At 73.2% G+C, this 55,225-nt stretch carries 54 protein-coding genes and 1 riboswitch (2 of these 55 only partly in view); of the genes, 18 read left to right on the forward strand and 36 right to left on the reverse strand.

The features are described from left to right. Positions 1-173, reverse strand: partial view of a DUF6986 family protein gene (locus tag ACZ4Z1_RS00980; RefSeq protein ID WP_468484451.1) — the start only. 1,111 nt of this gene lie to the left of the window's left edge; the window shows 173 of its 1,284 coding nt (coding positions 1-173); it begins with the start codon at positions 171-173; its stop codon lies beyond the left edge, outside the window. 304 nt (positions 174-477) lie between these two features. Between ACZ4Z1_RS00980 and ACZ4Z1_RS00985 the strand changes: the two genes are divergently transcribed. Then, on the forward strand, positions 478-4,329 hold the full coding sequence (locus ACZ4Z1_RS00985) for an nSTAND1 domain-containing NTPase (RefSeq protein ID WP_468484452.1): 3,852 nt from the start codon (positions 478-480) through the stop codon (positions 4,327-4,329). A 72-nt stretch (positions 4,330-4,401) separates the two neighbouring features. Further along, a complete protein-coding gene (locus ACZ4Z1_RS00990) occupies positions 4,402-4,920 on the forward strand; it encodes a DinB family protein (protein WP_468484453.1) in 519 nt (172 codons plus the stop codon). 26 nt (positions 4,921-4,946) lie between these two features. Here ACZ4Z1_RS00990 and ACZ4Z1_RS00995 read toward each other — a convergent pair whose 3' ends face one another. Beyond that, on the reverse strand, positions 4,947-5,948 hold the full coding sequence (locus tag ACZ4Z1_RS00995; protein ID WP_468484454.1) for a PP2C family protein-serine/threonine phosphatase: 1,002 nt from the start codon (positions 5,946-5,948) through the stop codon (positions 4,947-4,949). Then, entirely contained in the window at positions 5,941-7,185 is a 1,245-nt protein-coding gene (locus ACZ4Z1_RS01000) for an FUSC family protein (protein WP_468484455.1), read from the reverse strand. The genes ACZ4Z1_RS00995 and ACZ4Z1_RS01000 overlap by 8 nt, the downstream gene beginning before the upstream one ends. Positions 7,186-7,487: 302 nt before the next feature. On the opposite strand from ACZ4Z1_RS01000, the gene ACZ4Z1_RS01005 reads away from it, so the two are divergent. Then, entirely contained in the window at positions 7,488-7,712 is a 225-nt protein-coding gene (locus tag ACZ4Z1_RS01005) for a DUF5133 domain-containing protein (RefSeq protein WP_468484456.1), read from the forward strand. Between the two features lie 103 nt (positions 7,713-7,815). Here ACZ4Z1_RS01005 and ACZ4Z1_RS01010 read toward each other — a convergent pair whose 3' ends face one another. The 6 genes from ACZ4Z1_RS01010 to ACZ4Z1_RS01035 all read right to left on the reverse strand — a co-directional run bounded on the left by ACZ4Z1_RS01010 (position 7,816) and on the right by ACZ4Z1_RS01035 (position 12,509). Continuing rightward, positions 7,816-8,694: an RNA polymerase sigma factor SigF gene (locus ACZ4Z1_RS01010; RefSeq protein ID WP_468484457.1), complete on the reverse strand. Its 879-nt coding sequence runs from the start codon at positions 8,692-8,694 to the stop codon at positions 7,816-7,818. Then, the gene (locus ACZ4Z1_RS01015) at positions 8,694-9,158 is read right to left on the reverse strand and encodes an ATP-binding protein (protein WP_468484458.1); all 465 of its coding nucleotides are present in this window, start codon (positions 9,156-9,158) and stop codon (positions 8,694-8,696) included. Before ACZ4Z1_RS01015 ends, ACZ4Z1_RS01010 begins: the two co-directional genes overlap by 1 nt. A 201-nt stretch (positions 9,159-9,359) precedes the next feature. Beyond that, positions 9,360-10,322, reverse strand: coding sequence for an electron transfer flavoprotein subunit alpha/FixB family protein (locus tag ACZ4Z1_RS01020; RefSeq protein ID WP_468484459.1), 963 nt, complete (start codon positions 10,320-10,322; stop codon positions 9,360-9,362). 56 nt (positions 10,323-10,378) lie between these two features. Continuing rightward, entirely contained in the window at positions 10,379-11,167 is a 789-nt protein-coding gene (locus ACZ4Z1_RS01025) for an electron transfer flavoprotein subunit beta/FixA family protein (RefSeq protein ID WP_468484460.1), read from the reverse strand. A 274-nt stretch (positions 11,168-11,441) separates the two neighbouring features. Beyond that, the gene (locus ACZ4Z1_RS01030) at positions 11,442-11,966 is read right to left on the reverse strand and encodes a flavin reductase family protein (protein WP_468484845.1); all 525 of its coding nucleotides are present in this window, start codon (positions 11,964-11,966) and stop codon (positions 11,442-11,444) included. 210 nt (positions 11,967-12,176) lie between these two features. Continuing rightward, entirely contained in the window at positions 12,177-12,509 is a 333-nt protein-coding gene (locus tag ACZ4Z1_RS01035) for a thioredoxin family protein (protein ID WP_468484461.1), read from the reverse strand. A gap of 330 nt (positions 12,510-12,839) precedes the next feature. Between ACZ4Z1_RS01035 and ACZ4Z1_RS01040 the strand changes: the two genes are divergently transcribed. Next, entirely contained in the window at positions 12,840-13,553 is a 714-nt protein-coding gene (locus ACZ4Z1_RS01040; protein WP_468484462.1) for a lysophospholipid acyltransferase family protein, read from the forward strand. A gap of 197 nt (positions 13,554-13,750) precedes the next feature. On the opposite strand, the gene ACZ4Z1_RS01045 is transcribed toward ACZ4Z1_RS01040, so the two are convergent. The 4 genes from ACZ4Z1_RS01045 to ACZ4Z1_RS01060 all read right to left on the reverse strand — a co-directional run bounded on the left by ACZ4Z1_RS01045 (position 13,751) and on the right by ACZ4Z1_RS01060 (position 17,697). Then, on the reverse strand, positions 13,751-14,338 hold the full coding sequence (locus tag ACZ4Z1_RS01045) for a transglutaminase-like domain-containing protein (protein ID WP_468484463.1): 588 nt from the start codon (positions 14,336-14,338) through the stop codon (positions 13,751-13,753). An 85-nt stretch (positions 14,339-14,423) separates the two neighbouring features. Beyond that, positions 14,424-15,494, reverse strand: coding sequence for a threonine aldolase family protein (locus ACZ4Z1_RS01050; RefSeq protein WP_468484464.1), 1,071 nt, complete (start codon positions 15,492-15,494; stop codon positions 14,424-14,426). Next, positions 15,491-16,252 carry an SDR family NAD(P)-dependent oxidoreductase gene (locus tag ACZ4Z1_RS01055; protein ID WP_468484465.1) on the reverse strand — a complete coding sequence of 254 codons (762 nt, stop codon included), beginning with the start codon at positions 16,250-16,252 and terminating at the stop codon, positions 15,491-15,493. The genes ACZ4Z1_RS01050 and ACZ4Z1_RS01055 overlap by 4 nt, the downstream gene beginning before the upstream one ends. Positions 16,253-16,299: 47 nt before the next feature. Then, positions 16,300-17,697 (reverse strand): DUF6421 family protein, encoded by a 1,398-nt coding sequence (locus ACZ4Z1_RS01060; protein WP_468484466.1) that lies wholly within the window; start codon positions 17,695-17,697, stop codon positions 16,300-16,302. Positions 17,698-18,550: 853 nt separating this feature from the next. Here ACZ4Z1_RS01060 and ACZ4Z1_RS01065 point away from each other — a divergent pair. Beyond that, on the forward strand, positions 18,551-19,234 hold the full coding sequence (locus tag ACZ4Z1_RS01065; RefSeq protein WP_468484467.1) for a glycerophosphodiester phosphodiesterase: 684 nt from the start codon (positions 18,551-18,553) through the stop codon (positions 19,232-19,234). Positions 19,235-19,317: 83 nt separating this feature from the next. Here the strand turns inward: ACZ4Z1_RS01065 and ACZ4Z1_RS01070 are convergent, their stop codons facing one another. Beyond that, a complete protein-coding gene (locus ACZ4Z1_RS01070; RefSeq protein ID WP_468484468.1) occupies positions 19,318-19,851 on the reverse strand; it encodes a GNAT family N-acetyltransferase in 534 nt (177 codons plus the stop codon). Between the two features lie 175 nt (positions 19,852-20,026). Here ACZ4Z1_RS01070 and ACZ4Z1_RS01075 point away from each other — a divergent pair, with 175 nt between their 5' ends. From ACZ4Z1_RS01075 to ACZ4Z1_RS01095, 5 genes are all read left to right on the forward strand, one after another. Next, on the forward strand, positions 20,027-20,419 hold the full coding sequence (locus ACZ4Z1_RS01075; RefSeq protein WP_468484469.1) for a VOC family protein: 393 nt from the start codon (positions 20,027-20,029) through the stop codon (positions 20,417-20,419). 203 nt (positions 20,420-20,622) lie between these two features. Further along, entirely contained in the window at positions 20,623-21,249 is a 627-nt protein-coding gene (locus ACZ4Z1_RS01080; RefSeq protein WP_468484470.1) for a DUF5134 domain-containing protein, read from the forward strand. 120 nt (positions 21,250-21,369) lie between these two features. After that, the gene (locus ACZ4Z1_RS01085) at positions 21,370-22,308 is read left to right on the forward strand and encodes a M56 family metallopeptidase (protein WP_468484471.1); all 939 of its coding nucleotides are present in this window, start codon (positions 21,370-21,372) and stop codon (positions 22,306-22,308) included. A gap of 158 nt (positions 22,309-22,466) precedes the next feature. After that, the gene (locus ACZ4Z1_RS01090) at positions 22,467-23,144 is read left to right on the forward strand and encodes a phosphatase PAP2 family protein (RefSeq protein ID WP_468484472.1); all 678 of its coding nucleotides are present in this window, start codon (positions 22,467-22,469) and stop codon (positions 23,142-23,144) included. Between the two features lie 32 nt (positions 23,145-23,176). Continuing rightward, on the forward strand, positions 23,177-23,872 hold the full coding sequence (locus ACZ4Z1_RS01095) for an HAD family hydrolase (protein WP_468484473.1): 696 nt from the start codon (positions 23,177-23,179) through the stop codon (positions 23,870-23,872). A 20-nt stretch (positions 23,873-23,892) separates the two neighbouring features. Here ACZ4Z1_RS01095 and ACZ4Z1_RS01100 read toward each other — a convergent pair whose 3' ends face one another. Then, complete coding sequence (locus ACZ4Z1_RS01100) at positions 23,893-24,411, reverse strand: hypothetical protein (RefSeq protein ID WP_468484474.1); 519 nt, start codon at positions 24,409-24,411, stop codon at positions 23,893-23,895. Positions 24,412-24,552: 141 nt separating this feature from the next. After that, entirely contained in the window at positions 24,553-25,911 is a 1,359-nt protein-coding gene (locus ACZ4Z1_RS01105; protein WP_468484475.1) for a peptidase C39 family protein, read from the reverse strand. 269 nt (positions 25,912-26,180) lie between these two features. Here ACZ4Z1_RS01105 and ACZ4Z1_RS01110 point away from each other — a divergent pair, with 269 nt between their 5' ends. Then, positions 26,181-26,789 (forward strand): uridine kinase family protein, encoded by a 609-nt coding sequence (locus ACZ4Z1_RS01110; RefSeq protein WP_468484476.1) that lies wholly within the window; start codon positions 26,181-26,183, stop codon positions 26,787-26,789. 461 nt (positions 26,790-27,250) lie between these two features. Further along, complete coding sequence (locus tag ACZ4Z1_RS01115) at positions 27,251-29,152, forward strand: AAA family ATPase (protein WP_468484477.1); 1,902 nt, start codon at positions 27,251-27,253, stop codon at positions 29,150-29,152. 33 nt (positions 29,153-29,185) lie between these two features. Here the strand turns inward: ACZ4Z1_RS01115 and ACZ4Z1_RS01120 are convergent, their stop codons facing one another. After that, positions 29,186-29,842 carry a TetR/AcrR family transcriptional regulator C-terminal domain-containing protein gene (locus ACZ4Z1_RS01120; RefSeq protein WP_468484478.1) on the reverse strand — a complete coding sequence of 219 codons (657 nt, stop codon included), beginning with the start codon at positions 29,840-29,842 and terminating at the stop codon, positions 29,186-29,188. An 84-nt stretch (positions 29,843-29,926) separates the two neighbouring features. On the opposite strand from ACZ4Z1_RS01120, the gene ACZ4Z1_RS01125 reads away from it, so the two are divergent. Beyond that, the gene (locus ACZ4Z1_RS01125; RefSeq protein WP_468484479.1) at positions 29,927-30,388 is read left to right on the forward strand and encodes an ester cyclase; all 462 of its coding nucleotides are present in this window, start codon (positions 29,927-29,929) and stop codon (positions 30,386-30,388) included. A 78-nt stretch (positions 30,389-30,466) separates the two neighbouring features. Here ACZ4Z1_RS01125 and ACZ4Z1_RS01130 read toward each other — a convergent pair whose 3' ends face one another. The 10 genes from ACZ4Z1_RS01130 to ribD all read right to left on the reverse strand — a co-directional run bounded on the left by ACZ4Z1_RS01130 (position 30,467) and on the right by ribD (position 39,211). Further along, a complete protein-coding gene (locus tag ACZ4Z1_RS01130; protein WP_468484480.1) occupies positions 30,467-31,624 on the reverse strand; it encodes a hemolysin family protein in 1,158 nt (385 codons plus the stop codon). Beyond that, positions 31,621-32,967, reverse strand: a complete 1,347-nt coding sequence (locus ACZ4Z1_RS01135) for a hemolysin family protein (RefSeq protein ID WP_468484481.1) — start codon at positions 32,965-32,967, stop codon at positions 31,621-31,623. The genes ACZ4Z1_RS01130 and ACZ4Z1_RS01135 overlap by 4 nt, the downstream gene beginning before the upstream one ends. A gap of 192 nt (positions 32,968-33,159) precedes the next feature. Further along, positions 33,160-33,624 (reverse strand): PH domain-containing protein, encoded by a 465-nt coding sequence (locus ACZ4Z1_RS01140; protein ID WP_468484482.1) that lies wholly within the window; start codon positions 33,622-33,624, stop codon positions 33,160-33,162. A 91-nt stretch (positions 33,625-33,715) separates the two neighbouring features. Next, positions 33,716-34,564, reverse strand: a complete 849-nt coding sequence (hisG, locus tag ACZ4Z1_RS01145; protein ID WP_468484483.1) for an ATP phosphoribosyltransferase — start codon at positions 34,562-34,564, stop codon at positions 33,716-33,718. A gap of 74 nt (positions 34,565-34,638) precedes the next feature. Further along, positions 34,639-34,911, reverse strand: coding sequence for a phosphoribosyl-ATP diphosphatase (locus ACZ4Z1_RS01150; RefSeq protein ID WP_398347178.1), 273 nt, complete (start codon positions 34,909-34,911; stop codon positions 34,639-34,641). A gap of 35 nt (positions 34,912-34,946) precedes the next feature. Then, entirely contained in the window at positions 34,947-35,432 is a 486-nt protein-coding gene (ribH, locus tag ACZ4Z1_RS01155) for a 6,7-dimethyl-8-ribityllumazine synthase (RefSeq protein ID WP_003986918.1), read from the reverse strand. 66 nt (positions 35,433-35,498) lie between these two features. Continuing rightward, complete coding sequence (locus tag ACZ4Z1_RS01160; RefSeq protein WP_468484484.1) at positions 35,499-36,800, reverse strand: bifunctional 3,4-dihydroxy-2-butanone-4-phosphate synthase/GTP cyclohydrolase II; 1,302 nt, start codon at positions 36,798-36,800, stop codon at positions 35,499-35,501. After that, positions 36,797-37,450 (reverse strand): nicotinamide mononucleotide transporter family protein, encoded by a 654-nt coding sequence (locus tag ACZ4Z1_RS01165; protein WP_468484485.1) that lies wholly within the window; start codon positions 37,448-37,450, stop codon positions 36,797-36,799. Before ACZ4Z1_RS01165 ends, ACZ4Z1_RS01160 begins: the two co-directional genes overlap by 4 nt. Then, positions 37,447-38,082 (reverse strand): riboflavin synthase, encoded by a 636-nt coding sequence (locus ACZ4Z1_RS01170; RefSeq protein WP_468484486.1) that lies wholly within the window; start codon positions 38,080-38,082, stop codon positions 37,447-37,449. The genes ACZ4Z1_RS01165 and ACZ4Z1_RS01170 overlap by 4 nt, the downstream gene beginning before the upstream one ends. Before the next feature lies 1 nt (position 38,083). Further along, positions 38,084-39,211: a bifunctional diaminohydroxyphosphoribosylaminopyrimidine deaminase/5-amino-6-(5-phosphoribosylamino)uracil reductase RibD gene (ribD, locus tag ACZ4Z1_RS01175; protein ID WP_468484487.1), complete on the reverse strand. Its 1,128-nt coding sequence runs from the start codon at positions 39,209-39,211 to the stop codon at positions 38,084-38,086. A 152-nt stretch (positions 39,212-39,363) separates the two neighbouring features. Then, positions 39,364-39,494, reverse strand: a riboswitch (FMN riboswitch). 182 nt (positions 39,495-39,676) lie between these two features. Between ribD and ACZ4Z1_RS01180 the strand changes: the two genes are divergently transcribed. Beyond that, positions 39,677-40,462: an SDR family oxidoreductase gene (locus ACZ4Z1_RS01180; RefSeq protein WP_468484488.1), complete on the forward strand. Its 786-nt coding sequence runs from the start codon at positions 39,677-39,679 to the stop codon at positions 40,460-40,462. A 31-nt stretch (positions 40,463-40,493) separates the two neighbouring features. Here ACZ4Z1_RS01180 and ACZ4Z1_RS01185 read toward each other — a convergent pair whose 3' ends face one another. Continuing rightward, positions 40,494-41,768, reverse strand: a complete 1,275-nt coding sequence (locus tag ACZ4Z1_RS01185) for an ROK family transcriptional regulator (protein WP_468484489.1) — start codon at positions 41,766-41,768, stop codon at positions 40,494-40,496. A 95-nt stretch (positions 41,769-41,863) separates the two neighbouring features. On the opposite strand from ACZ4Z1_RS01185, the gene ACZ4Z1_RS01190 reads away from it, so the two are divergent. Next, positions 41,864-43,129 (forward strand): MFS transporter, encoded by a 1,266-nt coding sequence (locus ACZ4Z1_RS01190; RefSeq protein WP_468484490.1) that lies wholly within the window; start codon positions 41,864-41,866, stop codon positions 43,127-43,129. Between the two features lie 92 nt (positions 43,130-43,221). Here the strand turns inward: ACZ4Z1_RS01190 and ACZ4Z1_RS01195 are convergent, their stop codons facing one another. After that, entirely contained in the window at positions 43,222-43,692 is a 471-nt protein-coding gene (locus ACZ4Z1_RS01195; protein ID WP_468484491.1) for an acyl-CoA thioesterase, read from the reverse strand. Positions 43,693-43,979: 287 nt separating this feature from the next. On the opposite strand from ACZ4Z1_RS01195, the gene ACZ4Z1_RS01200 reads away from it, so the two are divergent. Then, a complete protein-coding gene (locus tag ACZ4Z1_RS01200) occupies positions 43,980-45,401 on the forward strand; it encodes a uracil-xanthine permease family protein (RefSeq protein WP_468484492.1) in 1,422 nt (473 codons plus the stop codon). A gap of 13 nt (positions 45,402-45,414) precedes the next feature. Here ACZ4Z1_RS01200 and ACZ4Z1_RS01205 read toward each other — a convergent pair whose 3' ends face one another. Beyond that, positions 45,415-45,867 (reverse strand): phospholipase, encoded by a 453-nt coding sequence (locus ACZ4Z1_RS01205; protein ID WP_468484493.1) that lies wholly within the window; start codon positions 45,865-45,867, stop codon positions 45,415-45,417. Between the two features lie 217 nt (positions 45,868-46,084). Here ACZ4Z1_RS01205 and ACZ4Z1_RS01210 point away from each other — a divergent pair, with 217 nt between their 5' ends. Beyond that, complete coding sequence (locus ACZ4Z1_RS01210; protein WP_468484494.1) at positions 46,085-46,852, forward strand: DUF5995 family protein; 768 nt, start codon at positions 46,085-46,087, stop codon at positions 46,850-46,852. Between the two features lie 83 nt (positions 46,853-46,935). Here ACZ4Z1_RS01210 and ACZ4Z1_RS01215 read toward each other — a convergent pair whose 3' ends face one another. Continuing rightward, a complete protein-coding gene (locus tag ACZ4Z1_RS01215; protein WP_468484495.1) occupies positions 46,936-48,621 on the reverse strand; it encodes a flavin monoamine oxidase family protein in 1,686 nt (561 codons plus the stop codon). A 124-nt stretch (positions 48,622-48,745) separates the two neighbouring features. Continuing rightward, positions 48,746-49,543: a carbon-nitrogen hydrolase family protein gene (locus ACZ4Z1_RS01220; protein WP_468484496.1), complete on the reverse strand. Its 798-nt coding sequence runs from the start codon at positions 49,541-49,543 to the stop codon at positions 48,746-48,748. A 437-nt stretch (positions 49,544-49,980) separates the two neighbouring features. Between ACZ4Z1_RS01220 and ACZ4Z1_RS01225 the strand changes: the two genes are divergently transcribed. Continuing rightward, positions 49,981-50,985: a YdcF family protein gene (locus ACZ4Z1_RS01225; RefSeq protein ID WP_468484846.1), complete on the forward strand. Its 1,005-nt coding sequence runs from the start codon at positions 49,981-49,983 to the stop codon at positions 50,983-50,985. Positions 50,986-51,023: 38 nt separating this feature from the next. Here the strand turns inward: ACZ4Z1_RS01225 and ACZ4Z1_RS01230 are convergent, their stop codons facing one another. The 4 genes from ACZ4Z1_RS01230 to ACZ4Z1_RS01245 all read right to left on the reverse strand — a co-directional run. Then, positions 51,024-51,479 carry a VOC family protein gene (locus tag ACZ4Z1_RS01230; RefSeq protein ID WP_468484497.1) on the reverse strand — a complete coding sequence of 152 codons (456 nt, stop codon included), beginning with the start codon at positions 51,477-51,479 and terminating at the stop codon, positions 51,024-51,026. A 66-nt stretch (positions 51,480-51,545) separates the two neighbouring features. Continuing rightward, positions 51,546-51,995, reverse strand: a complete 450-nt coding sequence (locus tag ACZ4Z1_RS01235) for an Lrp/AsnC family transcriptional regulator (protein WP_030017398.1) — start codon at positions 51,993-51,995, stop codon at positions 51,546-51,548. A gap of 19 nt (positions 51,996-52,014) precedes the next feature. Next, the gene (locus ACZ4Z1_RS01240; RefSeq protein ID WP_468484498.1) at positions 52,015-53,490 is read right to left on the reverse strand and encodes an amino acid permease; all 1,476 of its coding nucleotides are present in this window, start codon (positions 53,488-53,490) and stop codon (positions 52,015-52,017) included. 357 nt (positions 53,491-53,847) lie between these two features. Beyond that, positions 53,848-55,225 carry the 3' portion of a GuaB1 family IMP dehydrogenase-related protein gene (locus ACZ4Z1_RS01245; protein WP_468484499.1) on the reverse strand. Its footprint extends 62 nt past the window's final position, so 1,378 of the gene's 1,440 nt are visible here — the last part of the coding sequence; its start codon lies off the right edge, out of view; the stop codon is at positions 53,848-53,850.

A 55,225-nucleotide genomic window follows, 5' to 3' on the forward strand; every position in this document is an offset into this window, starting at 1 on the left:
GTGCCGGCGGTGAAGACGTCGCCGGGGACGTAGACCGTGTGGACCGGCTGCCGGGTGCCGGGGTCGCCCGGGTAGCGCCGCGCGAGGTCCGCGTCGACCTCCGCGAGAGCGGCTCCGATCTCCTCGCGTACGGTGTCCGCGAGACTCGTCGCCACCGTCTCGTGCTGACCCATCCGGCACCCTCCCAGCTGTTCGGACCCACCCGCAGAACTTCCGCGTTACGGAATCAATAATCCGTGCAGCGAAGTTATCCGGGCCGAGTTCGCAGGTCAACACCCTCCGGGAAGGGGAACGGCGGGGCGGCCACGGGGAGCGTTCCCCGCGGCGTGCGCCGGGCGCTCGCGCGGGGCGTATCCCGTTTCATCCCTTTCGGTGCTTCCCCCGCCTTCACCGGCCGGACCGGAACGTCCGTGCGTAGCATCACCGGCGCGGTGCGGGCGGTCCGGGCGACCCGGCCGCCCGCACGAGGCGTGGGGGATGCGTATGCCGGAGGAGTTCGGGGACGCGCTGCGGCGGCTGCGCCGGGACAGGGAGGTCTCCCTGCGGACCCTGGCGCAGCTGGTGCACTACAGCAAGGGCTACCTCAGCAAGATCGAGAACGGCGAGAAGCCGCCGACCGGGGACGTCGCCCGCCGCTGCGACGCCGCGCTGGCCGCGGACGGCGCGCTCACCCGGCTGCTGTCCGCCCGCACACCCGGCGACCGCTGCCCGTACCCGGGACTGGCCGCGTACACCGCCGACGACGCCCCCTGGTTCTTCGGCCGGGAACGCGCCACCGCCGCGCTCGTCGGCCGCCTCGCCGAACGCCTGGACGCCGGGGGCCCGCTGATCGTGGCGGCCCCGTCCGGCGCCGGCAAGTCCTCCCTGCTCCGGGCCGGTCTGCTGCCCGCCCTGCGCGCCGGTGCCCTGCCCGGCTCCCGGCACTGGGCGGTACGCGTCCTGACGCCCGGCGCGCATCCGCTCACCGAACTGGCCACGGCGCTCGTCGGCCCCGGGACGCCGCCCTCCGGACCCGCGGGGGCGCCCGCCGGCCCGGCGGAGCCCCACGACCCGGCCGCCACGGCGACCGCCGTCGCTGCCACCGCCGAGGACCTGGCCGACGCGCCCGGAAGGTGCCCCGCCGCCGTCCGCGCCGCCCTCGGCCCCTGCCCGCGCCTGGTCCTCGTGGTCGACCAGTTCGAGGAGGTCTTCACGGCCTGCGAGGACCCCCGCGAGCGGCGGGCGTTCGTCGCGGCACTCTGCGCGGCCGCCCGGGACACCCCGTGCGCGGTGGTCCTCTGCGTACGCGCCGACTTCTACGGCCAGTGCCTGGACCACCCCCCGCTCGCCCCCGCCCTGTCCGCCGGGATCTTCGCGCTGCGGCCGATGTCCGTACCGGAGGTGCGGGCGGCGATCACCCGGCCCGCGCGGGAGGCCGCGCTGGAGCTGGAACCGGGCCTCGAAGAGCTGCTCCTGTCCGACCTGGGCATCCATGAGGACGACGGTCCGGTGGCCGGCGGGACGCTGCCCCTCCTGGCGCACGCCCTGCTCGCCACCTGGCAGCAGCGCAGCGGCCGCACCCTCACCGTCGCCGGGTACCGCCTGACCGGCGGCCTGCACGGCGCCGTCGCCACCACCGCCGAGCGGGTGCACGCCACGCTGGATCCGGCCGAGCGGCGGGCGGCGCGACAGGTGCTGCTGCGGCTGGTGCAGGTCGGCGAGATCGCGGGCGAGACGCGCCGCCGCGTCCCGCGCGAGCGCCTGCTGGAGCATCTGCCGGACCCGGAGAAGACCGCCGCCGTGATCGACGTCTTCGTACGGGCCCGCCTGCTGACCTTGGACGCGGACACCGTGGAGATCACCCACGAGGCGCTGCTGCGGGCCTGGCCGCGGCTGCGCGGCTGGATCCGGGCCGACCGGGCGGGACTCGTCGTCCACCAGCGGCTCTCGGAGGCGGCCGGGGCCTGGAAGCGGGAGGGGCGGGAGGCCGCGGGGCTGTACCGCGGCACGCGGCTGGCGGTGGCCCGTGAATGGGCCGGGCAGCAGGGGGAGGACGCCGGGCTCAGCCCGCTGGAGGAGGAGTTCCTGCGGGCGTCGCTGACGCGCGAGGCGGCCGCGGCGCGGGCCGGACGCCGCCGGGTGCGCCGCCGCCGCAGGCTCGCGGGCTTCTTGGCCGTGCTGCTCGTCCTCGCCGTGTGCGCGGGGGTGCTGGCGGTCCAGCAGTGGCGTACGGCGGAGTCCGGCCGCCTCGACGCATACGCCGGTGAACTGGCCGCCCGCTCGGGCCAGGTGGCGGCCGGGCAGCCCGAGGCGGCCATACTGCTCGCCGCCGAGGCGTACCGGCTGCGTCCCTCCCCCGCGTCCCGCAGCGCGCTGCTCAGCACTCAGGCGCGGCCGTTCGCGGGCCGCCTGGCGGGGCACCAGGGGCCGGTGAACGCCGCCGCGTTCAGCCCGGGCGGGCGGCTGCTGGCCGGCGGGGGCTCGGACGGCACGGTCCGCCTCTGGGACCCGCGCACCCGCCGCCCCCTGGGCACCGCGATCCGGGCGGCAGGGGCGCGGATCCGCGGTGCGGCCTTCAGCCCGGACGGCCGGCTGCTCGCGGCGGGCGCCTCGGACGGCTCGGTACGGGTACGGGACACCGGCCGCGGGGCCCCGGTCGCCACCGTGCCCGGCGCGGGTCCGGGCGGGGAGGTGGCCTTCGCGCCGGCCGGTGCGGGCGTACGGGCGGGCCCGGCCGGTGCTGACCGTGGGCAGCTCCTCGCCGCCACCGGCCCCGGCGGCAGCGTGGCCCTGTGGGAGGCGCCCCGGATGCGGCTCGCGGCCCGGCTGCCCGGCCGGGGAGGCGGCGCGAGCGGCAAGGTGGCGTTCAGCCCGGACGGGCGCCTGCTGGCCCGCGGTGACGGCAACGGCCGGGTCCGGGTGTGGCGGCTGCCGCCCTCCCTGACCGCGTCCGCGCCCGGCAGCGCCCTGCCGGACGCCGACCGCCCCGTCTCCCCCGCCGTCCTGGCCGACCGCTCCGGGCACGGCAGCGGGGTCGTGGCCGTGGCCTTCAGCCCGGACAGCGCGACGCTGGCCGTCGGCGGCACGGACCGCACGGTGACGCTGTACGACACCCGCGACATGACCGTCACGGGACGGCTCACCGGTCACAACGACGACATCAACGCGCTGGCGTTCAGCCCCGACGGCGACACCCTCGCCTCCGCTTCCGGCGACGGCTCCGCGCGCCTGTGGGAGGTCGCCACCCGCCGTACCGTCGCCGCCTTCACCGGGCACAGCGACTACGTACTCGCCGTCGCCTTCTCCCCGGACGGCCGCACGCTCGCCACCGGCAGCTTCGACCGGACCCTCGCCCTGTGGGACCCGTCCGGCGCGGCGCTGACCGCCCGGCCGGTGTCCGGCCGGTCCGCCGTGGCCTTCGCACCCGGCGGGCGGCAGCTGGCCGCCGCGGGCACCGACGGCTCGGTCCAGCGGTGGGACGTCCGGTCCCGTACGCAGCTCGGGCCGCCGCTGCGCGGCCATCAGGGCGCGGTGCGGGGGCTGGCCTACAGCCGGGACGGCCGCACGTTCGCGACCGCGGGTGCCGACGGGACCGTACGGCTGTGGGACGCGGCGAGCGGCACCCGCGAGGCGGTGCTGACGGGGGCGCGCGGGGCGGTGTTCGCGGTCGCGTTCGCCCCCGGCGGACGGTGGCTGGCGGGGGCGAGCGAGGACGGCACGGTCCGGCTGTGGGACCTCGCGCGCGGCGGCTCGGCCGTCCTGACCGAGCACGACGACTTCGTCAACGGCGTGGCGTTCAGCCCGGACGGGCGACTGCTGGCCAGCGCGAGCGACGACCGTACGGTACGGCTGTGGGACACCGCCACACGCCGCCCGGTCGCCGTCCTGCGCGGGCACACGGGCGCGGTGTGGGCGGTGGCCTTCAGCGCGGACGGCCGCGCGCTCGCCTCTGCGGGCAACGACCGCACGGTGCGCCTGTGGGACCTGCGGCGGCACCGCGCCGCCGGTGTGCTGCGCGGCCACACCGGGTCGGTGCGCGACATCGCCTTCGCGCCGCGCGGGGCGCAGCTGGCCACGGTCGGCTTCGACGGCACCGTACGCGTCTGGGACACGGCCGCCCGTACGCAGACCGCCACGCTGACCGGGCACACCGACGTGGTGTGGTCGGTGGCCTACGCGCCGGACGGCGGGACGCTGGCGAGCACCGGCGCGGACGGTTCCGTACGCCTGTGGGATCTGGACGCGCGGCGGGTGGCCGGGCGCATCTGCCCGCTGGTCGGCAGGACCGGTCCCGCGCGCTGGCGGGAGCTGCTGCCGGATGTCCCTTACGGCCCGCTCTGCGACCACTGACGGCGGCGTCCTCGGAGTCCCGGGGGAATTAACCCGTGGCGTTCCGGATCACGCCGGGTGACACTCTCCCGCATGACATGGATCGCACCACGAGTCGACCGCCGTACCGAGCCGTACGTGGGGGACGAACGCGCCCTGCTGCAGGGCCTGCTGGACCGTAACCGCGACACCCTGCTGGCCAAGTGCGCCGGCCTCGCCCCGGAGCAGCTCGTCCGGGCGAGCACCGAGCCGTCGAACCTGACGTTGCTCGGCCTCGTCCGGCACATGACAGAGGTGGAGCGCTGGTGGTTCCGGCAGCGCGTCGCGGGCCAGAAGATCGGGGATCTCTATTTCACCGAGGAGCGGCCGGACGCGGACTTCGAAGATGTCGACCCCGCCGGGGCCGAGGAGGCGCTGGCGGTGCTGCGTGCCGAATTCGGGACGGCCGACCGGGCCGTGGCGCACCGCGGCCTGGACGACACCTTCGAGATGGCGGACGGCCGGATCCTCAGCCTCCGGTGGGTGTACCTGCACATGATCGAGGAGTACGCGCGGCACAACGGGCACGCGGACCTCCTGCGCGAGCGGATCGACGGGGAGACGGGCGAGTAGACCGGCCGGGCGGGAGAGAGCACGGGTCAGCCGGGGACGCGGTCGACGACGAGCAGCGCCGCGTCGTCCCCGAGTTCCCCGCCCGTGTGCCGGACCAGGTCCGCGCGGAGCCCGTCCACCAGATCGTCCAGCGGCGCGGCGGCCCGTTCACCGACCCGGTCGGCGAACGGCTGGAAGCGCCCCGCCGCGTCCCGTGCCTCGGTGAACCCGTCGGTGAGCAGCACCAGCCGCTCCCCCGCCCGGAACGGCAGCGTCTGGACCGTGTGCCCGGCCCCCACCAGATCGGCCATGCCGATGGGCGCGCCGGGCCGCTCCGGCAGGCAGGCGCGTACCTCTCCGCCGGAGACCAGCAGGGGTTCGGGGTGCCCGCAGTGGACCACCCGGGCCACCGGCTCGGCGGGGATCTCCACCAGCAGAGCGGTGGCGAACCGTTCGGGAGTCTCGGCGCCCGGCAGCCGCGCGATGTGCCGCCGCGCGTCGCCCTCCAGCCGCCGGGCCACCTCCGTCAACTGCTCTTCCTGATAGGCCGCTTCGCGGAAGGAGCGCAGCAGCAGCGCCGACGCCTCCACCGCGAGCATTCCCTTGGCCCGTACGTCGCCGATGAGCAGACGGGTGCCGTACGGGCTGCGCACCGCGTCGTAGAGGTCACCGCCGCTGCGGGGAGCGGTCCGTGCCGGGAGGTAGGTGCCGCGCAGGCGCAGGTCCCCGATCCGTCCGGGGAGCGGCCGCAGCAGGACCCGCTGTGCGGTCGCGGCCGATGTGTCGGCCCGGTTCAGCGCGCGTTGCCGACGCCGCCGTACCGCGCCGCCGAGGAGAGCGGCCGGTGCCGCGGATAGCACCGTGCACACCGCCGCTGCGGACACCGGCCCGGCCGCGACCCCGCGCGTCCCTGGCGCACCGGTCGCCACGGCCACGACCGCGAGCACGAACAGAGCGAAGGCGAGGGCGAACAGCGCGCGCGGCGGCAGGGCCTTGAACCGGCGCCGCGCGCTGTTCCGGCCGGGGAACGGACACAGGCTCTTACGCATGTACTTCTTCCCTGGCGGTGGTGGTGAGTTCGGTGGTGGTGGCGGAGGCTTCGGCGGTACGGCCGCGCGCGGGGCGCGCCGTACGGCTGCGGCCACCCGCCACGTCGCGCAGGGCCCGGTCGAGGAGCATCAGGAGGCGGCACTCCGCCATCCGGGCGTCCAGGCTGTCGTGCCGGTCGCCGCACCGCTCGGCCAGTTCCCGCCACACCCGGCGGGTCGCGGGCAGGACGGGGTGCGGGCTGCCGCCCCGGCATCCGCGGACGCACAGCGCCAGGCAGGTCAGCAGCCGGGCACAGCCGGCCCGGAACTCCCGGTCCCACGCGTCCGTCCCCGCAACTGCGCCCGTGGCGTCCGCCGCTCCGCCCGGACCGCCCACCGCCTCGGCCGGGCGCTCCGCCGCGAGGTCGTCGAGCGCGCCGACGACCGCCTCCGCGTCGTGCGCCACGCGCTCCAGGCTCTCCAGGACCTTGCGGTCCAGGTGCCAGACGGCGTTCCGGTTCCGGGCGCGCACGTTCCAGCGCAGGCTCTCGTGCGCCTGGCCGAGGGCGTTGCGGGCCCTGGCGGCGGTGTCCGCCATACGGGCGCGCCACTGCGGGTCGAGGACGTCGTCAGGGTGCCGTGCTTCGCGTACCGCGGCGGCCATGCAGTCCAGCACGCCGGACAGTTCGTCCCGCAGACGGTCCAGGGCGGACTCCGCGGCCCGCAGCCGCAGCGGCGGGGGCAGCAGAGCGTTGAAGAGGACCGCGACCGCGATGCCCACCCCGATCTCCAGCATGTGCGGCACGATCTCCCCGGCGTGGCTCGGCCCCAGCAGGAGGACGAACACGGCGGTGATCGGTACGTGCAGTCCGTGCGCGCCGAGCCGTTCCTGTCCGGCGGCCAGCAGGGACAGCAGCAGGACGGCGCTCATGCTCAGCCACGTCGGCCCGACGAGGACCGCCGCGGGCAGCGCGATCAGGGCGCCGATCGTGCACCCGGCGGCGTACTGGAGCCCCGCCGTGCACGACCGGAACACCGTCGGATGGACGACCAGCAGCGCGGCGACGACCGCCGGGCCGGGCTGCGGCGTCTCCCACACACTGCGGCACAGCTGCCAGGCGAGGGCCGCCGCCACGCTGGCCCGGACGGCGACCAGCCACCGGACCGCCCAGGGCCCGTCGCGGATCCGCGCCAGCCCGACCACCACGTGTGCGGCGCCCGCCCGGCGCCCGGGCGGCGCTGTGTTCTCCTCCCGCACGTGCACCCCTTCCGTCCGCGCTCCGCATCGCTGTCCGCGGCCTTCGGTGACGGCCGCCGAAACCTTGTCTTGTCCGGTGCGGGTGCCGGTTATGCGGGCCTTGACGGCGAAATGGGGTTTCAGCGGGAAATGGGGGCGTTCGGCTGCGCTCGACGGAAAGAGGTCCCGTTCATCCGGGGACGAAGGTCCCGCCGCTCGCCTCGTCCACAGGGCACCGGGAAAGCAGCAGGCCGACGGGGAGGAATTCCACGGCGGCGGCATCCCCCGCCCCCATCTCCCCACCGCGCAGAAAAGGACAGATCATGCGACTGATCAATTACGGTGTACTGCGGGACCTCGTCCACGAACACCAGCACCTCACCCAGGACGGCGCTCCGGCCCAGGACGGCGGTCCCGTGTCCGTACGCCTGGAAGACGTGTCCTACACCCTCGGCGTCTACACCGGCCACCGGGACCCCGCGGCCGCCCTCCGCGAAGCCCGCCGCCTGCTGCGCGCACACGACGCCGGATACCGGCGAGCGGCCTGAGAACGCGCATCGGCCCGCCACCTGCCCTGGAGCAGGAGGCGGGCCGAAATACATGGCTGGTGGCCGGTCAGTCCTCGCGCGGGCCGGCCACCGGCCGCATCCCTCAGCCCGCCTCCAGCATCTTCTCCCGCAGGCCCGCGAGAATACGGGTCAGGAGCCGGGAGACCTGCATCTGCGAGATTCCGAGGGCTTTGCCGATCTCCGTCTGGCTCAGCTCGGCTCCGAATCTCAACTGGAGGAGCCGCCGGTCCCGCTCCTCCAGATCCTTCAGCAGCGGTTTGAGCGCCTGCACGTTCTCCGCCTTCTCCAAGTCCGGGTCCTCGCTCCCCAGGTACGCGGCGAGCGTCCCGCCCGCGGAATGCGTGTCACCGTCGTCCGGCGGGGCGTCGAGGGAATCGGCGGAGTAGCCGTTTCCGGCGTACAGCCCCTCGATGACGTCGTCCTGGTCCATTTCCAGGTGCTGGGCCAGTTCCGCGGTGGTGGGCGCGCGGTTCAGTCCGTGCGCGAGTCTCTCCCGCGCCCTGGCCAGGTCGATACGGAGTTCCTGGAGCCGGCGCGGCACGTGGACCGCCCAGCTGGTGTCCCGGAAATACCGCTTGATCTCCCCGACGATGTACGGCACGGCGAAGGCGCTGAACGGCGCCCCGCGCCCGAGGTCGAACCGGTCGATTGCCTTGATCAGCCCGATGGTGCCCACCTGGACCATGTCCTCGGTCTCCTCGGCGCGGCTGCGGAACCTGCGGACCGCGTAGTGCACCAGGGCCAGGTTCATCTCGACCAGGCAGTCGCGCGCGTACCGGTGGGCGGGGTCGCCCTCCGGGAGTTCCGCCAGCCGCTCGAAGAAGAGCTGGGAGACCTCGCGGGCGTCCTGCGGGGTGACGGCGCCGGGGTCCGCCAGCTCAGGCAGCCCTGCCGGTCCGGTCGCGGGTCTGTCCCGTACGGGTGCGAGCCCGGTCGTCACTTCGGGTGCGAGGTCGGTCATCACGCGGCCACCTGCCCGTCGGCGGCCGAGCGCGGATGGCGCACGCGGAACCACACCCACTTCCCGGAGCGCGTCCGGTCGAAGCCCCAGCCGTCGGCGAGCGCGCCGAGCAGTTCCAGGCCGCGGCCGTCCTCGGACAGCGTGCCGCCCTCGGCCCCGGTGGTCATCGGCACCGTACGGGCGGTGTCCCGGACCGCCGCGAAGAGGCTGCCGTCCCCCTCCCCGATCAGCATCAGCGGGATGTCGGGGGCGGTGGAGTGGCGTACGGCGTTGGCGACCACCTCGGACAGACAGCTCCGGCCGTCGCCGAGCGCGTAGCGGTCGGGGTCCAGGACGGCGCAGACCGACTCCCGGGCCAGGCGCGGTGCCTGGGGGCCGGTCGGCAGGCGCATCCGCAGGGCACGGACGCCGGCGTCGGCGGGGGATTCGGCGGCGGCTTCGGCAGGGGCTTGGGGCAGGGACATCGTGCGGGTCTTCCCTTCGGTTCCGCAGTCGGGTTCCGGCACCCTCGGTGTGCCCGCCGGGCGGCGCGGAACCCGGGGCCAACGTCCCCGCGTGCGGGACGTAAGCCCCGCGGTCCCCGGACAGGCCCAGGGCCCGTACGCGGCTGCGTACGGGCCCTGGGCCTGTCACTGGCGCGGCACGGTCCTGCCGCGCCCGGCGGGTCAGCCCTTGCGGGCCTTGACCTCGTCGGTGAGGGCCGGGACGACCTCGAACAGGTCGCCGACCACGCCGTAGTCGACCAGGTCGAAGATCGGCGCCTCGGCGTCCTTGTTGACGGCGACGATGGTCTTCGAGGTCTGCATGCCGGCGCGGTGCTGGATCGCGCCGGAGATGCCCGCCGCGATGTACAGCTGCGGCGAGACGGACTTGCCGGTCTGGCCGACCTGGTTGGTGTGCGGGTACCAGCCGGCGTCCACCGCGGCGCGGGAGGCGCCGACGGCCGCGCCGAGGGAGTCGGCGAGCGCCTCGATGACCGGGAAGTTCTCGGCGCCGTTGACGCCACGGCCACCGGAGACCACGATCGCGGCCTCGGTCAGGTCCGGGCGGCCGGTGGACTCGCGCGGGGTGCGCGAGACGACCTTGGTGCCCTTGGAGGCGTCGGCGACGGTCACCGTGAGCTGCTCGACCGTGCCGGCGGCCGGCGCGGCCTCCGGGGCGGCGGAGTTGGGCTTGACGGTGATGACCGGGGTGCCCTTGGTGATGCGGGACTTGGTGGTGTACGAGGCCGCGAAGACGGACTGGGTGGCCACCGGGCCCTCGTCGCCGGCCTCCAGGTCGACGGCGTCGGTGATGATGCCGGAGCCGATGCGGACCGCGAGGCGGGCGCCGATCTCCTTGCCCTCGGTGGAGGACGGCAGCAGCACGGCGGCCGGGGAGACGGCCTCGTACGCGGCCTGGAGCGCGTCGACCTTCGGCGCGACCAGGTATTCGGCGAACTCCGGCGCGTCGGCGGTCAGGACCTTGACCGCGCCGTGCTCGGCGAGCGTGGTGGCGGCGGTGTCGGCGCCGGGGCCCAGGTGCACGGCGACCGGCTCGCCGATGCGGCGGGCGAGGGTGAGCAGTTCGAGGGTGGGCTTGCGGACGGCGCCGTCCACGTGGTCGACGTAGACAAGGACTTCAGCCATGGGATTGCTCTCCTGCGGGAAAAGTGAGGGCGGTGGTGAGGACGGGTTGCCGGGGCTCAGATGAACTTCTGGCCCGCGAGGAACTCGGCGAGCTGCTTGCCGCCCTCGCCCTCGTCCTTGACGATCGTGCCCGCGGTACGGGCGGGACGCTCGGCCGCTTCCTCGACCTTGGTCCAGGCACCCTCCAGGCCGACCTCGTCCGCCTCGATGTCCAGGTCGTCCAGGTCCAGGGACTCCACCGGCTTCTTCTTGGCGGCCATGATGCCCTTGAAGGAGGGGTAACGGGCCTCGCCGGACTGGTCGGTGACCGACACGACGGCCGGCAGCGACGCCTCCAGCTGCTCGGTGGCGGTGTCTCCGTCGCGGCGGCCCCGGACGACACCACCCTCGACGGAGACCTCGGAGAGCTGGGTCACCTGCGGCACGCCCAGGCGCTCGGCGAGCAGCGCGGGCAGTACGCCCATGGTGCCGTCGGTGGAGGCCATGCCGCAGACGACCAGGTCGTAGCCGGTCTTCTCGACGGCCTTGGCGAGTACGAGCGAGGTGCCGAGCGCGTCGGTGCCGTGCAGGTCGTCGTCCTCGACGTGCACGCCCTTGTCGGCGCCCATCGACAGGGCCTTGCGCAGCGCGTCGTTGGCGTCCTCGGGGCCGACGGTCAGGACCGTGATCTCCGCGTCGCCGTCGGCGGCTTCCTTGATCTGCAGGGCCTGCTCGACCGCGTACTCGTCGAGCTCCGAGAGCAGGCCGTCCACGTCGTCGCGGTCGACGGTCAGGTCCTCGGCGAAGTGCCGGTCGCCGGTGGCGTCGGGCACGTACTTCACACAGACAACGATCCTCAGGCTCACGCCGGCTCTCCTACCTGCTTCGACTCTTCCGAACTGCCTTGTGGTGGCAGCATAGGCGCCTGTTGGGGCGGCTTCCGGTCGGACGGGTTCCCCGCGCCCACCGAAATATTACTCGCCAGTACATCCACCCCATTCCCCGGAAGCAAGGCCGTTGAACTGTGACGTTGCCAACGGAGCCGGAAGAGGTGCAGGAGGCCCGGAAACGGAACCGGCGGGGCGCGTGAAGCGTTGAGACGACGGCGCGGCGGGCGCCCGCGCGGACACCCGCGCCGGCTCAGTCGCGCAGCGCGTTGAAGCGGCCCTCGTGGTAGAGCAGCGGGCGGCTGCGGCCCGCCGTACCGGCGTACCCCTCCGGGTCGCCCTCGACGACCTGGCCGAGCACGATCCGGTGGTCACCGGCGGGCACCCGCGCCACCACCTCGCAGACCAGCCAGGCCAGCACCCCGTCCAGCAGCGGCACACCGTGCGGACCGGGGCGCCAGGAGGTCGGCGCGGCGAACCGGTCGGCGCCGCTGCGCGCGAAGGTGGCGGCCAGCTCCTGCTGGTGCTCACCCAGTATGTGGACGCCGATGTACCCCGCCTCGGAGACCACCGGCCAGCTGGAGGAACCGGTGCTGATACCGAAGGACACCAGCGGCGGGTCGGCGGCCACCGAGGTCACGGAAGTGGCGGTGAAGCCGACCGGGCGGGCGCCGGCCGCGGTGATCACGGCGACGCCGGCGGCGTGCTGCCGGAAGACGGAGCGCAGCAGGTCGGGGGTGGCGGAACGGGGCGTGGCGAGGTCGGCCGGTGCCGTCATGGAGATGTCCTTCTGCCGTGGTGTACGGGCCGGAGCGGCGCCGTCGCCGGCGCAGCCGAAGTCGTCGCTGCTCACGCGCCGGGACAGCGCACGCCGCCGGTGCGCCGGAGGTCCACGTACGCGCGTCCGGGAAGGAGGGGGCCTGACCGCATGACGTCACCTTGACGATGCGTGTGCCGGGCAGTCAAGTGCCGCCGGGCTTCTGGGAGATCAATCACGGACGGCATCCCCCAGGGCGGCGATGACATCGGCCTTGCGCGGCTGCCCGGCGGCCCGCCGCATCACCGCGCCGTCCCCGTCGAGCACCAGCACCGTGGGCGTACGGTCGATCCGCAGGGCCCGCACCAGGTCCAGATGCGCCTCCGCGTCGATCTCGACGTGCGCCACACCGTCCACCATGCCCGCCACCTCGGCCAGGGTGCGCCGGGTGGCCCGGCAGGGCTGGCAGAAGGCGCTGGAGAACTGCACGAGCGTGGCCCGCTCCCCCAGCCCGGCGCCCACCTCGGCGGCACCCAGCCGCGTCCCCACGTCCTGCCCCGGCACCCGTCACCCTCCCTCGCGGCGGTGCGCGACACCGGGAAAGCCCGCTGTCATGAGCCCGGCGCCGCGCACCATCGGTCCTGTCGTCGACGGGTGCAGCGTCCGCGGGGCCGGATTCATTCCCGCCACGTAACGGAGCCAGGTGTACCTTCTGCCGCGGAGGGCAGCTGGACGGTATGACCGACACGTGACGAGAATCTCCCGGCAGCGGCGTCCCGTACGGTGGCCCCTGGGCCGCCGATCGGGCACGATCTCCCGAAAGCCGCATACTTACGGCTGCGTAACTTGATTGCCGGGAGAACCCTCCCCAGGCACAGAAAAGGGGTCCCCGACATGGCAGAGCTCGTCTACCCGCCCGTCATCGGCGCCGCCCGCGCGGCGTTCAAGGCGCTCGACCTGAAATTCGACATCGCCGGGGCCGACCACATTCCCCGGCGCGGCGGCGCGGTACTGGTGAGCAACCACATCGGATACCTGGACTTCATCTTCTGCGGGCTGGCCGCCCGGCCCGCCAAGCGCCTGGTGCGCTTCATGGCCAAGGAGTCGGTCTTCAAACACAAGGTGTCGGGGCCGCTGATGCGGGCGATGAAGCACATCCCGGTGGACCGCACGCAGGGCGTGCACGCCTACAAACACGCGCTGAGCGCGCTGCGCGGCGGCGAGATCATCGGTGTCTTCCCGGAGGCGACGATCTCGGAGTCCTTCACACTGAAGACCTTCAAGTCGGGTGCGGCCCGGTTGGCGCAGGAGGCGGGGGTGCCGCTGCTGCCGATGGCGCTGTGGGGCACCCAGCGGCTGTGGACCAAGGGGCACAAGCGGGACCTGGGCCGCAACCACTTCCCCATCACCATCCGGGTCGGCGAGCCGGTCGAGGCCGCGCCGGACGAGCATACGGAGAAGATCACCGACCGGCTGCGGTCCCGCGTACAGGACCTGCTGGAGGCGGCGCAGCGCGCGTACCCGGTCCGCCCCAAGGGCCCGGACGACACCTGGTGGATCCCGGCACACCTCGGCGGCACGGCCCCGGCACCCGGGGCGACGGCCTGAGGCGTTTCTGATGGATCTCCGTGGAGGGCACCGAGCGGCGTTCGGTGCCTGCGCTCGGGGGTCCCCCTGCTCGAAGAGCTTGGGGGAGTGCGGCGTGAAGGGTCATGTGGCGGAGCCACCTGTCCCTTCACGCCGTGCGGCGAGAGTGCGTGCCGGGCGTCGCGAGGCCACGGAGATCCATCAGAAGCGCCTTGGCGCTACGACAGGCCCGCCAGGGCGGTGGGGAGCAGCCGCCACAGATGAGGCCGGTCGGCGGCTTCCCGGAGGCATTGCAGTACGGCGGGGTGCGGTTCGGCGAGCAGTACCGGATAGTCCACTTCGTCGCACTCCGGACGGACGGGCCAGGCCAGCTGCTCCCGGCCGAGACGGAACTGCGCGTCGACACCGGGCTTGTTCCCCCGCGGGTCCTGCCGCGCCCAGCGCTCCCCCGGCAGCTTGAGCGCGATCAGGCCGTGCGCGGTGTCCAGCTTCTGGTAGCAGAGCGCGGCCGGGATGCCCTCGGCGCGCAGCAGGGCGGCGAGGGCGTGCGACTTGGCGAAGCAGATGCCGGTGCGCTGCTCCAGGACGTCGGAGGCGCGCCAGGTGACCCGCGGGTCCCCGGCGTCCGCACTGTGCGGGATCGTGTCGCGGACGTACTCGAACGCTGCCTTGGCGTATGAGTATGCGTCCGGCGCGGAGGCACGCAGGCGACGTGCGGTGTCCCGCACGCGGGCGTGCTCGTGGTCGATCACCGCGTCGGCGACCAGGTAGGCGGAGATGTCGTGCTCGTTCTGGATCAGCTCCATGGCGTACGAACATAGCTGTGCGCCCGGCCGGAAGCCAATGATTTTCCGTCCGGGTGCATAGCCATTCAGCCTAGGACGTGCCCGGTCAGCGGCCCATCTCCTCGCGCAGGGCGGTCACCAGACCGTCCACGTCCTCCTCCGTCGTGTCGAAGGAGCACATCCAGCGGACGTCGCCCGCCGCCTCGTCCCAGAAGTAGAAGCGGTAGCGCTTCTGGAGCCGCTCGGTGACGTCGTGCGGCAGCCGCGCGAAGACCGCGTTGGCCTGGACGGGGTAGAGGATCTCCACGCCGTCGACCTCGCGGACGCCGGCGGCGAGCCGCTGGGCCATGCTGTTGGCGTGCCGGGCGTTGCGCAGCCAGAGGTCGCGGGCGAGCAGCGCCTCCAACTGCACGGATATGAAGCGCATCTTGGAGGCGAGCTGCATGGACATCTTGCGTACGTGCTTCATCGCCCGCACCGCGTCCGGGTTGATCACCACCACGGCCTCGCCGAACAGCGCCCCGTTCTTCGTGCCGCCCAGGGAGAGCACGTCCACCCCGACCGCGTTGGTGAACGCCCGCATCGGGACGTCCAGCGACGCCGCCGCGTTGGCGATCCGCGACCCGTCCAGGTGCACCAGCATGTTGCGCTCGTGCGCGTGCTCGCAGATGGCCCGCACCTCGTCGGGGGTGTAGACCGTGCCCAGCTCGGTGTTCTGGGTGATCGAGACGACCTGCGGCATGGCGCGGTGCTCGTCGTCCCAGCCGTACGCCTCGCGGTCGATCAGCTCCGGGGTGAGCTTGCCGTCCTCGGTCGGTACGGTCAGCAGCTTCAGGCCGCCGACCCGCTCGGGGGCGCCGCACTCGTCCACGTGGATGTGCGCGCTGTCGGCGCAGATCACCGCGCCCCAGCGGTCGGTCATCGCCTGGAGGGTGACGACGTTGGCGCCGGTGCCGTTGAAGACCGGGAACGCCTCGGCGGTCTGCCCGAAGTGGCTGCGGATGGTCCGCTGGAGGTGCTCGGTGTACTCGTCCTCGCCGTAGGCGACCTGGTGGCCGCCGTTGGCGAGGGAGAGGGCCGCCAGCACCTCCGGGTGGGCACCCGCGTAGTTGTCGCTGGCGAAGCCGCGCACCGTCAGGTCGTGGCGCCGCTTGGCGTCGGTCTGCCGTTCGGTCACGCTTCGGGGGTCAGCCACAGACGCTGTCCATTCACTTCCTGGGCGGGCCGCTCCCAGACGCCGCTGACGGCCTGGGCCAGGTCCTTGACGTCCGTGAAGCCCGCGAACTTGGCATTCGGGCGCTCGGCGCGCATCTGGTCGTTGACGAGCGCCTTGACCACCAGGATCGCAGCCGCCGCCTTCGGGCCGCCCTCGCCCCCGGCCTTGCGGAAGGCGTCGCCGAGGGCGAGCGTCCACGCCTCCGCGGCCGCCTTGGACGCGGCGTACGCGGCATTCCCGGCCGTCGGCTTGCTCGCGCCGGCCGCGCTGACCAGCAGGAACCGGCCGTTGCCGGACCGCTCCAGCGGGCCCTGGAAGGCGAGCGAGGTGTGCTGGACCGTACGGATGAGCAGCTTCTCCAGCAGGTCCCAGTCGGCGAGGTCGGTCTCCGCGAAGGAGGCGGAGCCGCGCCAGCCGCCGACCAGGTGCACCAGGCCGTCGATCCGGCCGAACTCCTTCTCCGTGCGGTCCGCCCAGGCGCGGGTCGCGTCCAGGTCCAGCAGGTCCACGGTGTCGCCGGTGACGGTGGCGCCGCCGTGCGCGTACCGCGCGGCGTCCACGGCCTCCGCCAGCCGCGCGGCGTCCGCGTCGGAGGCGACCACGGTCGCGCCCGCCTCGGCGAGCCGCAGCAGCGTCGCCCGTCCCGCGGGGCCCGCCGCCCCGGCCACCGCGATGACCGCGCCTTCCAGCGGTCCCTGGCCGTTCGTCGCAGTACTCATGTTCCTCGTCTCCTCGTGCTCCGGCCCGCCCGGTGCGCCGCCGGCGCTCACACTGCCGCCAGGACGTCGCTGCCGGCCGTGATGCCCTTGGTGGAGGCAATCACGCCGCGCAGTTTCTTGGCGAGGGCCTCGTAGAACATGCTCAGCGGAAACTCGTCCGGCAGGACGTCGTCGACCAGCTTGCGCGGCGGCTTGCCGAGGTCGAGCGCGTCGGGGCCCTTGGCCCATACGGAGCCGGGGTGCGGGGCGAGGTAGGTCGAGACGAGGTCGTACGCGGCGAACCAGTGGACCAGCTTGGGGCGGTCGATGCCGTCCCGGTAGAGCTTCTCGATCTCGGCGCACAGCTGGTTGGTGACCTGCGGGGCGCGCTCCCAGTCGATGTGGAGGGTGTTGTCCGTCCAGCGTACGACGTCGTGCTGGTGCAGGTAGGCGAAGAGCAGCTGGCCGCCGAGGCCGTCGTAGTTGCGCACCCGGTCGCCGGTGACGGGGAAGCGGAACATCCGGTCGAAGATCACCGCGTACTGCACGTCGCGGGCCTGCCGGTAGCCCTCCTTCTCCAGCTCGACGGCCTCCTTGAAGGCGGTCAGGTCGCAGCGCAGCTCCTCCAGGCCGTACATCCAGAACGGCTGCCGCTGCTTGATCATGAAGGGGTCGAACGGCAGGTCGCCGTGGCTGTGGGTGCGGTCGTGGACCATGTCCCACAGCACGAACGCCTGCTGGCAGCGGTCCTGGTCGGCGAGCATCTCGCGAATGTCGGCGGGCAGTTCGACGCCCAGCGTCTCGACGGCGGCCTCGCTGACCCGGCGGAAGCGGGCGGCCTCGCGGTCGCAGAAGATGCCGCCCCAGGTGAAGCGCTCGGGCGCCTCGCGCACGGCGATGGTCTCCGGGAACAGGACGGCCGAGTTGGTGTCGTACCCGGCGGTGAAGTCCTCGAAGGTGATGCCGCAGAACAGCGGGTTGTCGTAGCGGGTGCGCTCCAGCTCCGCCAGCCACTCGGGCCAGACCATGCGCAGCACGACCGCCTCGAAGTTGCGGTCCGGGTTGCCGTTCTGCGTGTACATGGGGAAGACGACCAGGTGCTGGAGGCCGTCGACGCGCTGCCGCGCGGGCTGGAAGGCCAGCAGCGAGTCGAGGAAGTCGGGCACGGCGAAGCCGCCGTCGGCCCAGCGGCGCAGGTCCCCCACGAGCGCCCGGTGGTAGGCGGCGTCGTGCGGGAGCAGCGGGGCCAGCTCCTCGATGGCCGATATGGCGCGCTCGACCTCGCGCCGGACGGTGTCGGCGGCGGGCGCGCCCTCGGCGTCAAGGTCGATCGAGCCGTCCTTGGACTGCCAGGGGCGGATGGTCTCGATGGCGTCCTTGAGCACCGGCCAGGCCGGGTGCTCGACCACACGCTCTGCGGTCCCGATGCCCCCCGGGGCACCCACAGGCGAAAGAATTTCCGTCATGACTACCCTCCGGCAGGAGATCCTGTTGTGCGGACACGGTATCCAGGGGACCTTCGCCACCTCAAGAGCCCCAAGGAAAAATCTTCTGCCAAACCCCCATGGTCACGAATCTTTTTCCTGTCGGTCGAACAGGAAGCGGAAGTTTCTGTCAGGCGGGGTGACGCCCGCCGCGCTTCCTCCAGCACGTACCCCGGAACGGTCGCCTCATCCGGCGCAGAGCGGCCGCCGGGCGCCCAGGGGTGGCGTCCGGCCTCCGGCAGGCGGGGGGTTCCGGCCGATTCCCGTCCGCCCGTCGCGCCGCTCCCGTACGGCACCGTCACGTACGGCCCGCTGCGCGCACCCGGCGGCCGGGCCCGCCAACTGGGCCTCAGGGGCACTCGACCCCCGCGCGGCGCCTCCGCCACCCTCCGGCGCCCACACGTCACTCTTGACCGGTTCCTGTCAGTACGGCCCGTCGCGCGGGCCGCCACGGCCACCGCGTGCCGCCCCGTCGGCCCGCCGCGTCAGCGTACGGAGGACTCGCCCACGCACGGGTGAGCCGCATTCCGGGCCGAAGCCCCGGACGGAGGGGGCGCGGCGCCCCGGCAGGCGCCCGGCGCCGGGGAGCCGGCCGTCACGAGCCCCGGGAACGCCCCGGAATTCCCGGTCCCGGCGGGTGCGGCCGCGGACCTGACAAGCCCCCGTTCCGGCCACGTCGGAGCGCTGTCCGACATCGGTTCCGCCCCTTCGGGCGCCCGTTAGGCTGTGCGCCGTTTCGAGAGCAGCCGGCGGGCCCGCGCCCGGTACAGGTCCGGCAGCCGTGGCCCGCGGCCGGTACCGGTCTGCCGGCACCCCCGACAGAAACGAGGCAGCCTTGTCCTTTCTCACCATCGGACACCGCGGGATGATGGGCGTCGAGCCGGAGAACACCCTGCGCTCGTTCGTCCGCGCCGAACGCGAGGGTCTCGACGTCATCGAGCTGGACCTGCACCTGAGCAAGGACGGCGCGCTCGTGGTCATGCACGACGCGGACGTGGACCGCACGACCGACGGGACGGGGCCGATCGCCGACCGCACCCTGGCCGAGCTGCGCGAGCTGGACGCCGGCGACGGCGAGCGGGTGCCGGTGTTCGAGGAGATCGTGGACGCGGTGCGGGCGCCGCTCCAGGCGGAGATCAAGGACGCGGCAGCCGCCCGGGCGCTCGCCGACGTGCTGCGCGCCCGGGACCTCACCACCCGGGTCGAGGTGATCTCCTTCCACGACGAGGCGCTGGCCACCGTCTCCCGGCTGCTGCCGGGCGTCCGGACCGCTCTGGTCGCCGAGGACTACGGCCTCGACGTGGTGGACCGCGCGCTCGCGGTGGGGGCCACGGCACTCTCCCTCGACATCCGCCGGCTCACCCTGGAGCTGGTCGACCGGGCGCACACGGCGGGGCTGCGCGTGCTCGGCTGGACCGTCAACACCCACGACCAGCTCCGGCTCAGCCGCGGGCTGGGGCTGGACGGCGTGGTGACCGACTTCCCCGAGATCCGGCGGGCGGTGCGGTTCACGGCCTGAGGCGCGCAGGAGCGCGGCGCGGCGGGGCGGAGCGGTACGGCGCGGGCGGGCGGGCCGCTCGGGACGGCGGCCCGCCCGTCGCTTCAGTCGAGCGTCTTGACCAGCAGCTCGAACTCCAGGTCGGCGCGCTGCGGGATGCCGAACCGCTCGTCGCCGTACGGGAACGGCGTCATACGGCCGGTACGCCGGTAGCCGCGCCGCTCGTACCAGGCGATCAGGTCGGCACGCTGCCGGATGACCGTCATCCGCATCTCGGCCGCGTCCCACTCGGCGCGCGCGGTGCGCTCCGCCTCGGCCATGACGACCTTGCCGAAGCCGCCGCCCTGGAGGGTCGGGCGGACCGCGAACATCCCGAAGTACACGTGGTCACCGCGGTGTTCGAGCTGACAGCAGGCGACGATCCCGCCCGCGTTCTCGGCGAGCAGCAGCCGGCTGTTCGCGTCCCGCACGACGGCTGTGACTCCCTCCGGGTCGGTGCGCTGCCCTTCCAGCAGGTCCGCCTCGGTGGTCCAGCCGGCCCGGCTCGCGTCACCGCGGTAGGCGGACTCGATCAGCTCGACGACTGCCGGGACGTCAGCTTCGGTGGCGGCTCTGTAGGTCAGCTCGACGGTCGTCATGGGGAAGTCCTCTCGGTGGCATGCGGCGCGGCGGCACGGGCGCGGACGGCGGGGCGCCGCGCGGTACGGCCGTACCGGAGGCTAACAAGAGCAACCGGAGCACCGTCCGGTACCGGGCGGGTTCCGGCAGGACGCCCCCGTGATCTGCCGCGCCCGGAGGCGTAGGGTCCGCGGCATGGTGCATGTACTGAGCAGCAGGGTGCTGGTGCGGCCGTCCGACCCCGAGCGGTCGCGGGAGTTCTACGGCAGCGCGCTGGGGCTGGAGGTCTACCGCGAATTCGGTACGGGTCCGGAGCGCGGCACGGTCTACTTCCTCGGCGGCGGCTTCCTGGAGGTCTCCGGCCGGTCCCCGGAACCCCCTACGTCCACGCTCCAACTGTGGCTCCAGGTGGCCGACGCCGCCGCGGCGCACGGGGAACTGGCGGCCCGCGGAGTGGAGATCCTGCGCCCGCCGGTGCAGGAACCGTGGGGCCTGATCGAGATGTGGATCGCGGACCCGGACGGCCACCGCATCGTGCTGACCGAGGTCCCGGCGGACCACCCGCTGCGGTACCGGCCCGGCATCTGACCCTCCAGGCGCCGGCCTCCGTCCTCTCGGCCGTACCCGGACGCCCCGTGCGGCCGGGTACGCGGCCACGCTCCCCATGTGCGCCCGTGCGCTCCCGATGCCGAAGGCGTCCGCGGCCCCGCAACGGGGCACGATGCCGCTGTACCGGGCCGCACGGCGCCGCGCCGCGTGCGACCGCCGTACGGGCTCTCGGGGAGGACGCCGTGCACGGACCGCCATGGGTCGGCTGGCTGCTGGTACTGCTGTGTGCCGGAGCGGGCGCGTACTGCCTGTCGAGCGTGCGGCGCGGTACGGCCGCGCAGCGGCGGGAAGCACGCGGTGAGGCGCTGATGGGACTGGGCATGGCGGCGATGGCGGTGCCCGCCTCGGCCGTGGTGCAGCCGTCCTGGTCCCCCTGGGTGTTCGCGGCCGTCTTCGGCGCCGCGGGCCTGTGGGCGCTGCTGCGGCGGCACCCGCACCACGCGATGGGCGCGGCGGCGATGGTCTACATGTCCCTCGCGATGGTGCCCGGCCCCGGGACCGGGCCGGGTGGCGGCGGGCACGCGGTGCACGCGGGGTCCATGGAGCAGATGGGGGCGACGGGTCCGGGCGGCCTGCCGGTGTTCACGGCGCTGCTGCTGGCGTACTACGCCGTGTACGTCGTCGTCGCCGGTGCGCGGCTGGCACCGGCGGCGATTCCCGGCACGGCCGCCGTTCCGGGCACGCCGGCCGTTCCCGGTACAGGGGACAGCGGCCCGGCGGCCCCGGTGCGGGCCGCCTGGCCGGAGGTGGTGGGAGCGTGCCGGGTGGCGATGGGGATCGGCATGTTCGCGATGCTGCTGACCCTGTAGGCGGATGCCGCGAAGGAACGGCCTCTCCTGAGCATCACCCGCCTCGGACGTCGGTGGTATACGTCACTTCCGCCGCGGGTTCGTACCCCGCCGTAGCCGCGCGCTCATAGGCTGACGTCCATGATGGTCCCTCTCGCGCTGATGTTGCTCGGCGCGCTGGCTGCGGCGACGGCGCCGCGCCTGATGGCCCGCGCCGAATGGCCCGACCGCGAGCCGGTGCTCGCCCTGTGGGTGTGGCAGTGCGTGGTCGCCGCCGTACTGCTGTGCTGCGTCCTGGCGATGTCGCTCTTCGGTGCCGCCGCGTGGGAAGCCGTGCGCAGTCACCTCTTCGGCCATGCGCCGCGCGTCGTCGTCGAGGCGTACGCGCTCAAGACGTACGGCCCCTGGTCCGGCGTACTGGCCGCGGTACTGGCGTGCGGCGGCGCGTGGACGGCCGTCATGCTCACCCGTGAGGTGCGCGGCGCCCGTGCCCGGCGGCGGCAGCGGCGCGGCGACCTGCTGCGGCGCTCCCCGCTGCTGCCCGGCGAAGAACCGTCCGGCGACCGGCTCGTGGTCCTCGAAGGCGACCGCCCCGAGGCGTGGTGGCTGCACGGCGCCACGCCCCAACTGGTCGTCACCACGTCGGCTTTGCGCCGCCTGAAAGGCCGTCAGCTCGATGCGCTGATCGCCCATGAGCAGGGGCACGCGCGGGCCCGCCACGACGTGCTGCTGTACTGCGCCTCCGCGCTCGCGGCCGGCTTCCCGCAGGTCCCGGTCTTCGCCGCGTTCCGCGACCAGGTGCACCGGCTGGTCGAACTGGCCGCCGACGACGTGGCCTCGCGCCGCTTCGGCCGCCTGACGATCGCCCTGGCCCTGGTCGAACTCAACGAGGACCGCGGGGTGTTCGGCCCGTGTCCCGCCCAGTGCGCCCAGGTCCCGCACCGGGTGCACCGGCTGCTGGCACCGGCCCCCCGCTTCACCCCCGGCCGCCGCCTGCGGATGACGGCGGTCGCGGCGCTCGTCCCGGCGGTCCCGCTGCTGGTGACGTTCATGCCGGGGCTGAGCGCGCTGACGTACTGAGGGGCGGCGTGCCGGGGGTGGCACGCCGAGGAGGTACGGGCGTACTGAAGCGGTACCGGGCCCGAACCTGCTCCGGCCGTGAGCACGCGGGCGTACGAACACACCCCCGTACGAAGGCTCCCTGGCCCCGCGCCACACACCTCCGGGAAGATTCCCCCATGCTCCCCGCACCCGCCGCTCCCCCCAGGCCGTCCCCTTCGCCACGCCGCTCCCTCCGCCTCGCTCTCCTCCTGTTCCTTCCCTTCGCCGCCCTCCTCGCCCTGGTGGCCGCGCGGTGGGGCCCGGTGCTCGCCTTCGACCGGGCCGTCGCCACGTCCCTGCACCGCACGGCCGTCACGGCTCCCGGACTGACCTCCGTCAACAAGGTCTTCTCGGACTGGGTGTGGGACCCGTGGACCCTGCGTGCCCTCCTGGCCGTGGCGGTCGTCGTGCTCCTGCGCCGCGGGCAGTGGGTGCTCGGCTGCTGGGTGGCGGTCACGGCGGCCGTGGGCACGGCGTTGCAGCAGGTGCTGAAGGCGCTCGTGGGCCGCCACCGCCCGGAGTGGCCGGACCCCGTCGACTCCGCGCACTACGCCGCCTTCCCTTCGGGGCACGCGATGACGGCGGCGGTGGCGGGCGGGCTGGCGCTGTGGCTGCTGCGGCTGTACGGGGTGCGCCGGCGGTGGTGGTGGGCCGCCGCGGCGCTGGTCGGCGTGTCCGTGGCGGGTGTCGGCCTCACCCGCGTCTACCTGGGGGTCCACTGGGCCACGGACGTGGCCGGCGGCTGGCTGCTGGGCGGGGCCCTGGTGGCGGCCGCGGCGACCGCGTACGCCCGCCGGTACCGGACGCGCCGATGACGGCGGGCCGCCGGGCACGCCAGGATGGCCTCATGACGATCAAGGGTGTGCTCTTCGACTTCTCCGGGACGCTGCTGCGCATCGAATCGCCGGAGAGCTGGTTGCGGGCGGTGCTGGCCGGGACGGGGACGGACCTCGCGGAGGAGGAGGTGGTCCGCCTCGCGGCGGAGCTGAGCCGCGCCGGCGCGCTGCCCGGCGGCTCCTCGCCGGTGCGCCTGCCGCCCGGGCTGGCCGCGCTCTGGGAGGCCCGGGACCGCAGCGCCGGCCGGCACCGCGAGCTGTACACCGGGCTGGCCCGGCAGGTGCCGCTGCCCGACGAGGCGCTGTACGACGCGCTGTACGACCGCCACATGACGCCTGCCGCGTGGACGCCGTACCCGGACGCCGCCGAGGTCCTGGGCGAGCTGCGACGGCGCGGCATCCGCACCGGCGTGGTCAGCAACATCGGCTGGGACCTGCGGCCGGTGCTCCGCGCACACGGTCTCGACCGCTTCGTCGACATCTGTGTCCTGTCGTACGAGCACGGCGTCCAGAAGCCGGACCCGAAGCTGTTCGCGATCGCGTGCGAGGAGCTGGGGCTGGCTCCCACGGACGTCCTGATGGTGGGTGACGACCGGACGGCGGACGGCGGCGCGACGGCACTGGGCTGCGGCTATCTGCCCGTGGACCACCTGCCGGTGGCCGAACGCCCGGACGGCCTGCGCCCCGCCCTGTCTCTGGCCGGCTGACCGGCTGACCGGCCACCCGCCTACGGCCGCAGCACCTCCGTGTGGATGGCCAGCTTGAACTGCGCGTGCGTGATCGCGGCCGGCACCTTGGCGTCACCGGGGCCGCGCGCGGAGATCTTCAGCCCGACCGGCGTTCCCGGGTGTACGAACATCTGCCACAGGTACGTCTTGTACTGGCCGCCCCCGGTCTTCCACGTGTCGGTGGTGCCCGTGGAGTCGTAGCCGGGCCCGAGCGGGTCCCGTACGAACCGCGCCCGGTACTCGTTCGGCCGGTCGTCCGCGGCCCAGAACACCATCGCGGACAGCAGGCCCCAGCCCTCGTGGCTGGGCCAGATCAGCCCCGACCGCGCGTCGGGGAACGTGGACGGTGTGCCGGCCCCGTTGCCCGGGTCGTGCATCTTCCACGGGTCGTAGGACTCGGCGTCCGCCCCGTACGGAAAGCGCACCAGGTGGTACCCGTCGCTGTCGTACGAGATCTGCTGCGACCCGGCCCCGTGCTTCGCCGCGTCCCAGAGCAGCGAACACACCACGACGGACATACAGTCCCTCCCTCAACTCCCGACGGCAGGAACCACGTCGGCCCCGCCTGGTCCATTGCGCCACAGGTGCCGCCCGCGCGGTAGACGGCGGACGGGCTCCGGATCGGCGCTCGGGGACCGGGCGGGGGCGGAGCGGCGGGTTCAGCAGATGCCGACCGTGGCCAGGGCGTGGCGCTGGGCGGGGGTGACGTCGGTGGGGAAGTAGACGTAGCAGATGCCGCCGGTGCCGCTGACGACCTTGCCCTCGGCGTTCTTGCGCTTCGTCCGCAGCCAGATGTTCTCGAACTGGCGGCGCTGGTATACGCGGCGGACCGCGGCGTTGGTCGGCGAGTTGGGGTCGTTGGCGACGACGTCGCCGTTCTTGGTGAAGCCGATGACGGTCATCAGGTGGCCGGCCGTGCCGTAGCCCGCGCCGGTCAGTTCGGGGGCCAGGAAGGACTGCGAGGTGATCACCGGGATGCCGGCCCGGACGAGGGTCTCGGCGTCGGAGAGGGTGCGCAACCGGGTGACGGCGGCCTCCATGTCCTGGTACGTGGCCGCGTAGGCGGTGTTGAACGGCCAGTTGCCGCAGCCCTCGTACTGGTAGTCGAAGGTGTGGCGGGCGGCGTGGCAGACCTGGGGGTCGGCGTAGGCGGGGTTGACCCAGGCCAGGTCGGCGGCGGTGGGCTTGCGCCCCCAGTACTCGATGATCATCTGGGAGGAGGTGGGGCTGCACCACGCCTCGCCCCCGTTGTCGTACTCCGGGTACTGCCCCTTGTGGGTCTCCTGCGAGTACCGCGGCACGACCAGCTCCCGGCCGGTCGCGACGCCCGGCTCGGAGGCCGGTACGTCGAAGCGGTCCGGGATGTCGGAGCCCATCAGCCCCAGACGCCACACGGTCGGGGTCAGGGTGGTGCCGGGCTTGCGGTGGAGGGTGACGCGCAGCTCGTACGAGACCAGCCGCAGGCCGCTCGCCGGGCTGTCGATCGCGAAGGTGTCGGTGGAGATGCTGCTCCGGCCGTCCTTCTGGCCGTCGACGGAGGTCCGGCGGATGTCGCCGTCCCCTGCGGCCCAGCGGCCCATCACGTACCACGGGGTCCGTACGCCGTCACCGTACGCGCCGCGCATCTCGACGGTGATCCAGGTGCCGGCGGGTGTCTGGGCGTTCCAGGAGACGACGGCTTCGGTGGACGGCACCTTGAGCGTGCGGGCCGGGGACGTCCAGACGGCGTACTCCCAGGTGGCGGTCGTGCCGGTGTGCGGATCACGGTACTCGGCGGTGCCGGCCGGGCGGTCGATCACCACGCCCGGGCGGCGCCCGTCGGCCACGCGGGTGCCGTTGGCGACACCCTGGTTCCAGTCGGCTGCGGTGTGCCAGGCTCGGTAGTCCACGAGACGCTTCGCCTTCGGTGCGGCGGACGGTGCGGATGGGGAGGCGGCGTGCGCCAGGGGGGTGGCCGCGCCCGCCGCGACGGCGAGGGCGGCGGCCAGGACGGTACGCCGGGGCGTGGGTCTGCTCATGGTGGAGTCCCCCAGTCGGATGCGATGGATTGAGCCAGGAGAACGGTGGAGCTCAACTATTCCCCCGCGTACGTCCTTCGGCCAGCCGTTCGTCGCGCGTCGCCGCGGGGATCAGCAATTTGCGGCAGCCGGGGCCCGTCCGCGGGCGGGGCGGGGACGGGGACGGCACCGGGGAACGGCGGCCCGGTGGCCCCTGAGGGGTCGCGGGCCGCATCTCGCACCCCGGTAATCTTGCCGCGTCCCACCCGTCACAGCAGACAGGCAGCAGCGTGCGTCAAGAGCCGATCAGGCCGATCCCGCCCGGCCTCGCCGGCCGGCTGTGCGCGCTGCCCCCGTCCTGCGGACCCGTCCGGCTGATCGCGGTGGACGGGCACGCCGGGTCCGGCAAGAGCACCTTCGCGCGGCACCTGGCCGCCGCGCTCGGCGACGCCCCGGTCGTCCGCCTGGACGACATCGCGACACACGATGAGCTGTTCGACTGGGCGGAGCGGTTCTGTACCGAGGTGCTGGGACCGCTGGCCCGGGGGAAGCCGGCGCACTACGGGGTGTACGACTGGGAGCGCAGGGAGTTCACCACGCGCCGGGAGCTGGCACCGGCGCACGCCGTCGTCGTGGAGGGTGTCGGCGCGGGCCGCCGCGCCCTGCGCCCGTACCTGGCGTGTCTGTTGTGGATGGACCTGACGGCTGGTCACTCCTGGGAGCGGGGGCGACTGCGGGACGGTCCGGCGCAGGCCGCGTTCTGGGATGACTGGATCCCGGCGGAGCGCGCCCATTTCGCGGCGGACCCCTCGCGTCCGCACGCCGGACTGCTGGTACGGGCGAGCACCGAGGGGTACGAGGTGCTGCCGGGGCCCGGTGAGACGTGCGGTACCCCCTGAACCATCACCGTACGTGACGGACCACAGGCGGTACGCAGATCGTCGCCCTACGCGTACCGCCGACTGCCTCAACTCGGCTTGACCTGGGGGGCGTACAGGACTTACGTTCTCAATGTGCGGTTCTGACGGACCGCCCGCAGACGCGAAGCCCCCGGTTGTTCCCCCGTGATCGGGGGCTTCGTTCTGTGCCCGGGCGCTCAGCGCGCGCCGCGCACCGTCCGCCTCCTCACCCTATGTCACCGCTTCCTTCGCGCCGCGGAGCCTCGCCTTCCCCTGTACCGCCCTCTTCGGCCTGCGCCGATACCGCAGGTACGATGCGAGTCCGTGCCACCGAAGGACGCATGTCGAAGTGCCCGGAGCGGCCCGCAACCGGCGCCCCGGGTACGGCGGTTCGATCGCAGACGCTGCGGCCTGGCACTCGCCCGGCGGCACACCACGGGGGACGTTTTGTGGGGGACGTGATGGACTTCGGCACCCAGGGCACACACGCCCCGGCCGAACTCGCCTGGCTGCGCGCGGTGGACGCCTACACGGTAGGCGCCTATCCGCAGGCCGAGGAGGAGTTCCGGACCGCGGTGCAAATGGATCCGACGATGGCCGACGGCTGGCTCGGCCTGCACGCGCTGCGTGCGGACACCTCGACCGCGCTGCTGCACATGCACCGGCACCGCGACCGCTTCGGGGAACAGCGGGCCCGGCACCGACGCACGCTCAATTCCTGGTACTGGCTGGGCTGGTGGGTGCAGCCGGTGCTGGAGACCGGCCGCGACCTGCTGCTGGCGTACGCCTCGCACTGGCTCGACGGCCGCCATGTCGCCGAGCTGGACCAGGCCCTGGCGGGCTGCCCACCGGTGGACACCGACCCGCAGGTGCGCTTCCTGCACGCCTGCCGCGCCTATCTCGTCAAGGACTGGGACCAGCTCGTACGGCACACCGAACCGCTGCTCGACGATCCGCTGCTCGGCATCGAGGCCGGCCTCTTCGGCGGCATGGCGCGGGTCCGCCAGGAGATGTACGGGCAGGCCGAGCCGCTGCTGTCGGCCGCCCTGATGCGCTGCCGCAGCGAGCAGCCGCAGCGCAAGGAGCTGCGGTACTGGCTCGCCCGCGCCCACGAGGGCACCGGCCGCAGCGCCGCCGCGCTGCCGCTGTACCGCTCGGTGCACCGGGTCGACCCGGCGTTCATGGACACCTCGGCGCGGCTCGCGGCCATAGCCGAGGGGGACGGCCTGGAGGAGGGCACGGACCTCGCGGCCGTCACCGCCGGCTTCGGCCAGGAGGCGGGCGGCGACCTCGATCCGCTCTCCCCGCTCGACCCGGTGGACGGGCGGGAGCTGCTGGCCACGACCGATCCGGAGGGGCCGGACAGTGAGCTGGCGGGCGGCTCGCCGGGGGACGCCGGTCCGGCCGTACGGGAGAAGGCTTCGCCCGGCGGCCCGCGCGGGTCCGACCAGTTGCCCGCCGGCCCGTCCGACCCGGTGCTGCTGGAGAAGGCGCTCGCCGAGCTGGAGCGGATGGTCGGGCTGGAGCCGGTGAAGCGTCAGGTCAGGGCGCTCTCGGCGCAGTTGCGGATGGCGCGGCTACGGGCCGGCCAGGGGCTTCCGGTACAGCCGCCGAAACGACACTTCGTGTTCTCCGGCCCCTCCGGCACCGGCAAGACCACCGTGGCCCGGATACTCGGCCGGGTGTTCTACGCGCTCGGCCTGCTCGGCGGCGATCACCTCGTCGAGGCCCAACGGTCCGACCTGGTCGGCGAGTTCCTGGGGCAGACCGCGGTGAAGGCGAACGAGCTGATCGACTCGGCGCTGGGCGGGGTGCTGTTCGTGGACGAGGCGTACAGCCTGTCGAACTCGGCGTACAGCAAGGGCGACGCGTACGGCGACGAGGCCCTGCAGGTACTCCTCAAACGGGCCGAGGACAACCGCGACCGCCTCGTCGTCATCCTGGCCGGCTACCCGGAGGGCATGGACCGCCTGCTGGCCGCCAACCCCGGCCTGTCCTCCCGCTTCACCTCACGCGTCGACTTCCCGAGCTACCGGCCGCCGGAACTGACCGCCATCGGCGAGGTACTGGCCGCCGAGAACGGCGACCACTGGGACGAGGAGTCCCTGGAGGAGCTGCGCAGCATCAGCGCGCACGTCGTCGGGGAGGGCTGGATCGACGAACTCGGCAACGGCCGGTTCCTGCGCACGCTGTACGAGAAGAGCTGCGCCTACCGTGACCTGCGGCTGTCCACCTGGTCCGGCGCACCGTCCCGCGACGACCTGGCCACCCTGCGGCTGCCGGACCTGATGCAGGCGTACGGCGAAGTCCTCTCCGGCCGCGGCCCGGCCACCGGGCCGGGCCCGGAGGCGCCGCCGCTCTGACGCTCCCGAGGGCGCCCGGTATCGCGGGCGCCCCTACGGGCTGCCGTCGAATCCCGCCAGCAGGGCCCGGACGGCGTAGTGGAAGCGCGCCGCGTCGTCGGCCCCGTGGCCGTCCCGCCCGGCCTCCGCGAGCAGCGGGAAGCGGTCGGCGTCCAACTGCGCAAGATACGCCGTTGAGCCGGGCGCGCCCTCCTCGTTCACGCGCGCGGTGGCCGCCTCCACGCCAGTGTGCCCGACGACGAAGACGGTGAGCGCGTTCAGTACGTCCAGCGCCCGGCCGAGGGGGAAGCCCGCGCCCCGCAGCATGCGCAGGCCGTGTTCCACGGAGTCCAGGGTCTGCGGGGTCACTGCGGGACGGCTCATCGCCAGCGGCAGTACACCAGGGTGACGCAGCAGGGTGCGCCGGAGGGAGGCGGCGTACGCCTCCAGCGCGGGCCGCCAGGGTCCACTGCCGGCCACCGGCGTAGCCGCCTTCTCGAACACCCGCTCCACCAGGCCGTCCAGCAACGCATCCTTGTTCGGGACGTAGTGATAGAGCGTCATGGCCTCGACGCCTAGTTCGGCGCCGAGGCGGCGCATCGAGAGGGCGGCGAGTCCGTCCCGGTCGGCCAGGGCGAGCGCCGCGTCCAGCACCCGCTGCCGGGTCAGGCCCGCCCGTTCGCCGCGCGCCCGTTTCCGCCCCTTGGTCACGTCCGCCCTCCTTGACTTTCTTACGTCGTAAGGCAATGCTACCCGCCAATCAGCGACTTACGGCGTAAGACAGGGAGAACCGGCATGGACCCCACCCGCACCGACCACAACAAACGCGTCGTCACCGGCCTGCTCGCGGCGATCGACGCCCGGCGGACGGCCGATCTGCCGCACTACCTGGCCCCGGACGTGATCGACCACAACAAGATCATCCACGGCGAGCCGGACGAACCGGGCGCGGCCTTCGACGGCTTCCGGCAGCAGCTCGACGCCTTCTCCGAGGCTCGCATGGAGCCCCGCGAACTGATCGCCGAGGGCGACCGGGTGGTGGCCCGGCTGCTCGTCAGCGGGGTGCACACCGGCGCGCACCCGCGGATGCCCCGGCCCACGCTCCGGCGCTTCGCGGTGGAGCAGATATGGATCTTCACCGTCCGGGCCGGGAGGATCACCGAGATCCGGGCGGTCAGCGACCGGCTCGGCATGTTCGCGCAACTCGGCTGGGACTGGCCGAAAACCCGGTCGGACACGGTGCCGGAAACGGTGTGAGCCCGCGGGCCACCGAGGCCCGACACAGTGTGAGCCCGCGGCGGACCACCGCGGGCTCACACCTCCGTCACCGGCGGATCACCCCGCCAGCGCCCGGTCCTCCCGGGCCGGCCCCGGTGCGGCGCGCGGACCGGAGAGCCGGTCGCCCGGCACCTCGGGGATGCGGGCGCCCGGCGCGCCGCCGAACTGCGGTGGGGCGGGCAGGTCCTGCCGGTGCGCCGGATCGCGCACCTCCCCCACCAGCTTCTCCAGAACGTCCTCCAGCGCGACCAGGCCCAGCACCCGCCCGGTCACGTCGGTGACGGCGGCCAGGTGGGAGGCGGAGCGGCGCATGGCGGTCAGCGCGTCGTCCAGGGGGAGTTCGGCGCGCAGCGTCGTCATCGGGTGCCAGATGTGCTGCGGCACCGCGCGGTCGCCCTCCTCCAGGTCCAGTACGTCCTTGACGTGCAGATAGCCCATATAGGCGCCGCCGGGCGCGGACACCGGGAAGCGGGAGTAACCGGTCTTGACGGTCAGCTCCTCGACCTGACGCGGGGTGACGGCCGGATCGACCGTGACCAGCTCGGCCGGGTCCAGGAGCACGTCGGTGACCGGGCGGCTGCCCAGCTCCAGCGCGTCGGAGAGGCGTTCCTGTTCGGCGGGGGCCAGCAGGCCTGCCTGCTTGGAGTCCTCGACGAGGTCGGTCAGCTGCTGGCTGGTGAAGACCGCCTCGACCTCGTCCTTCGGCTCGACGCGGAACAGCCGCAGCACGCCGCGGGCGCACGCGCCGAGCAGCGCGGTGACCGGGCGGCACAGCCGGGCGAAGGCGACCAGGCCCGGGCTGAACCACAGCGCGGTCTTCTCCGGCGCGGCCATCGCCAGGTTCTTCGGGACCATCTCGCCGATGACGAGGTGCAGGAAGACCACCGCGGCCAGGGCTATGACGTAGCCGAGGGGATGGACCAGCGGCTCGGGCAGGTGCGCCGCGTGGAAGAGCGGTTCCAGGAGGCGGGCGACGGTCGGTTCGGCGACCGCGCCGAGCGTCAGGGAGCAGACGGTGATGCCGAACTGGGCCGCCGCCATCATCTGCGGCAGGTTCTCCAGGCCGTGCAGCACCTTGCGGGCCCGCTTGGAGCCCGCGGTGGCCAGCGGTTCGATCTGGCTGCGGCGCACCGAGACCAGCGCGAACTCGGCGCCCACGAAGAAGCCGTTGACCAGGACCAGGAAGGCGGCGAAGAGCAGTTGCAGGAAGCTCACCTGGCCACCTCCGCCGGCAGCGGGGCGGGCACCGCGGCGCCCGCGGTCCGTATGATCCGCACCCGTTCGGCGCGGTGGTGGGAGACCAGCCGCACCCGCAGCCGCCAGCCGTCCAGTTCGGCGGTGTCGCCGGGCGCGGGCACCCGCCCGAGTATGTGGGCCACCAGGCCCGCCACGGTCTCGTACGGGCCGTCGGGGGTGTCCAGGCCGATCCGCCGCAGAGTGTCGGTGCGGCAGCCGCCGTCCGCGTCCCAGGCGGGGCGGCCGTCCTCCGGCGGTGCCTGGGCCAGTTCGGGCAGGTCGATCCGGTCGTGTTCGTCGCGGACCTCGCCGACCAGTTCCTCGACGATGTCCTCCAGGGTGACGACGCCCGCCGTGCCGCCGTACTCGTCGACCACGACGGCTATCGGCTGCTCGCTGCGCAGCCGTTCCAGCAGGGGCTGCACCGCCAGCGTCGCCGGGACCAGCAGCGGCGGTACGGCGATCCGTCCGGCCGGGGTGCGCAGCCGCTCGTGCTCGGGCACCGCGAGGGCGTCCTTGAGGTGCACCATGCCCACCACCTCGTCGAGCCGGGTGTGGTAGACGGGGAAGCGGGACAGGCCGGTGGCACGGGTGAGGTTGAGGACGTCCTCGGCGGTGGCGGACGCCTGCAGGGCGCTGACCCGTACCCGCGGGGTCATCACGTTCTCGGCCGTCAGCCCGCCGAGGGAGAGGGTGCGTACGAACAGGTCGGCGGTGTCCTGCTCGATCGCCCCGGCCAGGGCCGAGTGGCGGGCGAGCGAGACCAGTTCGCCGGGGGTGCGGGCGGAGGCCAGCTCGTCGGTCGGCTCCACGCCCAGGGCCCGTACGAGCCGGTTGGCGACGGTGTTCAGCAGGGAGATCACCGGGCGGAAGAAGCGCGAGAAGGCGCCCTGCGGGCCCGCGACGAAGCGGGCGACCTGGAGCGGCCTGGACACCGCCCAGTTCTTGGGCACCAGCTCGCCGAGGACCATCTGCACGGCGGAGGCCAGCAGCATTCCGATGACGACGGCGATGCCGGGTACGGCGCCGGCCGGCAGCCCGGTGGCGGTCAGCGGCGCGGACAGCAGGCGGGCCAGGGCGGGCTCGGCGAGCATGCCGACCACCAGGGAGGTGATGGTGATGCCGAGCTGGGTGCCGGAGAGCTGGAAGGAGAGTTCGCGCAGCGCGCCGACGACGGTGCGGGCGCGCCGGTCACCGCCGGACGCGGCCCGTTCGGCCTCCGCCTTCTCCACGGTGACCAGGCCGAACTCGGCGGCGACGAAGAAGCCGTTGGCGAGGATCAGGACGAGTGCGGCCGCGAGCAGCAGCAGCGTGGCGGTCATGCAGCCGCCTCCGTGCACGGGAATTCCCGCGGCTGCGGGGGTTCCGGTGGAGGGGCGGCGCAGGTACTACCGGACGATCCGTCCATTGCTGGAGGGAGTCACTCCTCATGTTGCAGGGGCCCGCTGGCGGGGCGGGGCGCGGGGCGCGCCCTGGGCACCAGGGTAATCAGCAGGGCCGGGGTGCGGGCAGGGTCACCGGGCCGGCAGGTCCGGGCCGCCGTGGTTCTCGGCGAGCGCCCGCAGCGTACGGGCGTCACGGATGGCCTGGTCGCGCGCGATGCCGGGCTGGATGCCCATGGCGGGCAGGCTGGTGCCGTCGGCCAGGTCGAGGTGGACCCACGGGTCGCCCTGGCGCAGGTTGACCCGCAGTACCTGGGCCCAGGCCAGCTCGCGCTTGGTGGTCAGGTTGACGACCGTGACGCCGTCCTGCCGGGCGACGACCTTGGGGCGGGCGAGCAGCAGCAGCACGCCGAGGATGATCAGCCCGGTGAACACGAAGCTGATCCGCTCGCCGCCGCCCAGCTTCGGCAGCAGGACGGCGATCACCGTCAGCACGGCGAGCTGGGCGATGCCGACGCCGTACAGGACGGCCCGGGTACGGGCCGGCCGGAAGGTCACCGGAAGGGCGGGCAGGGGCGCGGATGCGGGCGCGGACACGTCGCTGGGCTCTTTCGTACGGGCCGCCGGCGCGGGCCGGCGGCGGGTGTGGCCGCCGCCCGTCGGCGGCGGCCGGGCCGCCTGGCCGGGGTCAGAGGCGGCAGGCGTGGATGCCGGTGGTCAGGATGGCGCGGGCGCCCAGTTCGTAGAGCTCGTCCATGATGCGCTGGGCGTCCTTGGAGGGGACCATCGAGCGGACCGCGACCCAGCCCTCGTGGTGCAGCGGGGAGACGGTCGGCGACTCCAGGCCCGGGGTGAGGGCGACGGCCTTCTCGACGTGCTCGACGCGGATGTCGTAGTCCATCATCACGTAGCGCCGGGCGACCAGGACGCCCTGCATGCGGCGGAGGAACTGGCGGACCTTCGGGTCGTCCTCGGGGGCGCCCTTGCCGCGGATGACGACCGCCTCGGACTTCAGGATCGGCTCGCCGATGATCTCCAGTCCGGCGTTGCGCAGGGTGGTGCCGGTCTCCACGACGTCGGCGATGATCTCGGCGACACCCAGCTGGATGGCGGTCTCCACGGCGCCGTCCAGGTGGACGACGGAGGCGTTCACCCCGTGGTCGGCCAGGTGCTGCGTGACCAGGCCGGAGAAGGACGTGGCGACCGTCATGCCGCCGAAGTCGGTGACCTCCTGGGCCGTGCCCGGGCGGGTGGCGTAGCGGAAGGTGGAGCCGGCGAAGCCGAGCTGCATGATCTCCTCGGCCTGCGCGCCGGAGTCGAGCAGCAGGTCGCGGCCGGTGATGCCGATGTCCAGCTTGCCGGAGCCGACGTAGACCGCGATGTCGCGCGGGCGCAGGAAGAAGAACTCGACCTCGTTCTCCGCGTCGACCAGGACCAGTTCCCTGCGGTCCTTGCGCTGGCGGTAGCCGGCCTCATGGAGCATCGCCGACGCAGGCTCGGACAGTGAACCCTTGTTCGGGACGGCGATGCGCAGCATGAGAACGACTTCCTTCGTGCGGGAGGGTGACAGGGAAAAACGGGGTGGTGCGGTCTTACGGGCCGGGCGACGGCTCAGAGATGGGCGTACACGTCGTCCAGGGAGATGCCCTTGGCGACCATCATCACCTGAAGGTGGTACAGGAGCTGGGAGATCTCCTCCGCGGCGGCCTCGTCGGACTCGTACTCCGCGGCCATCCAGACCTCGGCGGCCTCTTCGACGACCTTCTTGCCGATCGCATGGACGCCGGACTGGACCAGTTCGGCGGTGCGGGAGGTGGCGGGGTCGCCGGTGGCGGCCTTCTGCTGGAGCTCGGTGAAGAGCTCCTCGAACGTCTTCTTGGACATGATGTGCCCCACCCTACGCGGTCGCCCGGCTCCGCTCAGCGCCAGGGCTCGGCGACGGTGCGCAGCGTCGCGGCGGTGGCGACGGCGGCGGTGACGGCCTCGTGGCCCTTGTCCTCGGTGGAGCCGAAGATTCCGGCCCGGTCCAGCGCCTGCTCCTCGGTGTCGCAGGTCAGCACGCCGAACCCGATCGGTACGCCGGTGTCCACGCTGACCTGCGTCAGGCCCTGGGTGACGCCCTGGCACACGTAGTCGAAGTGCGGGGTGCCGCCGCGGATGACGACGCCGAGCGCGACGATCGCGTCGTAGCCGCGGCCCGCCAGCACCTTGGCGACCACCGGCAGCTCGAAGCTGCCGGGCACGCGCAGCAGCGTCGGCTCGTCGATGCCCAGCTCGGACAGGGCGCGCAGGGCGCCGTCCACCAGGCCGTCCATCACCTTCTCGTGCCACTGGGCGGCGATGACGGCCACCCGCAGGTCGCCACAGTTCTTCACGGACAGTTCGGGTGCGCCCTTGCCGCTCACGTCTCTCCTCGGGGTCCGGTGCTCGTGTACGTACGGGGGTGGGGCGGCCGGGGTCCGGCCGCGGTGCTACTGGTTGCCGCAGGCCGACGCGCGGTCCGCGTCGAGCCAGGGCAGGTCGTGCCCCATCCGGTCCCGCTTGGTGCGCAGGTACCGCAGGTTGTGTTCGCCCGCCTGTACGGGCATCGGCTCCCGGCCGAGGACCTTGAGTCCGTGCCGGACCAGCGCCTCGGTCTTCTCCGGGTTGTTGGTCATCAGCCGCAGCGACCGCACGCCGAGGTCGGCCAGCACCTGGGCGCCGGCGCCGTAGTCGCGCGCGTCGGCGGGCAGTCCCAGTTCCAGGTTGGCGTCGAGGGTGTCGCGGCCGCGTTCCTGGAGCTCGTACGCGCGCAGTTTGGACAGCAGCCCGATGCCGCGTCCCTCGTGGCCGCGCAGGTAGATCACCACGCCGCGCCCGGCCTCCGCGACGCGCCGCAGCGACTCCTCCAGCTGGGGGCCGCAGTCGCAGCGCAGCGAGTGGAAGATGTCTCCGGTCAGGCACTCGGAGTGGACGCGTACGAGGACGTCCTCGCCGTCGCCGATCTCGCCGGCGACCAGCGCGATGTGCTCGACGCCGTCGACGGTGGAGCGGTAGCCGTACGCGGTGAACTCGCCGTGGCGGGTGGGCAGCCGGGTCTCGGCCTCGCGCCGGACGGTGGGCTCGGAGCTCTTGCGGTAGGCGATCAGGTCCTCGATGGAGATGATCGACAGGCCGTGCTTGCGGGCGAACGGGACCAGCTCGGGCAGCCGCAGCATGGTGCCGTCCTCGCCGGCGATCTCGACGATGGCGGCGGCGGGCCGCAGCCCGGCCAGCCGGGCGAGGTCCACGCCGGCCTCGGTGTGGCCGTTGCGCTCCAGCACGCCACCGTCGCGGGCGCGCAGCGGGAAGATGTGTCCCGGCCGTACGAAGTCGGCGGGGGCGGCCTCGCCGGAAGCGAGCAGACGCAGGGTGGCGGCGCGGTCGGCGGCGGAGATGCCGGTGCTGACGCCGTGCGCCGAGGTGGCGTCGACGGAGACGGTGAACGCGGTGCGCATCGACTCGGTGTTGTGCTCGACCATCTGCGGCAGCGCGAGCCGGTCCAGTTCGGCGCCCTCCATGGGGGCGCAGATCAGGCCGCGGCACTCGCTCATCATGAAGGCGAGGATCTCGGGGGTGACCCGTTCGGCGGCGACGACGAGGTCGCCCTCGTTCTCGCGGTTCTCGTCGTCCACGACCACGACCGGACGGCCGGCGGCGATGTCGGCGACGGCCTGCTCGACGGGGTCCAGGGCCAGGAGGGCGTCACGTGCGACGGCCCCCTCGGGGTCGTACCAGCTCTGCAGTGCGGTCATGCCGCCGCTCCTTCCAGGACGGGCTGCGGGTTGGTGCGGGAGCGCAGCCACCAGTCGCGCATACCCCACAGCACGAGGCCGAGGTAGACGACGTAGACGAGGCCGGAGAAGGCCAGGCCGCTGCTGAAGGCGAGGGGGACGCCCACGATGTCGACGAGCAGCCAGGCGAACCAGAACTCGACCAGGCCACGGGCCTGGGCGACCATCGCCGCCAGGGTGCCGACGAAGATGTAGGCGTCGGGCCAGGGGTTCCAGGACAGCTGCGGCAGCAGGGCGAACAGGGAGCCGACGGCGGCGGTGCCGACCGCTGTGCCGGCGATCAGCAGCCCGCGCTCGCGCCAGGTGGCGAACCGTACGGCGATGGAGCCGTCCTGGGCCTGCTGCCGGCCGCGCTGCCACTGCCGCCAGCCCCACAGCGCCACGCCGATGACCAGGAGCTGCTTGCCGACGCCGCCGCTGAGGTGGGCGTAGGCGTAGGCGGAGACCAGGATCAGGCCGGAGAGGAACTGGGCGGGCCAGGTCCATATGGAGCGCCGCCAGCCGAAGGCGAGGGCGGCCAGGCCGATGCTGTTGCCGATCATGTCGGACCAGATGACCTGCTGCCCGAAGGCGGTGAACGCCGGCCCGTTCAGCCAGCCGAGGACGTTCACCGCAGGCTCTCTTCCACGGCCGCGACGGCCGTCGTGGTGCCGCGGCCCTGCCCCAGCAGCCGCTCCACGTACTTCGCCAGTACGTCGACCTCCAGGTTGACCGGGTCGCCGGGCTGCTTGATGCCGAGGGTGGTCAGGGCGAGGGTGGTGGGGATGAGGCTGATGGTGAAGAAGTCGTCGGCCGCGTCGACGACGGTGAGGCTGACACCGTCGACGGTGATGGACCCTTTCTCCACGACGTAACGGGCGAGTCCGGCGGGCAGCGCGACCTTGACGATCTCCCAGTTCTCACCGGGTGTCCGCGAGACGATGGTGCCGGTGCCGTCCACGTGGCCCTGCACGAGGTGGCCGCCGAGACGCCCCCCGAGCGTCATCGGGCGTTCGAGGTTGACACGCGAGCCGGTGGTGAGCGCGCCCAGGCTGGAGCGGCTGAGCGTCTCGGCCATCACGTCGGCGGTGAAGGTCCCCTCGCCGGTGTCCACGACGGTCAGGCAGACGCCGTTGACGGCGATCGAGTCGCCGTGCCGCGCGTCCTGGGTGACGAGCGGGCCGCGCAGGGTGAACCGGGAGCTGTCCCCGAGGTTCTCGACGGCGGCGACCTCACCCAGTTCTTCGACGATTCCGGTGAACACGTCAGTTCTCCTCGTTCAGGGTGTGGCGGGCTGGGGTGGCGGTGATGCGCAGATCGGGCCCGAGCCGGACGGTGTCGGTCACCTCCAGGCGCAACGCCTGGTCGATCGTGCCGATTCCGGCGTCCCCGAGGGCGGCGGGACCGGCGCCGAGCAGGACGGGCGCGAGGTAGCCGACGACCTTGTCGACGGCGTGCGCGGCGAGGAAGGCGCCGGCCAGGGTCGGGCCGCCCTCCAGGAGCACCGACCGGACGTCCCGCTCGTACAGGGCGTCGAGCAGGGCGGGCAGGTGCACGCCGGTGCCGCCCGCGGTGCGCGGCAGCCGGACGATCGGGGCGAGCCCTTCGAGGTGGCGGGCGTCGGCGTCCTCGGCGACCGCGATCAGGGTGGGCGCGGTGCCGTCCAGGACCCGGGCGCCGGGCTTGACGACGGCGGCCGCCGTGTCGATCACCACCCGCATCGGCTGGCTGACCTCGGTGTCGGCCAGGCCCGCGACGCGCGCGCCGAGGTGCGGGTCGTCGGCGCGGGCGGTGCCCGACCCGACGATCACCGCGTCGGCCTGGGCGCGCAGCCGGTGCACGTCGGCGCGGGACTCGGCCGAGGTGATCCAGCGGCTGGTGCCGTCGGCGGCCGCGATCCGGCCGTCGAGCGTGGCGGCGTACTTCCACAGGACGAAGGGGCGGCGGCGCAGTACGGCGGTCAGCCACGCCTCGTTGCCGGCGGCGGCCTCGTCGGCGAGCAGGCCGCCCTCGACCTCGACACCGGCCGCGGCCAGGGTGGTGGAGCCGCCGGTGGCGGCGGGGTTCGGGTCCGGGACGGCGTAGTACACCCGGGCGACGCCCGCCTCGATGAGGGCCTGGGCGCAGGGGCCGGTGCGGCCGGTGTGGTTGCAGGGCTCCAGCGTGACGAAGGCGGTGCCGCCACGGGCCCGCTCGCCCGCCTCGCGCAGCGCGTTGACCTCGGCGTGCGGGCCGCCGGCCCGCTCGTGCCAGCCCTCGCCCGCGACGCGCCCGGCGGCGTCCAGGACGACACAGCCGACGACGGGATTGGGGCTGGTGTGCCCGAGGCCGCGGGCGGCAAGCTGGATGGCTCGGCGCATCGCCGCGGTCGGCGCGGGGGCTGGGGTGGCCACCGGGTCCTCCTGCCACTCAGGGCACGGACTCCGGGGCTGTCACGGGGACAGGAAAACGGGAACGGGACAACGGGGACACCGATGCCGAAGAGGAGGTCGCCTTTCGTGAATACGAGGACGACCGCCGGCGGCGGTGTACCGCTGCTCGCCCGCCGCGCACTGCCTCCCATCCGGACTTTAACCGTCGGTGCAGGAATTCCACCTGCTCAACCGGCCGCTGGAGGCGACCGGGTCGCGGACTGTTACCGCCGGTTCGGACTTTCACCGACCCCGGAGTGCGCTGCGTATGTCAATTCAGTACGGCTTCAGTCTGCCACGTCTGATCGTCGGCCATGCGGGCGGCGACCTGTGGAGTGGCTCACAGAGAACGGCGCGCGTGTCACACTGCGGCCCGCCGCGCCGTCCCGTGCGCAACGGGCCACCGGCCCCGACAGCTCCCGTCCCCTACCCCGAGGACTGATCGCGATGACGACGATTCTGGTGACCGGCGGCACCGGCACGCTCGGCCGGGCCGTGGTCGGCCGGCTGCTCGCCGCCGGCCACGACGTACGCAGCCTCAGCCGCCGCCCGCACTCCGGCGCCGGACGGCCCCGGCTGCACTCGTACGCGGTCGACCTGCGCGACGGCTCGGGCCTGGCCGCGGCGGTGGCGGGCGTGGAGACCGTGGTGCACTGCGCCTCCTCGCCGACCGGCGACACCGAGGCGGCCGGCCGGCTCATCGAGGCGGCGCGGGCGGCCGGGGTACGGCACCTGGTCTACATCTCCATCGTCGGCGTGGACCGGATTCCCCTGGGGTACTACCGCGCGAAGCGCGACGTGGAGCGGCTGATCGAGGACTCCGGGCTCGGCTGGACCGTGCTGCGCACCACCCAGTTCCACGACCTGGTGCTGCGGCTGGTCAAGGCCGGGGCGCGGCTGCCGGTGCTGCCGGTACCGGCCGGTGTGCGGTTCCAGCCGGTGGACGCCCGCGAGGTCGCCGCCCGGCTGGCCGAGCTGGCGTCCGGGGAGCCGTCGGGCCGGGTGGCCGACATGGGCGGCCCGGAGGTGCGCGGCGCCCGTGACCTCGTACGGGACACCCTTCGGGCCGGCGGGCGGCGGCGGGCGCTCGTACCGCTGTGGGTGCCGGGCGGGATCTTCGCGGCACTGCGGCGGGGCGAGAACCTGACGCCGGCGCACGCGGACGGCACGGTGAGCTACGGGGACTTCCTGGCGGAGCGGGCCGGGGGGAGGAAGGTGGTGGCGGGGAGGTAGGAGGCGGGCACGCGCGCCCGTCCGACCCCGCTCAGGCCGCGGGCCCGAACAGGTCGTCCTGGGCCGCGTCCATCGCCGCGAGCACCGCGCCGCGCAGCACGGCCCGCCCGCCGACCGTCCCCGCGCGCACCTCGGTACGCAGCGGGGACATCCGCGCGAGATGTTCCGCGACCCGGCCGGCCAGCGCGTCGCCGCCCGCGCGGCCGGTCTCGCCGCCGAGCACCACACAGCCGGGATCCAGTACGGCGCAGACGGCGGCGGCCCCGATGGCGACCCGGGCGGCCAGCGCGTCGAGGAACGCGGCACCGGCCTCGCCCGCATCGACGGCGGCACGCACCAGCGTCTCGGCCGCGGGCGCGCCGGTCCCGTCCGTGCCGCCGGGGCCGGTCCCGCCCTCCCCCGGACCCGCCTCGATGCCGTGCTCGGCGGCCAGCCGGCACACCGCCGCCGAACCCGCCAGCGAGTGGAAGCCGCCGTCGCAGCCCGCTGCCGTGGGCAGCGCGTCCGTGCCCGGTACGGGCAGGAAGCCGATCTCGCCGGTGCCGCCCGAGGCGCCGCGGCGCAGCCGGCCGTCCAGGACGACGGCGGCGCCGGTGCCATGGCCGAGCCAGAGCAGCACGTAGGTGTCGCGGTCGCGCGCGGCGCCGTCGCGCTGCTCGGCGATGGCGGCGAGGTTGACCTCGTTCTCCAGCAGGACCGGCGCGGCGGGCCGGTCGCCGAACGCCGTGATGAGCGCGGCGTGCCAGGCGGGCACCCATTCCGTACCGCCGAACCGCCCGGTGACCGGGTCGACCAGGCCGGGCGCGCCGACCGCGACGACGTGCGGCCGGCCTGCTCCGGCCTCGCCGAGCAGCTTCTCCAGGGTGGCCACGCCGTTCGCCGCCGCCTGGGCGGGGCCGGCGTCCGGGCCGACCGGGACGGACGCCTCGGCCAGCACCCGGCCGAGCAGGTCGGCGACGGCGAGGGTGGCGCTGTGGGTGCGCAGGTCGACCGCGGCGAGGTGGGCGCGGCCGGCGACGATGCCGTACAGCCGCGCGTTGGGGCCGCGCCGCCGGGCGCCCGACTCGCCGACCACCGCGATCAGTCCGGCGGCCTGGAGGCGTTCGACGAGGTCGGCGACGGTCGGCCGGGACAGTCCGGTGCCCGCCTTCAGCTCTCCGGCGGTCAGCGGGCCCGCAGTCTGGAGGAGCTGGAGGGCCAGCCGGTCGTTGATGGCCCGCGCGGTGCTCGGTGAGGCGGTGCGCGAGGTGGTGCGTACGGCGGCCGAGGCGGTACGGGCGGGAGCGGGTCCGCGCGTCTCATCCATGCCCGGATCCTTCCAGACCCCCGGTGCGGGGTCGCTGCGGTGTCGGCCGATGCATGTCCCTTATTATCAGGCAGGCTTCCTGATAGTTTACGCCCATGGATGGCACAGGCGTCCCCGATGCGGCTCCGCCGCCCGCCCCACCCCCCGGAAAGTCCGCGGACCGGCCCTTCTCCCCGGACCGGCTGCGGCGCGCCCGCTGGTCCGTCGCGGCGGTCTTCCTCGTCCACGGCTCGGTGACCGGCAGCTTCGCCACCCGCGTCCCCTGGATCCAGGACCACGCCCAGATCAGCGCCGGTCAGCTGGGCCTCGCCCTCGCCTTCCCCGCGATCGGCGCGTCCCTCGCCATGCCGCTGGCCGGCCGGATCAGCCACCACCTCGGCGCCCGCGCCGCACTGCGCGTCCTGCTCGCCCTGTGGACGCTTTCGCTCGCGCTGCCCGCCCTCTCCCCCGACCTGTACGGGCTGTGCGGCGCCCTGCTGGTGTACGGCGCGACCGCGGGCATGGCGGACGTGGCGATGAACGCGCTGGGCGTCGAGACCGAGGACCGGCTCGGCAGGCCGATCATGTCGGGGCTGCACGGTATGTGGAGCGTGGGCGCCCTGCTCGGGTCGGCGGCCGGCACCGCGGCGGCGCACGCCGCCACCGACGCCCGGCTGCACCTGGCCGTCGCCGCCGCCGTGTCCACCGTCCTGGGCGCCGTCGCCTGCCAGGGTGTGCTGGATCTGCGCAGCACGCCCGACGCGCACCCGCCGCCGCGCTTCGCACTGCCCCCGAAGTCCGCGCTGATCATCGGGGCGGTCGGGTTCTGTGCGGTCTTCGCGGAGGGTGCCAGTCTGGACTGGTCGGCGGTCTACCTGCGCGACGTGCTGGGCACCGGCGCGGGCCTGGCGGCCGCCTCGACCACGGCCTTCTCGTGCACCATGGCGGCCGCCCGGCTGGCGGGCGACCGGGTGGTGGCCCGCTTCGGGCCGGTGCGGACCGTACGGGTCAGCGGGGTGCTGGCGACGGCGGGCGGTGTCCTGATCGTGCTGGCCCGGCACCCGGCCATGGCGCTGGCGGGGTTCGCGCTGATCGGCCTGGGCATCGCCGTCGTGGTGCCGCTGGCGTTCGCGGCGGCGGGCCGCAGCGGCCCGGCGCCCAGCCAGGCCATCGCGGGCGTGGCCACCATCACCTACACCTCGGGCCTGATCGCCCCGTCGGCGATCGGCTCCATCGCCCAGGCGACCTCGCTGACCGGCTCGTTCCTGCTGGTCACGGTGCTGGCCTGCGGGCTGTTCGTGGGCGCCGGGGTGCTGCGGGTGCGGGGCCGGAACCGTACCGGGAGCGACGCGGTACCGGCCGGCGGCCTGGAAAGCTCCTGACGCGACACCGCCAGACCGTCCAACCGCCACACCGCAGTGCCGCACCCCGACACGCCCGTCCGCGCCCGGAGCGCGGGCGGGCGCCTGCCTGCTCAGGCGGCCCGCGCCTCCGGGTGCAGCAGCCCGGCCGCGATCTCCCGTGCGTGGTCCGACCACGGGGTGGGCCGCAGCGCCTGCGGGTCGACGCGCACCAGGACGCGGTGGCCGCGCGCGTAGGTCTGCTCGCCGTCGGCGGAGCACAGCCGGAAGCCGTACGTCAGGGAGGTGCGGCCGAGCTTCTCGACCCACAGGTGGGCGGCGTAGTACCCGGGCCGGGTGACCGGCTGCTCGTACGCGACCTTCATCTCCTTGATCACGTTGCACATGTCGCCGGCCGCCGCCCAGTCGCCGTCGAAGCCGAAGCCGCGGCCGTGCCAGAACTCGGCCCAGGCGCGCTCGACGAGCAGCGGGTAGCGCGAGTTGTGCAGCATGCCGAGCGCGTCGAGGTCGTCGAAGTGCACGGTGACGGGGACCAGCCGGCCGTACGGGACGGCGGGGGCGGCCTCAAGGGCTTCGACGCTCACGGGTCGGTACTCCTGGTTCTGCGGCGGCCGGGGCCGCTGACGTGCGGCGGGCGGCGGCCGGCCTGGTGGGGCACGGCGGGCGCCGCCCGGTGCTGTTGACTGTTCAAGAAGTGAACACGGCCATCGTAAGCGCCTGCTTAAAATGCTCCGGCCGCCGGGGCGGGCAACACCGCACGGCGGGCCTGCCGGTTCGGTCGCCCCGGGCCGGCCTTATGCCGACTTAACATGACCCGGCCGGCGTCCCGCCCGGCCGACCCCCGCGACGTATGTGAAGAAGTGGAGCACTCATGGGCCTCGGTGTGCGCTGGACCGTGCACGGCGACGGGCGCACCCCCGCCCCCGGAGCCGTCGTCCGACCGGACGAACGGCTGTCCTGGCCCCGTACCGCCGGCCTCGGCGCGCAGCACGTGGTCGCGATGTTCGGCGCCAGCTTCGTCGCTCCGGTGCTGATGGGCCTGGACCCCAACCTCGCCATCATGATGTCGGGCGTCTCGACCGTCATCTTCCTGCTGGCGACGCGCGGCCGGGTGCCGTCCTACCTGGGCTGCTCGCTCTCCTTCGTCGGAGTCGCGGCCGTGATCCGCGCGCAGGGCGGCAGCAGCGCCACCGTCACCGGCGCGGTCTTCGTCGTCGGCGCGGCGCTCTTCCTGGTGGGTCTGGCGGTCCAGCGGTTCGGCGCGCGGATCATCCACGCGGCGATGCCGCCGGTGGTCACCGGCGCGGTCGTGATGCTCATCGGCTTCAACCTGGCGCCGGTGACGGCCAGTACGTACTGGCCGCAGGACCAGTGGGTGGCGCTGCTGACCATGCTCTTCACCGGGCTGGCCGTGGTCTGCCTGCGCGGCTTCTGGTCACGCATCGCGATCTTCCTCGGCCTGGTCTTCGGATACGGCATCTCCTGGCTCCTCGACCTGGCCTTCGGCAAGATCCACTCGGCGAACGGCGCCGGGCAGGTCACCGACCACTGGCGCCTGGACCTGTCGGGCGTCGGCAAGGCCGAGTGGATCGGCCTGCCGTCCTTCCACACGCCGTCCTTCCAGTGGTCCGCCGTCCTGGTCGCGCTGCCGGTGGTGATCGCGCTGGTCGCCGAGAACGCCGGGCACGTCAAGGCCGTCGGCGAGATGACCGGCGACCCGCTCGACGACAAGCTGGGCACCGCGATCTCCGCCGACGGCGTCGGCTCGATGCTCTCCACCGCGCTCGGCGGCCCGCCCAACACCACGTACTCGGAGAACATCGGCGTCATGGCGGCGACCCGCGTCTACTCCACCGCGGCCTACTGGGCGGCGGCCGCCTTCGCGCTGCTCTTCGGCCTGTGCCCGAAGTTCGGCGCGGTGGTGGCCGCGATCCCCGGCGGTGTGCTGGGCGGCATCACCGTCATCCTGTACGGCATGATCGGCCTGCTCGGCGCGCAGATCTGGGTGCACAACAAGGTGGACCTGCGCAATCCGCTGAACCTGGTGCCGGTCGCCGCGGGCGTCATCATCGGCATCGGCGGCGTCAGCCTGAAGATCAGCGACAACTTCGAGCTGGGCGGCATCGCGCTCGGCACGATCGTGGTGCTCTCCGGCTACCACGTGCTGCGCGCGCTGGCCCCCGCGCACCTGAAGCGGCAGGAGCCGCTGCTCGACGAGGGGACCAGCGCGTACGACGAGGAGGGGGCGCCCCGGAAGCCGTCGGGACCGGACGGGCCGGAGCCGACGGCCTGAGGCGGGCCCCCGGTCAGCCGAGTTTCTTGACCGCCTCGTAGTACGTCCAGGCGAGCGCGTTGCACGAGGTCTTCTTCGCGCCGCTGTACTTGGCGCAGACCCGCTTGAGGTCCTCGTACAGCGCACTGTCCAGGCGCGGTTTGTTCGCCGGGAAGGTGCCCGCCTTCTTGTAGTTGCGATAGCCGAAGTCGTGGCGTGCGCACGAGGTTTCGAAGGGGAAGCCGAAGGGGTTGTCGGGGGACGTGGTGCAGTAGTCGGTGCTCCAGTCGAACTCGTACGCCGCCCACCTGCCCTGATTGCCTCGGGCCGCGAGCCAGCTGCCGTAGCTGCCGGCGTCGGTCTGTGTCCAGCCGGCCAGCACCTTGGACTTGTCGGCGGGAACGGCCTGCGCCGGGGCGGCGGCCGCCACCAGGGCGGTCACGGTCATGGCCGAGGCCGACAGGGCAGCGGCGAGTCTTCGGGACATCTTCAACCTCCGTCGAAAGGCGGCCCCTTGGCAGGAACAGGCCGCTTCGTTGAAGGCTGAAAATAATCAGTCCGGACGAGCGCCGGTGGAGTTTTGGCTGAACAGTGATCGGCGGGCAGGCGCCGTACGGGCAAGAGACCGCCGCGGATTACCCCGAACCGGTCATCTACCCACCGGGCGGCCGCCACGGTACGGGCCCGGCTGTCAGCCTGTGCGCATGACGACGACTCAGCAGGTCCCGGGCAGCCTTCAGGACACGACGGCCACGCGCGCGGCCCGGCCGGGCACGGCGGTCCCGCAGGCTTCCGCGCCCCCGGCCGCCGTGTCCCCGGTGGCCGCCGTCCTGGCGCGGATGCGGGTGCTGGAGGCCACGCTCCCGTCCGCCGACGGCATCGCGGTGTTCAACCGGGTGTACCTGTCCGTCACCGAGGAGGTCGCCCGGGGGCTCGGCGCGGGCGGCTTCCAGGACCCGTCGGCGACGGGCGAGCTGGACGCGGTCTTCGCCCGGCGCTATCTCGCCGCGGTGGACGCGGCCGGCGCCGGGCTGACCGTACCGGCCTGCTGGCGCCCGCTGTTCCAGCTGCGCCGCCATCCCGGCGTACGGCCGCTGCAGTTCGCGCTGGCCGGGATCAACGCCCACATCGGGCACGACCTGGCGCTGGCCGTCGTGGACACATGCCGCACCCTGGAGTGTGAACCGGCCGCCCTCGCGGCCGACTTCGACCGGATCGGTGACCTTCTGGCAGGCTTGGAGGAGCGCATCCGGGAGAGCCTGATGCCCGGCCCCGACCTGCTGGACATCGCCGATCCGCTCACCCATCTCGCCGGTTCGTGGAGTCTGGAGATGGCCCGGGACGGCGCGTGGGCGGCGGCGCGGGTGCTGTGGAGCCTGCGCGCCCTGCCCGGGACGGCGCAGGAGTTCGCCGAGCGGCTCGGGTCGGGCGTGGGCCTGGTGGGCCGCTGCCTGCTGACGCCGATGGGCTGACGGGGGCCGCATACGGCGAGGGGCGGGACGGCGAGCGGCGCGTACGGAACTCCGTACGCGGCCCGCATACGACCGGCCCTCGGTCAGTCCTCCGGCAGCTCGACCGGCGCGATCTCGTCGTATACGTCGCCGGGGCCGGGGTTGGCCGCGTCCGTGCTGCCGCCGAAGTGCGTCATCACGCCCCACACCGCGTTCAGCGCGGTCTGCACGGCGCCCTCGGCCCAGCCCGCCGTCCAGGAGATGTCGTCGCCCGCGAGGAAGAGGCCGCGCTTGTCCTCGGGCAGCCGGTCCTGCATGAAGTGGGTGAACAGGCGCCGCTGGTAGCGGTAGTGGCCCGGCAGGTTGGCCTTGAACGCGCCCATGAAGTACGGCTCGTTCTCCCAGGAGACGGTCACCGGGTTGCCGATGATGTGCTTCCTGATGTCGACCTTCGGATAGATCTCCGAGAGCGACTTGAGCATGACCTCCATACGGTCGTGGGCGTCCAGCGGCAGCCACTTGAGGCTGTCGTCGCACCACGTGTACGAGAGGCAGATGACGGCCGGCTTGTCGGGGCCGTCGTCAAGCAGGTAGGTGCCGCGGGTCATCCGGTCGGTGAGCGTCATGCTCATCACGTCCCGCCCCGTGTCCTCGTCCTTGTCCAGCCAGAAAGGCCGGTCGACCGGCACGAACAGCTTGGAGGACTCCATGTAGTGGGTGCGCTCCATCGCCGTCCAGTGGTCGATGGGGAACAGCGCGTCGTCGCAGGCGATCTTGGACAGCAGCATCCAGGACTGCGCGGTGAACACGGCCGCCTCGTACGTGCGGATGTCACCGGTCGCGTCGGTGACGGTGATGCGGTTGCCGGCCGTACGGTGCAGCCGGGTGACCGCGGGGCGCGGCGCGCCGTCGTGCAGGGAGGACAGCGAAGTGCCCGGCGCCCAGTGGACGATCTTCTCCGGCTCGCGCTCCCACAGGCGCAGCGGCAGCTGCTGGCTGCCGCCGACGATGCCGCGGTGGTGGTCGTCGGCCTCGGTGTAGACGACGCGCAGGATCTCCAGGATGGAGTTGGGGAAGTCGGTGTCCCAGCCGCCGGTGCCGAAGCCGACCTGCCCGAAGATCTCGCGGTGCCGGAAGGACTTGAAGGCGGTGGAGTCGCAGAGGTAGCCGTAGAACGTCTGGTTGTCGAGCTTCTCGACGAGCCGCGACCAGATCTCCCGGATGCGCGGCACGTCGCGCTCACGGATGGCGCGGTTCATGTCGGAGAAGTCCGCGCCCTCCTCCAGGCATGCGTTCCAGGCGTCCATGACCTGGTGGTAGACCTCGGGGAGGTCCTCGACGGTGCGCGCGTAGTGGGTCTCGCCCTTGAGGTCGACGACGGTCGACGGGGTGTCGGGCGCAAGCGGGTTGGGGAACGGCTTGGTCTTCAGGCCCACCAGGTCGATGTAGTGCTGGAGGGCGGTGGAGGACGGCGGGAAGCGCATCGCGCCCATCTCGGCGGTCAGCTCCGGGTCGCAGCCCTCGAAGCCGACGGTGCGCAGCCGGCCGCCTATCCGGTCCGCCTCGTAGACGACGGGCTTGAGGCCCATCTTCATCAGCTCGTAGGCGGTGATGATGCCGGACAGACCGCCGCCGATGACGGCGACCTCCTTGCCGTGCTCGGTCGCGGGTACCTGCCCCAGGCCCGCCGGGTGGGCGAGGAAGTCGTCGTACGCGTACGGGAAGTCCGGCCCGAACATGGTGATGGGCGGCTGGGCGTCCGCGTGCTGGGCGGCGGTGGGCACGGTCATCGGTTCGGGCTCCTTGCAGGCAGGTACGTGAGGGGGGCGGGTGCGCGCGGGCAGGCGTGGGGGCGACGCCGGGGCACCGCTGCGGGGGTCGTTCAGGGCCGGCCCGGAGTGGCCGGTGTCAGGTTCAGGTCAGTGCGCCGTAGAGGCCGGGGCGCCGGTCGGCAAGGTAGGGGTTGTCCTCCCGCGACCGCTTGAGCAGCCCGGCGTCCACCTCGCCGAACACCAGCTCCTCGCCGCGGCCGGCACGGGTGCGTACGGTGCCGTCCGGCCCGGCCAGGCAGCTCAGGCCGACGAAGTCGAAGTCGCCCTCCGGGCCGGTCCGGTTGACGTAGGCGATGTAGAGCTGGCTCTCGAAGGCCCGTACCGGTATGAGCGACTCGGCGACGAACTGGAAGGGGTGCAGCTGGGCGGTGGGCACCAGCAGCAGGTCGGTGCCGGCCAGCGCGTGCGCGCGGACGTTCTCCGGGAACTCCACGTCGTAGCAGATCATCAGGCCCACGCGCAGACCGGCCAGCTCGGCCTGGACGACCGGAACGTCTCCGGGGGTGAACCAGTCGCGTTCGAAGCAGCCGAAGAGGTGGGTCTTGCGGTAGTTCGCCAGCAGCCGTCCGTCGGGGCCGATCAGCTGGGCCGTGTTGTACACCGCCGCGCCGTCGCGCTCGGGATAGCCGTAGAGCACCGCGATGCCGTGCTCGGCGGCTATTCGGGCCACCGTCCGGGCAGCCGGGCCGTCGGCGGGCTCGGCGAGCCGGTGCAGGGCCTCACCAATAGCGTAGCCGGTCAGGAACAGTTCCGGGCAGACCAGCAGCCCGGCGCCGCCCGCGGCCGCCTCGCGTGCCGCGTCCTCGACGGCCCGCAGGTTGTACGCGACATCGCCGGGCCGTCCCGAACTTTGGAGCAGGGCGGTGCGCAGCGACGACATGGGACCCCTCGGAGGACACGTACGGACGGACCGGAACGGCCGACGCGGGCTCTGCGGCGCCACGGCGGCCCGGCGATCGGCGGGACGCCTAGACGTTACGGTTCGCCGAACCGCCGGTACAAGGCGTCACCATTGCGTGCAGCCGGGTGTTTCGTTGCGTGTTGTACGGATGATCCGGCGATTCGTTGCGCCGCGTGGTGCGGCAGGTTTCGCGGGGCCTCGTGAGGTCACGGCCGTACGAGGTCCGGCCCGCCGCCGGGAACCCCGAGGACCCGCGGCTGGCCGGGTCCGTGAAGCTCCTCCGCTCCGACGGTGACGACGTCCGCTTCTCCTTCGACGCGCACCTCGCGTACGGGCCGCACAGCCGGGCGCGGCCGTGCCGGAGCACCTGGCGCGAGCAGCCCCGGACACATGATCGTCCTGTCTACGATGTGTTCATGCTCGCGTACGCCCTACCGGCCCTGTTCTTCGCCCTGTTCGCCATCGGTGTGCTGCGCGACCGGCGCCGCTTCAGCAACGCCGTCCATCTGGGCCTGACCGTCGTCTTCCTGGTGCCGGCCCTGCTTCTGCACGTGTCCCGGATGCCCACGGCGGCGGCCGTGGCGGTCACCGTGCTGATCCTCCTGCTGCCGTCGCTGGGCGTCCTGGTCCTCGGGGTCTTCCTGATCCTCAACGGCGTGAAGATGGTCCGCAAGGAGGGCCGGAGCCTGGCGAACCTGCTGTCGCTGCTGGCCGGAGTCGGGATCTTCGCGGTCATCGCGCTGCTGATCGCGGCCGTCGGCACCGGATCGCGCACCCTCGTCGCGCTCGCCGGTACCACCCTGCTGGTCGTGGGCTACGTCTCCTTCCTCTTCCTGTGCTTCGTCGGCTACGCGTTCCTCTACGGACGGCTGCGGGTGCGCCGTGACGCCGACTTCGTGGTGGTCCTGGGCTCCGGGCTGATCGGCGGTACGCGCGTACCGCCGCTGCTGGCGAACCGGCTGGAGCGGGCCCGGGCGGTGTACGAGCGCCAGGCGCGGCGCGGCAACCCGCCGATGCTGCTCACCTCGGGCGGCCAGGGCCCCGACGAACAGCTCCCGGAGGCCCGGGCGATGGCCGACTACCTCATCGAGCGCGGCTTCCCGGCGGACCGGATCCTGTGCGAGGAGCGGTCCAGGACCACGGAGGAGAACCTGGCGTTCAGCAAGAAGATCATGGAGCAGACGGTGCCGGACCACCGCTGCGTGATCGTCACGAACAACTACCACGTCCTGCGCGCCGCCCTGCTGGCCCGCCGCGCCGGCGTCGACGGCCAGGTCGTCGGCGCGCCCACCGCCGCGTACTTCTGGCCGAGCGCGACCATCCGGGAGTTCGCCGCGGTCTTCCTCTCCTACAAGCTGGTCAACCTCGGCATCTGCGGCCTCATGATCCTGGGCGGCGCGCTCGCCCTCCTGAGCGGCTGACCGCGGGGCCCGCCGGAGACCGGTTCGGACACCGGCCCTCAGCCCCGGGGCGCCTCCTCGACGGCGGGCATCGGACCGCCGCCCGGGTGCCACATGTCGAGGAACGCCGCCTGCCGGCTGATGTCGACGAGTTCGACGCGGGCTCCGACGCTGTCCATCCGGTGATAGGCGAACGGCCGGCCGTAAGGGCAGCCGGAGAACTCCTCGGGCAGGCCCGCCTCCTCAAGGCGGCGGGAGCCGCTGCGCACATCGCTGCTCCAGAAGCCGATGTGGTCGAACCGGGCTCCCCCGGACGCGTCCCAGGGGCTGCCCGGCGGCCCTTCGACGAGTTCGATGAAGGGCGGGCCGCCGGCCGTGAAGACGATGCGGTAGTCCCACTCGCCGAGCCGGCCGGACACCGGCTCGCTCCACTGCGTCCCGGCCGCCCGCCGGAAGTCACGCATGGCCCGCTCGATGTCGGGGACCACGAAGCACACATGGTAGAAGGCAGTCATCCCGCCATGATCGGGTACGCCGCCCGTCGCGGACCAGGGCCGGAGACGGGCCGGTCCGGCGGGGCCTCACCCCGGCGACCCCGAGCTGAAGCGGCGCAGCAGCGGGGAGAGGACCAGGACCGACTTGGTGCGTTCCACGAACGGTTCGCCCGCGATGCGTTCCAGCACCCGTTCGAAGTGGCGCATGTCGGAGGCGAAGACCTGGACGATGGCGTCCGCCTCACCGGTGACGGTGGAGGCGGACGCCACTTCCGGATAGCGCGACAGACCGCGGTGGATGGAGTCCGGCGAGGTGTTGCGGCGGCAGAACAGCTCGATGAACCCCTCGGTCTCCCAGCCCAGCGCCGCCGGGTCGACCCGTACCGTGAACCCGGTGATGGCGCCCTCGGCGCGCAGCCGGTCCACCCGACGTTTGACCGCCGGGGCGGAGAGCCCGACCTCCGCCCCGATGTCGGCGTAGGAGCGGCGGGCGTCCTCCGCCAGGGCATGGACGATGCGCTGGTCGAGTTCGTTCATCTGTCGCACTGCGGGTGGATCACTTCTCTGCGGTGGCCAATCGGGAGCGGCGGATGCCGTAGACGAAGTAGACCACGAGCCCGACGGCCATCCAGACACCGAAGACGACCCAGGTGACCGGGCCGAGGCTGCCCATCATGTACAGGCACAGCAGGAAGCCGATCGCCGGGAAGACCGGCGCCAGCGGCGTACGGAAGGTGCGCGGCATGTCCGGCTTGGTGAAGCGGAGCACGATCACCGCGATGTTGACCAGCGCGAAGGCGAACAGGGTGCCGATGCTGGTGGCGTCGGCGAGCTGGCCGAGCGGGACGGCCGCGGCCAGGATGCCGCAGAACAGCGAGACGATGACGGTGTTGGCACGCGGGGCGCCGGTCTTGGGGTGGACCTTGGAGAACACCTTCGGCACCAGCCCGTCGCGGGACATCGCGAACAGGATGCGGGTCTGCCCGTACAGCACGGTCAGTACGACGCTGGCGATGGCGATGACGGCGCCGGCGGCCAGCAGCACGGACCAGAAGCTCTGCCCGGTGACCTCCTTCATGATCCCGGCGAGCGCGGCCTCCGAGCCCTCGAAGCCCTTCCACGACTTGGCGCCCACGGCGACCGCCGCGACCAGGCAGTACAGCGCGGTGACGATGATCAGCGACAGCATGATCGCGCGCGGCAGGTCGCGCTGCGGGTTCTTGGCCTCCTCGCCGGCGGTGGAGGCGGCGTCGAAGCCGATGTAGGAGAAGAAGAGAGTGGCTCCGGCGCCGCTGACGCCGGCGATGCCCAGCGGCATGAAGTTGGCGTAGTTGCCGGAGGAGATGCCCTGCACGGCGACGCCGCAGAACAGCAGCAGCGCGATGATCTTGATGGTCACCATGACGGCGTTGGCGCGGGCGCTCTCCTTGGCGCCGCCCAGCAGGAAGACCATGGCGAGCATCACGACGATCAGCGCCGGCAGGTTGAAGATCCCGCCGTCACCGGGCGGTGCGGACAGCGCGGCGGGGATGGTGACGCCGATCGTGCCGGACAGCAGCTCGTTGAGGTACTCGCCCCAGCCGACGGCGACCGCCGCGACCGAGACGCCGTACTCCAGGATCAGGCACCAGCCGCAGATCCAGGCGACCAGTTCGCCGAGGGTGGCGTACGCGTAGGAGTACGACGAGCCGGAGACCGGGATGGAGCCCGCCAGCTCGGCGTAGGACAGCGCGGAGAACAGGGCGGTGACGCCGGCGATGACGAACGAGATGATGACGGCCGGGCCGGCCTTGGGCACCGCCTCGCCGAGGACGACGAAGATGCCGGTGCCCAGCGTCGCGCCGATGCTGATCATGGTCAGTTGCCACATGCCCAGCGAGCGGCGCAGGGTACCGCCCTCGCCCTGGCCGCCCTCGGCCACCAGCCGCTCGACGGGCTTGCGCCGCATGAGCCGGGTGCCGAGGCCCCCGGAGGGGGCGGGGGGCCGGGGATCGCTGCCCGCCGAGGGCGGGGCTGCGCCGTGCTCCAACACTGGGGTGGCTCCTTCTCGCTGCCGGTCACGGTGGCGGACGACCGACAGCGGTCCCCGTGCGCGGGTACGCCGAAACGACCCGCGTCACGAAAGGGGGGAACCGCCGAGCAGGCGGTCCCCGCCACTCCACGTACAGCGCATGACTGTACGGGGCGTTTGTGAGCTGCCGTAATGCAGGATCCTTGCGCAAGCGTGAATATTTGTTGCGCACCTGTCCGCGGAGCGGTCGTTTATTGCGCACAAACGACAAATCTCACCGTCTGGACGTTACCGACCGGTTCGCCCCGCAAACGCGTCCGGCCCCGCACCGAAGCGATCGGTGCGGGGCCGGACGGTGCGGCCCTGACGGGCGGCGGATCAGCTCCAGCTGGCGTGCAGCGGCTTGCCCTCCGCGTAGCCCGCGGCGCTCTGCACGCCGACGACGGCCTTCTCGGCGAACTCCTCCAGGGAGGCCGCGCCCGCGTACGTGCAGGAGCTGCGGACACCCGCGATGATCGAGTCGATCAGGTCCTCGACGCCGGGCCGGGCCGGGTCGACGAACATCCGCGAGGTGGAGATGCCCTCCTCGAACAGGCCCTTGCGCGCCCGGTCGTACGCCGACTCCTCACTCGTACGGTTGCGGACCGCACGCGCCGAGGCCATACCGAAGCTCTCCTTGTACGGACGACCGTCGGCGGTGTGCTGGAGGTCGCCGGGCGACTCGTACGTACCGGCGAACCAGGAGCCGATCATGACGTTGGACGCGCCGGCGGCCAGCGCCATCGCCACGTCGCGCGGGTGGCGCACGCCGCCGTCGGCCCAGACGTGCTTGCCGTACTTCTTCGCCTCGGCGGCGCACTCCAGGACCGCGGAGAACTGCGGGCGGCCCACGCCGGTCATCATGCGGGTGGTGCACATGGCGCCCGGGCCCACACCGACCTTGACGATGTCCGCGCCGGCCTCGATCAGGTCGCGCACACCCGCGGCGGCGACGATGTTGCCGGCCACGATCGGCACCTGCGGGTCCAGCGCCCGAACGGCCTTGACCGCGCTGATCATCGACTCCTGGTGGCCGTGCGCGGTGTCCACCACGAGGGTGTCCACACCGGCCGCCAGCAGCGCCTTGGCCTTGCCGGCCACATCGCCGTTGATGCCCACGGCGGCGGCGATGCGCAGCTTGCCGTCGGCGTCCGTGGCGGGCTTGTACAGCGTCGCGCGCAGGGCGCCCTTACGGGTCAGGATGCCCGCCAGCATGCCGTCCGCGTCGACCGCGGGGGCCAGCTTGCGGTTGGCGGCGTCGAGCCGGTTGAAGGCCTCGCGGGGGTCGATGTCCGCGTCCAGGACCAGCAGGTCCTTGGACATCACCTCGGAGACCTGGGTGAAGCGGTCGACGCCGGTCAGGTCGTGCTCGGTGACGACGCCGACGGGGCGGCCGCCCTCGACGACGATCCCCGCGCCGTGCGCCCGCTTGGGCAGCAGCGACAGGGCGTCGGCGACGGTGGCGACCGGGGACAGCACGATCGGCGTGTCCAGGACCAGGTGACGGCGCTTGACCCAGCTGACGACGTCGGCGACGACCTCGATCGGGATGTCCTGCGGGATGACCACCAGGCCGCCGCGGCGGGCGACGGTCTCGGCCATCCGGCGTCCGGCGATCGCGGTCATGTTGGCGACCACCAGCGGGATGGTCGTGCCGGTGCCGTCCGGCGAGGCCAGGTCCACCCCCTGGCGGGAGCCCACCGCGGAGCGGCCGGGC

This window comes from Streptomyces sp. NPDC030165 (genome assembly GCF_055573595.1).

Coding starts and splice junctions, on each gene's coding strand:
- ACZ4Z1_RS01045 (WP_468484463.1), bottom strand. CDS start 14,338: ATGGAGCTGATCCAGAACGAGCACGACATCTCCGCCTACCTGGTCGCC.
- ACZ4Z1_RS01010 (WP_468484457.1), bottom strand. CDS start 8,694: ATGACCGACCTCGCACCCGAAGTGACGACCGGGCTCGCACCCGTACGG.
- ACZ4Z1_RS01190 (WP_468484490.1), top strand. CDS start 41,864: ATGGATGGCACAGGCGTCCCCGATGCGGCTCCGCCGCCCGCCCCACCC.
- ACZ4Z1_RS00990 (WP_468484453.1), top strand. CDS start 4,402: ATGACATGGATCGCACCACGAGTCGACCGCCGTACCGAGCCGTACGTG.
- ACZ4Z1_RS01105 (WP_468484475.1), bottom strand. CDS start 25,911: ATGAGCAGACCCACGCCCCGGCGTACCGTCCTGGCCGCCGCCCTCGCC.
- ACZ4Z1_RS01235 (WP_030017398.1), bottom strand. CDS start 51,995: ATGAACGAACTCGACCAGCGCATCGTCCATGCCCTGGCGGAGGACGCC.
- ACZ4Z1_RS01185 (WP_468484489.1), bottom strand. CDS start 41,768: ATGGATGAGACGCGCGGACCCGCTCCCGCCCGTACCGCCTCGGCCGCC.
- ACZ4Z1_RS01225 (WP_468484846.1), top strand. CDS start 49,981: ATGCTCGCGTACGCCCTACCGGCCCTGTTCTTCGCCCTGTTCGCCATC.
- ACZ4Z1_RS01150 (WP_398347178.1), bottom strand. CDS start 34,911: ATGTCCAAGAAGACGTTCGAGGAGCTCTTCACCGAGCTCCAGCAGAAG.
- ACZ4Z1_RS01180 (WP_468484488.1), top strand. CDS start 39,677: ATGACGACGATTCTGGTGACCGGCGGCACCGGCACGCTCGGCCGGGCC.
- ACZ4Z1_RS01040 (WP_468484462.1), top strand. CDS start 12,840: ATGGCAGAGCTCGTCTACCCGCCCGTCATCGGCGCCGCCCGCGCGGCG.
- ACZ4Z1_RS01095 (WP_468484473.1), top strand. CDS start 23,177: ATGACGATCAAGGGTGTGCTCTTCGACTTCTCCGGGACGCTGCTGCGC.
- ACZ4Z1_RS00985 (WP_468484452.1), top strand. CDS start 478: ATGCGTATGCCGGAGGAGTTCGGGGACGCGCTGCGGCGGCTGCGCCGG.
- ACZ4Z1_RS01015 (WP_468484458.1), bottom strand. CDS start 9,158: ATGTCCCTGCCCCAAGCCCCTGCCGAAGCCGCCGCCGAATCCCCCGCC.
- ACZ4Z1_RS01055 (WP_468484465.1), bottom strand. CDS start 16,252: ATGAGTACTGCGACGAACGGCCAGGGACCGCTGGAAGGCGCGGTCATC.
- ACZ4Z1_RS01125 (WP_468484479.1), top strand. CDS start 29,927: ATGGACCCCACCCGCACCGACCACAACAAACGCGTCGTCACCGGCCTG.
- ACZ4Z1_RS01135 (WP_468484481.1), bottom strand. CDS start 32,967: ATGACCGCCACGCTGCTGCTGCTCGCGGCCGCACTCGTCCTGATCCTC.
- ACZ4Z1_RS01215 (WP_468484495.1), bottom strand. CDS start 48,621: ATGACCGTGCCCACCGCCGCCCAGCACGCGGACGCCCAGCCGCCCATC.
- ACZ4Z1_RS00995 (WP_468484454.1), bottom strand. CDS start 5,948: ATGCGTAAGAGCCTGTGTCCGTTCCCCGGCCGGAACAGCGCGCGGCGC.
- ACZ4Z1_RS01075 (WP_468484469.1), top strand. CDS start 20,027: ATGGTGCATGTACTGAGCAGCAGGGTGCTGGTGCGGCCGTCCGACCCC.
- ACZ4Z1_RS01005 (WP_468484456.1), top strand. CDS start 7,488: ATGCGACTGATCAATTACGGTGTACTGCGGGACCTCGTCCACGAACAC.
- ACZ4Z1_RS01090 (WP_468484472.1), top strand. CDS start 22,467: ATGCTCCCCGCACCCGCCGCTCCCCCCAGGCCGTCCCCTTCGCCACGC.
- ACZ4Z1_RS01030 (WP_468484845.1), bottom strand. CDS start 11,966: ATGACGGCACCGGCCGACCTCGCCACGCCCCGTTCCGCCACCCCCGAC.
- ACZ4Z1_RS01220 (WP_468484496.1), bottom strand. CDS start 49,543: ATGTCGTCGCTGCGCACCGCCCTGCTCCAAAGTTCGGGACGGCCCGGC.
- ACZ4Z1_RS01020 (WP_468484459.1), bottom strand. CDS start 10,322: ATGGCTGAAGTCCTTGTCTACGTCGACCACGTGGACGGCGCCGTCCGC.
- ACZ4Z1_RS01230 (WP_468484497.1), bottom strand. CDS start 51,479: ATGACTGCCTTCTACCATGTGTGCTTCGTGGTCCCCGACATCGAGCGG.
- ACZ4Z1_RS01060 (WP_468484466.1), bottom strand. CDS start 17,697: ATGACGGAAATTCTTTCGCCTGTGGGTGCCCCGGGGGGCATCGGGACC.
- ACZ4Z1_RS01085 (WP_468484471.1), top strand. CDS start 21,370: ATGATGGTCCCTCTCGCGCTGATGTTGCTCGGCGCGCTGGCTGCGGCG.
- ACZ4Z1_RS01160 (WP_468484484.1), bottom strand. CDS start 36,800: ATGACCGCACTGCAGAGCTGGTACGACCCCGAGGGGGCCGTCGCACGT.
- ACZ4Z1_RS01210 (WP_468484494.1), top strand. CDS start 46,085: ATGACGACGACTCAGCAGGTCCCGGGCAGCCTTCAGGACACGACGGCC.
- ACZ4Z1_RS01115 (WP_468484477.1), top strand. CDS start 27,251: ATGGACTTCGGCACCCAGGGCACACACGCCCCGGCCGAACTCGCCTGG.
- hisG (WP_468484483.1), bottom strand. CDS start 34,564: ATGCTGCGCATCGCCGTCCCGAACAAGGGTTCACTGTCCGAGCCTGCG.
- ACZ4Z1_RS01100 (WP_468484474.1), bottom strand. CDS start 24,411: ATGTCCGTCGTGGTGTGTTCGCTGCTCTGGGACGCGGCGAAGCACGGG.
- ACZ4Z1_RS01070 (WP_468484468.1), bottom strand. CDS start 19,851: ATGACGACCGTCGAGCTGACCTACAGAGCCGCCACCGAAGCTGACGTC.
- ACZ4Z1_RS01200 (WP_468484492.1), top strand. CDS start 43,980: ATGGGCCTCGGTGTGCGCTGGACCGTGCACGGCGACGGGCGCACCCCC.
- ACZ4Z1_RS01205 (WP_468484493.1), bottom strand. CDS start 45,867: ATGTCCCGAAGACTCGCCGCTGCCCTGTCGGCCTCGGCCATGACCGTG.